The 55905-nt window shown below is 67.3% G+C and carries 58 protein-coding genes (1 of these 58 only partly in view); 34 read left to right on the top strand and 24 right to left on the bottom strand.

Annotation, left to right across the window (positions count from 1 at the left end):
* The 3 genes from AWB94_RS19445 to AWB94_RS19435 form a co-directional block, all read left to right on the top strand.
* Positions 1 to 927, top strand: the 3' portion of a protein-coding gene (locus tag AWB94_RS19445; protein WP_165605349.1) for a zinc-binding dehydrogenase. Its footprint begins 45 nt before the window's first position; only the last 927 of its 972 coding nucleotides appear in the window; its start codon lies beyond the left edge, outside the window; it ends in the stop codon at positions 925 to 927.
* Positions 928 to 981: 54 nt separating this feature from the next.
* The gene (bla, locus tag AWB94_RS19440; RefSeq protein ID WP_085122481.1) at positions 982 to 1869 is read left to right on the top strand and encodes a class A beta-lactamase; all 888 of its coding nucleotides are present in this window, start codon (positions 982 to 984) and stop codon (positions 1867 to 1869) included.
* A 295-nt stretch (positions 1870 to 2164) separates the two neighbouring features.
* Positions 2165 to 4195 (top strand): S9 family peptidase, encoded by a 2031-nt coding sequence (locus AWB94_RS19435; protein ID WP_084395279.1) that lies wholly within the window; start codon positions 2165 to 2167, stop codon positions 4193 to 4195.
* A 330-nt stretch (positions 4196 to 4525) separates the two neighbouring features.
* Here the strand turns inward: AWB94_RS19435 and AWB94_RS19430 are convergent, their stop codons facing one another.
* Positions 4526 to 4807: an aldehyde dehydrogenase family protein gene (locus AWB94_RS19430; protein ID WP_062657779.1), complete on the bottom strand. Its 282-nt coding sequence runs from the start codon at positions 4805 to 4807 to the stop codon at positions 4526 to 4528.
* Positions 4808 to 4988: 181 nt separating this feature from the next.
* On the opposite strand from AWB94_RS19430, the gene AWB94_RS19425 reads away from it, so the two are divergent.
* Positions 4989 to 5741, top strand: a complete 753-nt coding sequence (locus tag AWB94_RS19425; RefSeq protein WP_062657780.1) for an SDR family oxidoreductase — start codon at positions 4989 to 4991, stop codon at positions 5739 to 5741.
* A 55-nt stretch (positions 5742 to 5796) separates the two neighbouring features.
* Here the strand turns inward: AWB94_RS19425 and AWB94_RS19420 are convergent, their stop codons facing one another.
* From AWB94_RS19420 to glgX, 6 genes are all read right to left on the bottom strand, one after another.
* Positions 5797 to 7260, bottom strand: coding sequence for an aminotransferase class I/II-fold pyridoxal phosphate-dependent enzyme (locus tag AWB94_RS19420; protein WP_062657781.1), 1464 nt, complete (start codon positions 7258 to 7260; stop codon positions 5797 to 5799).
* A 38-nt stretch (positions 7261 to 7298) separates the two neighbouring features.
* Positions 7299 to 8357: a M42 family metallopeptidase gene (locus AWB94_RS19415; RefSeq protein ID WP_409365977.1), complete on the bottom strand. Its 1059-nt coding sequence runs from the start codon at positions 8355 to 8357 to the stop codon at positions 7299 to 7301.
* An 8-nt stretch (positions 8358 to 8365) separates the two neighbouring features.
* Positions 8366 to 9361: an iron-containing redox enzyme family protein gene (locus tag AWB94_RS19410; RefSeq protein WP_234811805.1), complete on the bottom strand. Its 996-nt coding sequence runs from the start codon at positions 9359 to 9361 to the stop codon at positions 8366 to 8368.
* Between the two features lie 17 nt (positions 9362 to 9378).
* On the bottom strand, positions 9379 to 10416 hold the full coding sequence (locus AWB94_RS19405) for a zinc-binding metallopeptidase family protein (protein WP_062657784.1): 1038 nt from the start codon (positions 10414 to 10416) through the stop codon (positions 9379 to 9381).
* Between the two features lie 78 nt (positions 10417 to 10494).
* The gene (mbp1, locus tag AWB94_RS19400) at positions 10495 to 10725 is read right to left on the bottom strand and encodes a microaggregate-binding protein 1 (protein ID WP_062657785.1); all 231 of its coding nucleotides are present in this window, start codon (positions 10723 to 10725) and stop codon (positions 10495 to 10497) included.
* A gap of 106 nt (positions 10726 to 10831) precedes the next feature.
* Positions 10832 to 12970 (bottom strand): glycogen debranching protein GlgX, encoded by a 2139-nt coding sequence (gene glgX, locus AWB94_RS19395; protein WP_062657786.1) that lies wholly within the window; start codon positions 12968 to 12970, stop codon positions 10832 to 10834.
* A gap of 373 nt (positions 12971 to 13343) precedes the next feature.
* Between glgX and AWB94_RS19390 the strand changes: the two genes are divergently transcribed.
* On the top strand, positions 13344 to 13769 hold the full coding sequence (locus tag AWB94_RS19390) for an STAS domain-containing protein (protein ID WP_062657787.1): 426 nt from the start codon (positions 13344 to 13346) through the stop codon (positions 13767 to 13769).
* Here the strand turns inward: AWB94_RS19390 and AWB94_RS19385 are convergent.
* The gene (locus AWB94_RS19385) at positions 13734 to 14474 is read right to left on the bottom strand and encodes a PAS and ANTAR domain-containing protein (protein WP_062657788.1); all 741 of its coding nucleotides are present in this window, start codon (positions 14472 to 14474) and stop codon (positions 13734 to 13736) included. The two genes, AWB94_RS19390 and AWB94_RS19385, sit on opposite strands and share 36 nt — an antisense overlap.
* Before the next feature lie 52 nt (positions 14475 to 14526).
* Positions 14527 to 14667 carry a hypothetical protein gene (locus tag AWB94_RS35185; RefSeq protein ID WP_165605351.1) on the bottom strand — a complete coding sequence of 47 codons (141 nt, stop codon included), beginning with the start codon at positions 14665 to 14667 and terminating at the stop codon, positions 14527 to 14529.
* A gap of 395 nt (positions 14668 to 15062) precedes the next feature.
* Here AWB94_RS35185 and AWB94_RS19375 point away from each other — a divergent pair, with 395 nt between their 5' ends.
* The 3 genes from AWB94_RS19375 (at position 15063) to AWB94_RS19365 (ending at position 16762) form a co-directional block, all read left to right on the top strand.
* Entirely contained in the window at positions 15063 to 15767 is a 705-nt protein-coding gene (locus tag AWB94_RS19375; protein ID WP_084395280.1) for a HemK2/MTQ2 family protein methyltransferase, read from the top strand.
* Positions 15768 to 15875: 108 nt separating this feature from the next.
* The gene (locus AWB94_RS19370) at positions 15876 to 16253 is read left to right on the top strand and encodes an STAS domain-containing protein (RefSeq protein WP_062657791.1); all 378 of its coding nucleotides are present in this window, start codon (positions 15876 to 15878) and stop codon (positions 16251 to 16253) included.
* A gap of 32 nt (positions 16254 to 16285) precedes the next feature.
* Complete coding sequence (locus AWB94_RS19365; RefSeq protein ID WP_062657792.1) at positions 16286 to 16762, top strand: ATP-binding protein; 477 nt, start codon at positions 16286 to 16288, stop codon at positions 16760 to 16762.
* On the opposite strand, the gene AWB94_RS19360 is transcribed toward AWB94_RS19365, so the two are convergent.
* Genes AWB94_RS19360 through AWB94_RS19350 form a run of 3 tightly spaced genes read right to left on the bottom strand, consistent with a single transcriptional unit; the run spans position 16735 to position 19984 of the window.
* On the bottom strand, positions 16735 to 17178 hold the full coding sequence (locus AWB94_RS19360) for a response regulator (RefSeq protein WP_062657793.1): 444 nt from the start codon (positions 17176 to 17178) through the stop codon (positions 16735 to 16737). The genes AWB94_RS19365 and AWB94_RS19360 overlap by 28 nt on opposite strands.
* On the bottom strand, positions 17175 to 18752 hold the full coding sequence (locus AWB94_RS19355; protein ID WP_062657794.1) for a sensor histidine kinase: 1578 nt from the start codon (positions 18750 to 18752) through the stop codon (positions 17175 to 17177). The genes AWB94_RS19360 and AWB94_RS19355 overlap by 4 nt, the downstream gene beginning before the upstream one ends.
* Positions 18749 to 19984: a PP2C family protein-serine/threonine phosphatase gene (locus tag AWB94_RS19350; protein WP_062657795.1), complete on the bottom strand. Its 1236-nt coding sequence runs from the start codon at positions 19982 to 19984 to the stop codon at positions 18749 to 18751. Before AWB94_RS19350 ends, AWB94_RS19355 begins: the two co-directional genes overlap by 4 nt.
* A gap of 212 nt (positions 19985 to 20196) precedes the next feature.
* Between AWB94_RS19350 and AWB94_RS19345 the strand changes: the two genes are divergently transcribed.
* The 6 genes from AWB94_RS19345 (at position 20197) to AWB94_RS19320 (ending at position 23296) form a co-directional block, all read left to right on the top strand.
* Positions 20197 to 20616, top strand: a complete 420-nt coding sequence (locus AWB94_RS19345) for a phage holin family protein (protein WP_062657796.1) — start codon at positions 20197 to 20199, stop codon at positions 20614 to 20616.
* The gene (locus AWB94_RS19340) at positions 20603 to 20899 is read left to right on the top strand and encodes a DUF3618 domain-containing protein (RefSeq protein ID WP_062657797.1); all 297 of its coding nucleotides are present in this window, start codon (positions 20603 to 20605) and stop codon (positions 20897 to 20899) included. Before AWB94_RS19345 ends, AWB94_RS19340 begins: the two co-directional genes overlap by 14 nt.
* A 2-nt stretch (positions 20900 to 20901) precedes the next feature.
* Positions 20902 to 21207: a DUF4235 domain-containing protein gene (locus AWB94_RS19335; protein ID WP_062657798.1), complete on the top strand. Its 306-nt coding sequence runs from the start codon at positions 20902 to 20904 to the stop codon at positions 21205 to 21207.
* 25 nt (positions 21208 to 21232) lie between these two features.
* Positions 21233 to 21640 (top strand): nitroreductase family deazaflavin-dependent oxidoreductase, encoded by a 408-nt coding sequence (locus AWB94_RS19330; protein ID WP_062657799.1) that lies wholly within the window; start codon positions 21233 to 21235, stop codon positions 21638 to 21640.
* Between the two features lie 87 nt (positions 21641 to 21727).
* A complete protein-coding gene (locus tag AWB94_RS19325) occupies positions 21728 to 21874 on the top strand; it encodes a DUF4193 family protein (RefSeq protein ID WP_234811808.1) in 147 nt (48 codons plus the stop codon).
* Between the two features lie 75 nt (positions 21875 to 21949).
* Complete coding sequence (locus AWB94_RS19320) at positions 21950 to 23296, top strand: hypothetical protein (protein ID WP_062657800.1); 1347 nt, start codon at positions 21950 to 21952, stop codon at positions 23294 to 23296.
* On the opposite strand, the gene AWB94_RS19315 is transcribed toward AWB94_RS19320, so the two are convergent.
* The 5 genes from AWB94_RS19315 to AWB94_RS19295 are packed head-to-tail and all read right to left on the bottom strand — an operon-like array spanning position 23222 to position 26733.
* On the bottom strand, positions 23222 to 23689 hold the full coding sequence (locus tag AWB94_RS19315) for a hypothetical protein (protein ID WP_062657801.1): 468 nt from the start codon (positions 23687 to 23689) through the stop codon (positions 23222 to 23224). The genes AWB94_RS19320 and AWB94_RS19315 overlap by 75 nt on opposite strands.
* On the bottom strand, positions 23686 to 24786 hold the full coding sequence (locus tag AWB94_RS19310) for a molybdopterin-dependent oxidoreductase (RefSeq protein WP_062657802.1): 1101 nt from the start codon (positions 24784 to 24786) through the stop codon (positions 23686 to 23688). Before AWB94_RS19310 ends, AWB94_RS19315 begins: the two co-directional genes overlap by 4 nt.
* Positions 24783 to 25412 carry a methyltransferase domain-containing protein gene (locus tag AWB94_RS19305; protein WP_062657803.1) on the bottom strand — a complete coding sequence of 210 codons (630 nt, stop codon included), beginning with the start codon at positions 25410 to 25412 and terminating at the stop codon, positions 24783 to 24785. The genes AWB94_RS19310 and AWB94_RS19305 overlap by 4 nt, the downstream gene beginning before the upstream one ends.
* Entirely contained in the window at positions 25412 to 26080 is a 669-nt protein-coding gene (locus AWB94_RS19300; protein WP_062657804.1) for a TIGR04282 family arsenosugar biosynthesis glycosyltransferase, read from the bottom strand. Before AWB94_RS19300 ends, AWB94_RS19305 begins: the two co-directional genes overlap by 1 nt.
* Positions 26077 to 26733, bottom strand: coding sequence for a glycosyltransferase family 2 protein (locus AWB94_RS19295; RefSeq protein ID WP_062657805.1), 657 nt, complete (start codon positions 26731 to 26733; stop codon positions 26077 to 26079). Before AWB94_RS19295 ends, AWB94_RS19300 begins: the two co-directional genes overlap by 4 nt.
* 103 nt (positions 26734 to 26836) lie before the next feature.
* Here AWB94_RS19295 and AWB94_RS19290 point away from each other — a divergent pair, with 103 nt between their 5' ends.
* The 7 genes from AWB94_RS19290 to AWB94_RS19260 all read left to right on the top strand — a co-directional run bounded on the left by AWB94_RS19290 (position 26837) and on the right by AWB94_RS19260 (position 33786).
* Complete coding sequence (locus tag AWB94_RS19290; protein ID WP_062657806.1) at positions 26837 to 27529, top strand: response regulator transcription factor; 693 nt, start codon at positions 26837 to 26839, stop codon at positions 27527 to 27529.
* A gap of 3 nt (positions 27530 to 27532) precedes the next feature.
* The gene (locus AWB94_RS19285) at positions 27533 to 28561 is read left to right on the top strand and encodes a sensor histidine kinase (RefSeq protein ID WP_062657807.1); all 1029 of its coding nucleotides are present in this window, start codon (positions 27533 to 27535) and stop codon (positions 28559 to 28561) included.
* A 4-nt stretch (positions 28562 to 28565) separates the two neighbouring features.
* Positions 28566 to 29606: an NAD-dependent epimerase/dehydratase family protein gene (locus AWB94_RS19280; protein ID WP_062657808.1), complete on the top strand. Its 1041-nt coding sequence runs from the start codon at positions 28566 to 28568 to the stop codon at positions 29604 to 29606.
* A 68-nt stretch (positions 29607 to 29674) separates the two neighbouring features.
* Positions 29675 to 30385 carry an HAD family hydrolase gene (locus AWB94_RS19275; RefSeq protein ID WP_062657809.1) on the top strand — a complete coding sequence of 237 codons (711 nt, stop codon included), beginning with the start codon at positions 29675 to 29677 and terminating at the stop codon, positions 30383 to 30385.
* 2 nt (positions 30386 to 30387) lie between these two features.
* Positions 30388 to 30840 (top strand): hypothetical protein, encoded by a 453-nt coding sequence (locus tag AWB94_RS19270; protein ID WP_062657810.1) that lies wholly within the window; start codon positions 30388 to 30390, stop codon positions 30838 to 30840.
* A gap of 138 nt (positions 30841 to 30978) precedes the next feature.
* A complete protein-coding gene (locus AWB94_RS19265; protein WP_062657811.1) occupies positions 30979 to 32160 on the top strand; it encodes a glycosyltransferase family 4 protein in 1182 nt (393 codons plus the stop codon).
* Positions 32161 to 32418: 258 nt separating this feature from the next.
* A complete protein-coding gene (locus AWB94_RS19260) occupies positions 32419 to 33786 on the top strand; it encodes an NAD(P)/FAD-dependent oxidoreductase (protein ID WP_062657832.1) in 1368 nt (455 codons plus the stop codon).
* 14 nt (positions 33787 to 33800) lie between these two features.
* Here AWB94_RS19260 and AWB94_RS19255 read toward each other — a convergent pair whose 3' ends face one another.
* Positions 33801 to 34727, bottom strand: a complete 927-nt coding sequence (locus tag AWB94_RS19255) for a LysR family transcriptional regulator (protein ID WP_062657812.1) — start codon at positions 34725 to 34727, stop codon at positions 33801 to 33803.
* Between the two features lie 88 nt (positions 34728 to 34815).
* Here AWB94_RS19255 and AWB94_RS19250 point away from each other — a divergent pair, with 88 nt between their 5' ends.
* The 4 genes from AWB94_RS19250 to AWB94_RS19235 all read left to right on the top strand — a co-directional run bounded on the left by AWB94_RS19250 (position 34816) and on the right by AWB94_RS19235 (position 38290).
* Positions 34816 to 35733, top strand: a complete 918-nt coding sequence (locus AWB94_RS19250) for an EamA family transporter (protein WP_131805333.1) — start codon at positions 34816 to 34818, stop codon at positions 35731 to 35733.
* Positions 35734 to 35975: 242 nt separating this feature from the next.
* Positions 35976 to 37031: a 3-deoxy-7-phosphoheptulonate synthase gene (locus AWB94_RS19245; protein WP_062657814.1), complete on the top strand. Its 1056-nt coding sequence runs from the start codon at positions 35976 to 35978 to the stop codon at positions 37029 to 37031.
* A gap of 126 nt (positions 37032 to 37157) precedes the next feature.
* Positions 37158 to 37679 carry an RNA polymerase sigma factor gene (locus AWB94_RS19240; RefSeq protein WP_062657815.1) on the top strand — a complete coding sequence of 174 codons (522 nt, stop codon included), beginning with the start codon at positions 37158 to 37160 and terminating at the stop codon, positions 37677 to 37679.
* On the top strand, positions 37676 to 38290 hold the full coding sequence (locus AWB94_RS19235) for a methylated-DNA--[protein]-cysteine S-methyltransferase (RefSeq protein WP_062657816.1): 615 nt from the start codon (positions 37676 to 37678) through the stop codon (positions 38288 to 38290). Before AWB94_RS19240 ends, AWB94_RS19235 begins: the two co-directional genes overlap by 4 nt.
* Before the next feature lie 99 nt (positions 38291 to 38389).
* Here the strand turns inward: AWB94_RS19235 and AWB94_RS19230 are convergent, their stop codons facing one another.
* Positions 38390 to 38995, bottom strand: a complete 606-nt coding sequence (locus tag AWB94_RS19230) for a class I SAM-dependent methyltransferase (RefSeq protein WP_062657817.1) — start codon at positions 38993 to 38995, stop codon at positions 38390 to 38392.
* Between the two features lie 314 nt (positions 38996 to 39309).
* Between AWB94_RS19230 and AWB94_RS19225 the strand changes: the two genes are divergently transcribed.
* Both AWB94_RS19225 and AWB94_RS19220 read left to right on the top strand, forming a co-directional pair.
* On the top strand, positions 39310 to 41343 hold the full coding sequence (locus tag AWB94_RS19225; RefSeq protein WP_062657818.1) for a toprim domain-containing protein: 2034 nt from the start codon (positions 39310 to 39312) through the stop codon (positions 41341 to 41343).
* Between the two features lie 10 nt (positions 41344 to 41353).
* Positions 41354 to 43483 carry a DNA gyrase subunit A gene (locus tag AWB94_RS19220; protein ID WP_062657819.1) on the top strand — a complete coding sequence of 710 codons (2130 nt, stop codon included), beginning with the start codon at positions 41354 to 41356 and terminating at the stop codon, positions 43481 to 43483.
* 12 nt (positions 43484 to 43495) lie between these two features.
* Here the strand turns inward: AWB94_RS19220 and AWB94_RS19215 are convergent, their stop codons facing one another.
* Positions 43496 to 44344, bottom strand: a complete 849-nt coding sequence (locus AWB94_RS19215) for an HpcH/HpaI aldolase/citrate lyase family protein (protein WP_062657820.1) — start codon at positions 44342 to 44344, stop codon at positions 43496 to 43498.
* Between the two features lie 164 nt (positions 44345 to 44508).
* Between AWB94_RS19215 and AWB94_RS19210 the strand changes: the two genes are divergently transcribed.
* The gene (locus AWB94_RS19210) at positions 44509 to 45318 is read left to right on the top strand and encodes a DUF1906 domain-containing protein (RefSeq protein ID WP_084395282.1); all 810 of its coding nucleotides are present in this window, start codon (positions 44509 to 44511) and stop codon (positions 45316 to 45318) included.
* Positions 45319 to 45343: 25 nt separating this feature from the next.
* Here AWB94_RS19210 and AWB94_RS19205 read toward each other — a convergent pair whose 3' ends face one another.
* Positions 45344 to 45958, bottom strand: coding sequence for a TetR/AcrR family transcriptional regulator (locus tag AWB94_RS19205; protein ID WP_062657822.1), 615 nt, complete (start codon positions 45956 to 45958; stop codon positions 45344 to 45346).
* Positions 45959 to 46237: 279 nt separating this feature from the next.
* Here AWB94_RS19205 and AWB94_RS19200 point away from each other — a divergent pair, with 279 nt between their 5' ends.
* On the top strand, positions 46238 to 46912 hold the full coding sequence (locus AWB94_RS19200; protein WP_062657823.1) for an O-methyltransferase: 675 nt from the start codon (positions 46238 to 46240) through the stop codon (positions 46910 to 46912).
* Positions 46913 to 47002: 90 nt separating this feature from the next.
* Positions 47003 to 47602: an L-lysine exporter gene (lysE, locus tag AWB94_RS19195; protein ID WP_062657824.1), complete on the top strand. Its 600-nt coding sequence runs from the start codon at positions 47003 to 47005 to the stop codon at positions 47600 to 47602.
* 41 nt (positions 47603 to 47643) lie between these two features.
* Here the strand turns inward: lysE and AWB94_RS19190 are convergent, their stop codons facing one another.
* Positions 47644 to 48870: a GGDEF domain-containing protein gene (locus AWB94_RS19190; RefSeq protein WP_131805334.1), complete on the bottom strand. Its 1227-nt coding sequence runs from the start codon at positions 48868 to 48870 to the stop codon at positions 47644 to 47646.
* Between the two features lie 333 nt (positions 48871 to 49203).
* On the opposite strand from AWB94_RS19190, the gene AWB94_RS19185 reads away from it, so the two are divergent.
* Positions 49204 to 50103, top strand: coding sequence for an SAM-dependent methyltransferase (locus tag AWB94_RS19185; protein WP_062657826.1), 900 nt, complete (start codon positions 49204 to 49206; stop codon positions 50101 to 50103).
* A gap of 4 nt (positions 50104 to 50107) precedes the next feature.
* Here AWB94_RS19185 and AWB94_RS19180 read toward each other — a convergent pair whose 3' ends face one another.
* Entirely contained in the window at positions 50108 to 51061 is a 954-nt protein-coding gene (locus AWB94_RS19180; RefSeq protein WP_062657827.1) for a TIGR03557 family F420-dependent LLM class oxidoreductase, read from the bottom strand.
* Between the two features lie 240 nt (positions 51062 to 51301).
* Between AWB94_RS19180 and AWB94_RS19175 the strand changes: the two genes are divergently transcribed.
* Positions 51302 to 51706, top strand: coding sequence for a hypothetical protein (locus AWB94_RS19175; protein ID WP_131805335.1), 405 nt, complete (start codon positions 51302 to 51304; stop codon positions 51704 to 51706).
* Here the strand turns inward: AWB94_RS19175 and AWB94_RS19170 are convergent.
* On the bottom strand, positions 51691 to 52290 hold the full coding sequence (locus AWB94_RS19170) for a TetR/AcrR family transcriptional regulator (RefSeq protein ID WP_062657829.1): 600 nt from the start codon (positions 52288 to 52290) through the stop codon (positions 51691 to 51693). The two genes, AWB94_RS19175 and AWB94_RS19170, sit on opposite strands and share 16 nt — an antisense overlap.
* A 198-nt stretch (positions 52291 to 52488) precedes the next feature.
* Between AWB94_RS19170 and AWB94_RS19165 the strand changes: the two genes are divergently transcribed.
* Both AWB94_RS19165 and AWB94_RS19160 read left to right on the top strand, forming a co-directional pair.
* Positions 52489 to 52920, top strand: coding sequence for an MmpS family transport accessory protein (locus tag AWB94_RS19165; protein ID WP_234811803.1), 432 nt, complete (start codon positions 52489 to 52491; stop codon positions 52918 to 52920).
* The gene (locus AWB94_RS19160; protein WP_062657831.1) at positions 52917 to 55784 is read left to right on the top strand and encodes an MMPL/RND family transporter; all 2868 of its coding nucleotides are present in this window, start codon (positions 52917 to 52919) and stop codon (positions 55782 to 55784) included. Before AWB94_RS19165 ends, AWB94_RS19160 begins: the two co-directional genes overlap by 4 nt.
* Positions 55785 to 55905: the final 121 nt, after the last annotated feature.

Here is a 55905-nt window from a genome sequence, read left to right as displayed (position 1 = left end):
CTGCAGTTCAGCGACCGCACTCTTCCCCCACCGAAACATGGCGAGGTTCAGCTGACCCATGACCACATCGGCGTAAACTACGTCGACCTCATCTTCCGTGCAGGAATCTTCCCGTTGCGCGACTTCCCGGCAGTTTTGGGTATGGAGGGCGCCGGAAGGGTCACCGAGGTGGCGGATAAAGCGTCACGATGGAACGTCGGAGACCGTGTCGCCTATTGGACCGACCTTGGTGCCTACGCCGAACAACGTCTCATCGACGGCGGCCAGCTGGTCGCCCTACCCGATGACATCACCACCGAAGCAGCTGCTGCAGTGCTGTCCAAAGGCATGCTGGTGTGGGCACTGATCAATCTCATCGTCGAGGTCAAACCGGGGGATATCGTGGTCGTCGGTCCGGCCGCCGGCGGGGTGGGCACATTGCTGACTCGGTGGCTGAGCGTTTCGGGCGTTCGCGTGATCGGCATCGTCGGCTCCGAGCACAAAGCAGCGCAGGTGCGCCAAGCCGGGATCGAAGACGTGGTGGTCTCTGCACAACCCGGTTCCGCTGGTGACGACATCATCGCCATCGTCGGTGCCCGAAGCATCGACGTGCTCTTCGACGGCGTGGGAGGACCGGGCTTCGCCAAACTCTGGCCGCTCGTGAAACCTGGTGGCACGGCTGTCTTGTACGGTCATGCCGCAGGGCTGCCCCTTGTTGACCCGGGCGACCTCGCCGAGCGGAACGTACGCTTCGTTCAGCCCAGCACTGGTCAGTACGTCAACACCCCCGATCTGGTGGCTGCCGGGTCTGCTGCCATCTTCGATGCACTACGAGGCGGCATCTTCGGCACCGTTGCCCCCACCGTCTATCCGCTCGCGCAGGCACGAAAGGCTCACGCGGACATCGGAGCACGCAGAACCACCGGCAGCGTACTGCTCACGCCGTGAGTTCAACCCTCGCCGCACCCCGGGTGCGCCACCTCAGACCGAAAGCCGTTGTTAATGACAAGCATTTCACGCAGAAGCGTGCTCACCGGCGCGCTCGCCATCACCGCCTTGACGGTGGCCCACCCGCTAAGGGCAGATGCCCGACCCGCACCCGACGTCGTAGGCTACATCCTCGAGGCCGAACTACGTCATCAAGCCCGGATAGGTCTGTACGCACTGGATCTCAAGACCCAAAACACCATTACACACCGGAACCACGACCGGTTCGCGATGTGCTCCTCGGTCAAGACCTACGTTGCCGCGCGCGTTCTGCAGAAGGCAGAACGCGGGGAACTCGCACTCACCGACTCGGTCACGGTTCACGGCGCCGACATTGTTCCCAACTCCCCGGTTACCGAAACCTGGGTCGGCCGCAGCATCCCTGTCGCAGAGCTGTGCGCGGCTGCGCTGCAGAAGAGCGACAATGCCGCGACCAACTACCTGCTCAAGACCGTCGGAGGCCCGTCAGCAATTACGGAGTTCGCCCGCAGCATCGGCGACAACGAGACTCGCCTCGATCGCTGGGAGACGGAGCTGAACTCCGCCACACCCGGGGATGCGCGCGACACCAGCACGCCACAGGCTCTCGGCGACGGCAACCGAGCGCTACTGGAGGGGACAGCTTTGACTCTGGAATCCCGCCGACAACTGATCGAGTGGATGGTGGCCAACTCCACCTCCAGTCTGCGTCCGGGGATGCCGCCGGAATGGATCCTGGCCGACAAGACCGGTAGCGGTGGATATGGCTCCACCAACGATGTCGGACTCGGTTTCGGACCCGGCGGTCAACAGGTCGTGCTGTCGGTCATGATGCGCTCCGCCACAAACAATCCCAACGCCGACGGGTTCCGGCCTGTCATGACAGAGATCGCCGCCGTGGCGATGTCGGCACTCGCCGCCTAACCCAGATCAGTGCAATTCAGGAGCACAGTCCGGGCTCACTGCGCACAACACCCAACCGGCGTAGCTCCCGTAGTTGTCCACGCCCGGGGCCGGTCAGGCTGACCGCGGCGAATAAGGCACCGATACGCGACGGCAACGAGGAGGGGCCTTTCATGGTCTCCTCAAACCGTGAGGGCTTTTACTCTGGCAACTGTTCCGCGATGTCCAGTCGAATCTCTGGCGGTCCCCTGGCGAGACGCGAGCCACGCTGGCGTGCCCTTGAGTATGACGCAACGGCAGGGGTTGAACTCGGTTGGTGAGCACCAAACTTCGCCCAGCCAAGGACCCCGCCACCACCCCACCGACATTGATCGCTGTCGAAGAGTTCTTCGGTCTACCCCGCCGCATCCGGGCCCTGCTGTCCCCGGATGGCACAAGTGTCGCCTACCTCGCCCCATGGCATGGCCGTCTCAACCTGCATCTGCGTGCACCAGACTCCGACTGGAGCTCCCCCGACGGCGACTCCCCCGATGTCCGGCGCATTACCTCCGACAGCCGACGCAACATCGACACGTTCTACTGGTCCAGCGACGGACGTTACCTGCTGCTCCACCAGGACACCGACGGCGATGAGAACTGGCACCTGTATCGCGCCGATCCGAACCGACCCGACGAGCCCGCGATTGACCTGACCCCCTACGACGGGGTCCGCCTGCTCGACGCGCAGCTAGCTCTGGATCAACCGGGCACGGCCTTCGTCTCGCTCAACATGCGCCGTCCCGAGCTGGCCGACTTCTATGAGCTCGACCTGGCCACCGGTCGGTTGACGTTGGTCGCGGAAAACCCCGGTGACGTCGTGTCCTGGATGCGCACCCCAGGGCGGTTGCTCGCGTTCACCATGGAGGACGGCGGTGCCCATGTTCTGTCGGAATGGGTCGACGGTGACCGTGCCCCTATCACGAGGTTCAGCGGGGCCGACGTCCTCTTGGCGGTCACTCCCACTGTGCCCACCCCGGACGGGACCGGGCTGTGGATCGGTTCGTCCCGTGGCTCGGACCGCACGCGCCTGGTCCGACTGGACCTGCGCACCGGCGAGCAGATCGGGGTGGACAGTCACCCGATTTTCGACCTCGACACTCCTAGACCCGAGGCTGACCGCCGCTTTCCGTCCTCCTTGATCCTGCACCCGGGAACCGGCGAACTTCTTGGTGCCCGATACCTCGGCGCACGTCAAGAGATCCACCCGCTGGACCCGCATTTCGCCGCTGTACTGCCGCGGCTGGCCGAGCTCTCCGACGGAGACCCCGCCCACATATCCTGCGATACCACAGCACAACGATGGGTGGTCGATTTCACCCACGACCGCGATCCCGGAGTCACCTGGTTCTACGACCACCGCACCGGTGAGGCGCGCCGCCTGTTCCGCCCCTTCCCCCATCTCGACCCGACCCAGCTAGCGCCCGTCACGCCGATCAGCGTCACGGCTCGCGACGGACTGACCTTGCCCTGCCACCTCACCTTGCCGAAAGGGGTTGCACCACGCGGCCTACCGACCGTACTGCTGGTCCACGGCGGACCTTGGTATCGCGACAGCTGGGGCTACGACCCCGAGGTACAGCTTCTTGCCAACCGTGGTTATGCAGTGTTGCAGGTCAACTTTCGGGGCTCGACGGGGTATGGTAAGGCCCATACTCAGGCGGCTATCGGTCAGTTCGCCGGACGTATGCACGACGACCTCATCGACGCCCTCGACTGGGCGATCAGCCAAGGTCACACCGACCCGGACCGGGTCGCCATCTACGGTTGCTCCTACGGTGGTTATGCAGCCCTCGTCGGGGCCGCGTTCACCCCGGACCGGTTCGCCGCCGCGGTCAGCTACACCGGCATGTCGGACCTCGTCGATCTGGTTGAATCGGTTGTCCCGTTCGCCCGTCGGCTCGTGGAAAACAGCTATGTGCGATACATCGGGAATCCGGAGGACCCTGCCCAGCGAGCCGCTATGCTCGCTCGCTCACCGATCAGCCGGGTCGACGACATCACCGCACCGATACTTTTGATCCACGGCGCCAACGATGTTCGTGTCGCGAGCCGCCACGCCGACCGCATCGCCGAGTCTCTCAACGCTCGCGGCGCCGAGGTCGAGTACCTGCTGAACGCAACCGAAGGCCACTGGTTCATCAATCCGGACAGCAACATCGCGCTGTATCGCACGCTCGAGCGTTTTCTGGCACGTCACCTGGGCGGACGAGTGAAACGTCCCAAACGGTCATCAGTTAACGGGTCGCGCAGACTACCCTTTTGTGTGCGTGGGCCGGCATCAGGACGTCCCGACCAGCATTCTTGGTAGGCCTTTGCAGAGATGTACGCCCGATAGTCGGGGGCCGCCAGTGCGGTCGAGCGTGTGCGACGCCGGCACTGCCGCGGGACAACCGCGTTCAGTTCACGCCTGGCTCGCGTCAGCGCGCTCCCGGCCAGGAGGAGCCAACGCCGAAGGCGGGAGGTGACAGTGGGCATCATGCGGTACGTCATCAACGTACTGAAAAGCATCGCGAGAATCAGGACCCGCGCAAGCAATGGCGGCGCACTCATTGTCGGTCCGAGAAGTCCGTTGCCTACCAACGCTATCGGGAGAATGGCAGCGAATGCGGCTAGTGCCATAGTCTCCATTCCGGAGAGTTCACAGATGCGAGGTGAGCAGGGTGACCTCGGCTGGTTCCATCTCAGTGCTCATCGGCCCTAATCTTCGGTGGGAGCGTTCAGAGCGGCGGCGCCACGAACTCAAGATGTTTGATTTGCTGAACTCCTCGAGGCCGCGGATCCCTTTGAGTCGTCCGACGCCTGACTGTTTGAAGCCACCTTCCTCAAACTGGTCGTGGACCGCGGCCCAGGTGTTGGTCCAGACCGTGCCGGCCTTCAGTTCGCGGCCGATGCGCAGCGGGCGGTCGACATCCCGGGTCAAAAATGCTGGCCGCTAGGCCATGTTCGGTGGCATTGGCGCGGCCATCACATGGAAAGCGATCGACGCTCCACCTTACCGTTACCTTAGGTATCTCTTATTTTTCTTAAATTCGGTGTACCGTGATTCCGGGTACGGCCAGCACGGCGGGCGATCTCCGCCGTGACCAGCGGAAGGAACCGACATGCAGGACACCCGGACCGCCAACCAGATCGTCCTGGTCACCGGTGCGTCGCGCGGCATCGGCGCGGAGGTCGCCCGGCAACTCGCCGAGCCCGACACCCACGTCATCGTCAACTACCGGGAGAAGGCCAAGCGCGCCGAGACGGTCGCCGACAACATCCGCGACCTCGGCGGTCAGGCGTCCACCGTCGCCGCCGACATCTCCGACGAAGCCTCGGCCGCCGCCATGATCACCGACATCGGCCGGCGCTTCGGCCGGCTGGACATGCTGGTGCTCAACGCGTCGGGCGGCCTGGAACAGGGCGCCGACGCCGGTTATGCGATGCGGCTGAACCGCGATGCGCAGCGGCGGCTCGTCGAATTGGCGCTGCCGCTCATGCCGCGCGGCGCCCGGATCGTCTTCGTCACCAGCCACCAGGCGCACTTCTACCCGCACAAGGCCGTCCCGAAGGGTTACGCCCCCATCGCACTGAGCAAGCGTGCCGGCGAGACCGCCCTGCACGGGATGAAGCACGAGTTCGACCGGCGCGGAATCCATTTCACCGTGGTGTCCGGTGACATGATCGACGGGACGATCATCATCCGGTTGCTGCAGCGCCGCGACCCCGGCGCGGTCGACGCCCGTCGCGCCCATGCCCCGCTGCCGACGGTCGAGGAGTTCGCAACGGCCATCGCCGGTGCCGCCCGCTCGCCGTACCACCCGGGCATCGTCTACGTCGGCGGCTCCGACTACCTCATCGACCGGTCGGCCTAGCTCCTGGTGATTTGTGGAGCCGCACCCGTAACCTTTACGACTGCGGCTCTACAAATCACTCCGCGACGACGCGGAATGTCTGCAGGCTGGGATCGGCCGGGTCCGGCACGTTGATCCCGGCGCTCACCCCTGAGCGCAGGTAGTCGACCACGGCCTCGTCCAGCCGCTCCCCCGGCACCACGGCCGGGATGCCCGGCGGGTAGGGCGTGATCTGTTCGGCCGCAATGCGTCCCACCGCCTCGGTGGCAGGCACCTGTTCGACGGCTCCGAAGAACGCGTCCCGCGGCAACATTGCGGTCTCCAGCTCGATGTCCTCGGGTGCCGGTAGCCGAATGGCCGGTGGGCGGTCGAACCGCTCGGCCGCACTGCGCCAGGACCACAGGGCATCCACCAGCCGCTTCGTGGTGTCGGTGTCATCGGCGAACGAGAGCGTGGCCAGGATCCGCCGGTGGTCACTCATCCCCATGTCGATGCGTTCGTGCTCGCGCAGCCAGTCGGCGGCCTGATAGCCGGAGGTGCCTGTGCCCGCGACATCCAGCAGCACCTGCATGCGGTCGAGGTCATGGGACGCCTCGACGCCCAGCAGTTGGTCATCGAGCACCTCGACATCGGGTATCTGTTCCAGCTCGGCCCGCAGTTGCGCCGCCAGATCCAGTGCGTCGGAGAGCAATTGGTGCCCGGATTCGACCATCTGACGGCGCCAGCCGTCCATCGCCGAGTAGACGAGCACGTTGGGGCTGGTGGTCATCAGCAGATCGGCACAGGCCGACAACCGGTCCTGGTCGATCAGGTCCCCCTGCAGGTGGAACACCGACCCCTGCTCGAACCCGGCTCCCATCTTGTGCACGCTGACGACACACACATCCGCGCCGGCGTCCATGGCCCAGGTCGGCAGGTCCTCGTGGAACGGCAGGTGCGCACCCCATGCCTCGTCGACGATCAGGGGTTTGCCCCGCTCGTGGCACACCTGCGCGATCCCGGCGATGTCCGCACAGGTGCCGTACGGGCTGGGGCTGACCACCAGCGCCCCGGCCGCATCGGGGTACTTCTCCCAGGCATCGCGGTAGTCCTGCGGCGCGGGCGGGTGCGAGATGTGCCGCTCGCGATCCCAGCGCGGCGTGACCCAACGGGGTTGGACTCCGGAGAAGATCAGGCCGGCGACAATCGACTTGTGGCTGTCACGGCTGACGAGGAGACCGCCACCCTCCCCGCCCGCGACGGCCATCATCGCGGCCTTGACCGACAGCGAACTACCGCAGGTGGAGAACCAGGCGACGTCGGCGCCGACTGCCGCGGCCATCAGATCCTCGGCGCGCTTGAGGAAACGTCCGGAGGTGCGGCGGTCGTCGAGGCCCCCGCTGGCCAACACGTCGTCGCGGAACGGTTCCCGGCCGAGCACGGCCAGCACGCGCGGATCGACCCCCCGGCCCTGCCGGTGCCCGGGCGGCGTGAAGCCGTACCGGTTGAGGTTGTGGTACTGCGCCAACGCGTCCACCAGCGGCGCCTCGGACTGGTTCACCGTGTCCGATTACCCGCGGGCCGGTGTTCACACACCTGTCAGCCGACGCGAAGGAAGGCTGCCAGCGTCGCCGCCACCGACGGGATCGCGGCACGGGTGATCACCTCGTACCCGTGAGTGCTCATCGTGGGCAGGCACAGCAGCCCGGCGCGTGCGCTCACCCCGCTCGCTTTGGCATGCGATGCATCCGATTCGAACGCACCGAGCACGGCCGGCTGCGGACCCAGGCCGAGGCCGGCCGCAATATCGACCAGCCGGTCGGCCACCACCTTGTCGTACACACACAGGGCGTCGCTGTACGCGACGATCGGTCCGCCGGTGCACGTGGTCGCATACTCCGCCTCGGTGGGCCCGACCTCCACCGCCAGCGTGAGGTCGCCAGGCAGCGTGCGGCTGGCGTACGACCCGCCGGCGGCGCCGATCTCCTCGTTGGTGGTGAACACGACATAGACGTCGCCCGCCGGGCGCCCGCCGTCGCGCACCAGCTCGCGCAGCGCTTGCACCACCGCGACGATCGCCGCGCGGTCATCCATGAAATAGCAACCGAGATAGTCACCGAACTCGACGAGCGTGCGCTTGCTGCCGTCGATGCACACCCGGGTGCCCGGCCCGATGCCCGCTCGGGCCAACTCTTCCGGGGTGCGCCCGGTGAAGACATAGACGTGCAGCCAGTCCATCGCCTTGTCACCCTGGTCGGGTTTGGTCTCCCAGATCCGTGGGCTCTCCTTGGTGGTGTGCTCCGATCCCAGGGTGAGCACCCCGGACAGTCTCGCGTGGTCCCCCAGCATCGCGACCGGCCCCAACCCGAAGTTGCCCGGATACATCGTGCCCAGTTGGGTCACATGCAGAGATCCGTCCGGTTCGACTCGTTTCACCAACATCGACAGCTCGTCCATGTGCGCCATCACCCGCACCGGCGCCGCCTCGGAGTCCCGGCCGCGCAGCCACCCGACCAGGTTGCCCGCGGCGTCCACCCACGTTTCGTCTGCCAACGGCGCCACCTCGCGCCGGCAGATGTCACGCACCTCGTCCTCCTGGCCGCAGGGTCCGTAGGTGGCCAGCAGTTCACGCAGAAGGTCGCGGTCCAGATCGGGCACCGCTGAGTTCATCGCAGCGACAGGTGCCGAAGCGACGAACGGCCGTCGGCCCAGCACGTCAGCAACCGGCTCGCAAAGCGCTCTTCGAGTAGTTCGAAGGCGCGGATGCCGAGTACCACATCGGGTTCTGTTTCCGGCTCGCGCTCCAGCAGGGCGCCCAGCGTCTCGCAGCGGGGCGGCCCGTCGAGTGTGCCCGCGTGGTCGCGGTAGAACTGCACGCACGGTTGCGGCGCCCCGAGCCGGAGCAGGGCATCGTGCAGGCCGGCCGAGGCTCGCCTGATGCTGATCTCGGTTGCCACCAGCTGACCGGTGGCCGCGCCGCGCAGGTTCCGGTGCAGGCCGAACATGGACATCATGTTGACCAGTGCCAGCGCCTCGGGGGTCACCTCGTCGAGGTAGTGCAGGTAGGTGTCGTCCAGCCCGGCGGCACTCAGCACGTCGGCGAACCGGCAGCTGGTGCTGCGCGGCGGCGCGCCGGACACCGATCGGTCGAACTCGGCGGGGGTCATCGCGTAGGTGGCCCAGGCGCCGGCGTCGTCGATCTTGAGCCGGCGCACCGAACGGTGCACGAAGTACTCCCGCATCTGCGACCACGTGCCGTGCTCGCGCAGGTGATCCGCCAGCACCGAGGACCGGGCGCCCAAGCGGCGGATCTCGGCGGCGGCGCTGCACGCCGACACGTCGCCGACGTCCTCGCGCAGCGCGTTACCGAACGCCTCTTCCAGCCGGGCCCGGAACTGCAGCACACCGGGATCCCACTCCCATCGCGGGTCGACATCGGCGAAGCCCCGATGGTGCAGTTCGTAGCTGACATAGAGAGCCAGTTGCAGATCGTGCCCGTACGGCCTCGTATCGCCCACCGGGGCCTCCACCGGCACGTAATGCCGGCGCGGGGCGCGGCAGGCCAGATGGTCGAGAAGGGCATCCGAGACGGGGCCGACGGCGGAGGGAAGTGCGGGCTGGAGATGGGTGGCAGTCGACGGCACATCCGTGGGTACCCGCACGTGAGCACCCCAAACGGTCAGGATGTTTGTTCCTCGATCACCGTGTCGATGACGGTGTGGATGAAGCGCATCTTGTCCAGCACGGCGGCGGTGAGGACGAACGGATACAGGTCGTCCTTACCCATCGAGCGGTTCACCATGTTCAGCCCCCAGGACAGTGGCAACCACATCTCGGTGATGGTGCCGAACCCGCTGGGACCCAGCACCCGCCGATCCAGCGCCGCACCGGCCGGTGCGAGACCGAAAGCCGCGGCGGTGTCCAGGGTGTCGCGGATGTGCAGGTAATGCGCGAACGTCTCGGCCCAGTCCTCCGCCGGGTGCATGGTCGCGTACGAGGACACGAAGTCCTGCTGCCAATCCGTCGGCGGACCGTCACGGTAGTGGCGGTCCAGCGCTTCCTGGTAGTCCTCGTCCGGGTCGCCGAAGAGTTCTTGGAACTGCCGCAACCGGTCCGGCTCCGCCGCGACCAGCCGATAGAAGTAGTAGTGCCCCACCTCGTGCCGGAAGTGGCCCAAGAGCGTGCGGTACGGCTCGTCCATCGCAACGCGCAGTTGTTCACGGTGCACGTCGTCGCCCTCGGCGAGGTCCAGGGTGATCACCCCGTCCTCGTGGCCGGTGAAGATCTTCTCCTGTGCGCTCGACAGCAGGTCGAACGCCAGCCCGTAGCGCGGATCGGCGTCCCTGCCCACGATCGGCAGGCCGAGCTCGTGCAGTTCGGCGATCAGCCGGCGCTTGGCCTTCTCGGCCAGGGCGAACGCCGCCAGCGCGGCGGTGTCGGCGTCGTTGGGCCGGGTCCTGGTCAGCGCGCAGGACACACAGAGCTTGCGGACGGGCGACACGGGCACCAACCAATTGCATTTGGCCAGGTGCAGATTGGCGCACAGCTGATATTCACTGCGCGCCACGGAGCCGGCTTGCCCGGCCTCGTCGTCCTCGGCGATCACCAGGAACGCCATCGCCTCCAGTGCGAAGCCGAGCCTGCTGTCACAGCTGAGGCACACCGAGTTCTCGAAGGCCAGCCGTTGCCCGCAGTTGGGGCAGGTGAAATCGCGCATCGGTCAACATCCTTGGTGTCGGACAGCAGACGAGCGGCAGGAGCCCGGTGGACCCCTGCCGCTCGGGTGCGGCGATGGTTACTCGGCGGCCCGCTGGCGGGCCTCGGCGGCGCTTTCGGCAGCGCGGGCGGCGTCGGCTTCGGCCTCTTTCTTGGCAGCGTCGCGCGCGGCTTCGGCCTTGTCCTGCTGAGCCCGGCCCTCCTCGCGGAGATCGTCGCGGCCGGTGACGATGCCGGCCACTTCCTTCGCCTTGCCCTTGACGTCCTCGACGACGCCTGTCACGGCTTCTTCAGGTCCACTGTCGCCCATGGCTCTTCCTCTCGATCGGCAACTCGTGACCGCTAGATACCCCGCCGGGGCACCGCCCCAAACCTGTTGTGGCAGACGTGTGTGCTGGTCAGGGCGGTGATCGCGGTCACGACGAAGGCGGTACCGCGATCAGCACCAGCGTGGAGCGCGCTTCGACCGGCAGCGTCTGCCCGGCATCGATCGGTTTGGCGCCGTCGGCCTGCACGGCATCAGCGGTGTAGAGCACCGGCTCCCATCGATCACCGAATTGTCCTGCGGGAAGTGTGAATTCGATGGGCTCGTGGTGCGCGTTGAAACACAGCAAGAACGAGTCATCGGTGATCCGCTGCCCGCGGGCGTCGCGGTCGGGAATGCCGTTGCCGTTGATGAACACCGCCACCGACTTTCCGAATCCACTGTCCCAGTCGGCATCGCCCATCTCGGTACCGTCGGGCCGCAGCCAGGCGATATCGGGCAGCCCACCGGCCGCGCGCTGCCGAACCGGCCTGCCGTCGAAGAATCGCCGTCGGCGGAACACCGGGTGGGCCCGACGCAGCGCGCCTACCCGCCGGGTGAACTCGATCAGCTCCTCGTCGGCGTTGGCCCAGTCGATCCAGGACAGTTCGTTGTCCTGGCAGTAGACGTTGTTGTTGCCCTGCTGGGTGCGGCCCAGTTCGTCACCATGGCAGATCATCGGCACACCCTGGGACAACAGCAACGTGGCCAGCAGGTTGCGCTGTTGCCGTCCGCGTAGCTCGTTGATGGCCGGGTCGTCGGTGGGCCCTTCGGTGCCACAGTTCCACGACCGGTTGTGACTCTCCCCGTCGTTGTTGTCCTCGCCGTTGGCCTCGTTGTGTTTCTCGTTGTAGGACACCAGGTCTCGCAACGTGAATCCGTCGTGGGCGGTGATGAAGTTGATCGACGCGACGGGCCGACGGCCGGTGTGCTCGTACAGGTCGGCCGAGCCGGTCAGCCGCGACGCGAACTCATCCAGGGTGGACGGCTCGCCGCGCCAGTAGTCACGGACGGTGTCGCGGTACTTGCCGTTCCACTCCGTCCACTGCGGCGGGAAGTTGCCCACCTGGTACCCACCCGGCCCGATATCCCACGGTTCGGCGATCAACTTGACCTGGCTGACGGTTGGGTCTTGTTGTACCAGTTCGAAGAACGACGACAGCCGGTCCACGTCGTAGAACTCCCGGGCGAGTGTGGCGGCGAGGTCGAACCGGAACCCGTCGACGTGCATCTCGGTGACCCAGTACCGCAGTGAATCCATGATCAGTTGCAGCGCATGCGGATTGCGTACATTGAGGCTGTTGCCGGTGCCGGTGTAGTCCATGTAATACCGCGCGTCGTCGTTGACCAGGCGGTAGTAGGCGGAGTTGTCGATACCACGAAAACTGATCGTCGGACCAAGATGATTCCCTTCCGCCGTGTGGTTGTAGACGACGTCGAGAATCACCTCGATATCGGCCTCGTGCAGCGCCCGCACCATGGCCTTGAACTCCTGCACCTGCCCGCCCGGGGTGGTGTTGGAGCTGTACTTGCCGTCCGGGGCGAAGAAACCGATCGTGTTGTATCCCCAGTAGTTGGACAGACCCTTGTCGATCAGCGTCGAATCGTTGGCGAAATGGTGCACCGGCATCAGCTCGATGGCGTTGACTCCCAACGACTTCAGATGCTCGATGATCGCCGGGTGGCCGACGCCCGCATACGTGCCGCGCATCTGCTCGGGGATGCCGGGATGCGTCTGGGTCAACCCCTTGACGTGGGCCTCGTAGATCACCGTGTCGGCATATTCGTGCCGGGGCGTCCGATCCGCGGCCCAGTCGAAGAAAGGGTTGATCACCACCGACTTGGGCATGCTCGCCGCGGAGTCGTCGTCATTGCGGCTGTCCGGGTCGCCGAAGTTGTACCCGAATAGGCTTTGATCCCAGTGGAATTGGCCGTCGATCGCCTTCGCGTACGGGTCTACCAGGAGCTTGTTGGGATTGCAGCGCTGCCCGTTCGCAGGATCGTACGGCCCGTGAATACGATAGCCGTACCGCTGACCCGGCTCGACGTTGGGCACCATACCGTGCCAGACGAACGCGTCCACCTCCGGCAGGGTGACTCGCGTCTCGGCGCCATCGGCATCGAACAGGCACAACTCCACCCGCTCGGCCACTTCGGAGTACACCGAGAAATTGGTCCCAGAACCGTCGTAGGTGGCACCCAGTGGATACGCTTTGCCCGGCCAGATTTCTACAGCATCGGTTTGCGTCATTACTCCTGTATACCCCGGGCAGGTACGCCGGAAACGTGCCACGCAACACGTAACAGCGCCGAAACGAACGACCGATGCAGCATCCAATTAAGCTGTCCGACAACGTGATCGACACGATTCGCGGTAGAGTTGCCACCATTGACATTTCCGTATGTCGACGCTTTATGAGAATCCAGTGGCAACGATTGCCCGCGCCGGACTCCTGACGTAGGGTCAATACAGGTTGAGTTCACAGCCAGCTGCGGGACGTCTGACGATGACGCGGAGGCTGCCGCCACTTCGTGTCAGAGGTTTTCCTGGCGTTGCCGCCAGTTGCGTCATCTGAGCCGTCCACGCAGGTCGAATACACGTTATTCCGACTGATGGAGTCACCATGGGATCCGCATCCACCGCTCGACCGCTCCCCGTCCACCAGAGCGCGCTGGCCGCCTTCTCGACCACCTGGCTGGAGACGTCGACCGCGGCCGTCAGCGTGCACGGTGAGCTCGACGCCGCCAACGCCGGCGAGTTCATCCGCTGCGTCTCGGCGCTGCTGCCGTCGACCGAACGCCTGATACTCGATCTGAGTGCCGTCCGGTTCTTCGGCACCGCTGCCTTCTCGGCGCTGCATACCCTCGGTGTGCGGGCCGCCGGCCATGGGGTGAACTGGGCATTGATCCCCAGCCGCGAGGTCACCCGGCTGCTGCGAATCTGTGACCCCGACTCGGCGTTGCCCACCCACGACACGCTGCCAGGCGCGCTGACCGGCGTTCGCCGCGGCGCATCACGCTTTCCGCGCCTGGTCAGCGATCGCAGCTGACGGCCGGCTCGCGTCGCCCCGGGCACTGCGTGCCCGGACCCGTTGATGCGCCGTGACCAGAAGCCGGTCGAATACCTCCCGCGGCGGTAACCGCTCACCACCCCCGACGACGGCGAAGTCCGCCATCAGCTGCTCGGCGAGCGCCCGCAGCTTCACGTTCGTCTCTTGCGAGCGCCACTTGAGCACGTCGAACGCGACCTCTGGCTCGATCCGGTACACCAGGCTCAGCGCACCCTTCACCTGCTCGATGACCGCGCGATTATCCGCGATCTCGGCCACCGCATCGCTGATCAGAGCGTCCCGTGCGGGCGTCACGTCGATGTAGTAGCCCTGTGTGCCGACCACACCACCGGAGTCGTCGCGCAGCAGTTCACCGATTACCACGACCTCGCGGATGGTGCCCTGGACGGTGATGATCCGGTGCCGAGTGCTGAACGGCTTGCGGCTACGCCTGATGTCGTGCAGCGTCGCCGCCATCGCCTCTTGGTCGTCGGGGTGCTTGTGCCGGAGCACCAGCTCGGTGGTCGGCGTGGCCGTTCCCGGTTGGTACCCGTGGATGCTCTCGACCTCCGGTGACCATTCCCAGCGCTCGTCGGCGAAGAAGAACCGGTACCAGCCCGCACGCTGCGGGATGCCACCCGCCAGCGCCTGCTCCACCGACGAGACATCAGATCCGCCGACCGGCCGACCCTCGTGTCCCTCCACCCATGAAATTTAACCGATCGGCCCAGTTGGGACCGATCGCCGAGCCGGGAAGTCAGCGTCTGCCACGCGGCCCCGACCCGGAACTACGCGGCTGCAGGGCCAGCAGCGGAATGTAGGCGCCCGGTACCGGCTGCCCGGCGTGGCCCGGACGCAGGAAGGCCAGGGCCGAGTTCACGACATCCCGAAACGCCATAGCGGGGCGGGTACCCGCTCGGCGCCGGGATCTAACCCGTTTCGGGCCGGCCCCTCGATGGGTACAGGAGCGGCATCCGCGCCGTCGGTGCCGGACCGTCAATTGGAGGTGACCGTGATCCCGTTCATCTGCCCCACCTGTGGCCACGTCGATATCGATGCCGCGGACTGTGTCTCTTGCCCCGACCAGGGGTAACCAGCAGAGATGAGCGCCACGTCCGCGGCGACGGGGCGCTGTCTGTCGGCTGGGACAGGTTCGATGTGGAGTTCGCGGTGCGCGAACATCGGCCGGCGGTGCTGCACGGCAGCGTTTAACGGCCCCCGGAACTGGGAATCATCAGCCGTCCGCAACGACCGGCCAATTCCTGGCCGGCATTGCCCGCCAGGAAGGATGCCATGACCGTCACCGCCGATGGCCTCGCCCAGCCTGTCTCTGCCAGGCCATTGATCGATGTCGGCCCCGACGTCTACCAACCGCAACATGATTCGCATCTCCTGATCGAGGCCATGATGGCCGTCGCGCCCCCGGAAGGGTTGTCGGTGGCCGACCTGTGCACGGGGTCCGGTGTGGTGGCGCTGGCGGCGGCGGCCGCCGGCGCGTGCTCGGTCAGTGCCTTCGACCGGTCCCCGGCGGCAGTGGAGTGCGCCCGCACGCAGGCGCTGGCCGCGGATGCCGACATCGAGGTGCTCGAGGGCGCCTGGACCCGTGCCGTTGCGGCCGGACCGTACGACCTGGTGCTGTGCAATCCGCCCTATGTCCCCGAGCCACCGGACCAGCACCACGCGCAGGTGCCCGGCCCCGCTTTGGCAGTCAACGGCGGCCGGGACGGCCGGCAGGTGCTCGACCCGCTGTGCGCGGCCGCGCCGGCGCTGCTGCGGCGGCACGGCACCCTGCTCGTCGTGCAATCGGAACTGGCCGACATCCCTCGGACGGTCAACACCCTGGCGGCCAACGGCCTGCGCAGTTCGGTGGTGGCCCAGAGGCGCATTCCGTTCGGGCCGGTGCTGCACAGCCGCGCCCGGTGGCTGGAAGAGACCGGCCTGCTGCCGGTCGGCAAGCGCATCGAGACCTTGGCCGTCATAGCCGCGGTCAAACCGTGATCGACCAGACCGTGATCGACCGCCCACCGAGGCTCCGCCGGGTCCTGCCGTGCCCGTCGTTAGACTTTGTCAACTACCGGAGTAGCGAAGAACACCTCGGAGGTGGCGATGACTGACCAGCCGGAGCCGGGCGCCGCTGGCGCACCCAGCTGCACGGTCGAAGAAAAGCGGATCGGTGAGGTCAGCGTGATCTCGGTGACCGGAACGCTCGACATGCTCACTGCGCCACGACTGGAAGCCGCGCTCTCGGCGGCGTCGGCCACGTCGCCACAGGCCGTGGTGGTGGACCTGGCGGCGGTTGATTTCCTGGCTTCTGCCGGGATGGGTCTGCTGGTGGCCGCCCACGGCGACCTGACACCGGCCGTGCGCTTCGCCGTGGTGGCGGACGGGCCGGCGACCAGCAGGCCGCTCAAGCTCGTCGGGATTGCCGACGTCGTCGACGTGTTTCCCACGCTCGACGAAGCCCTCAGCGCGGTCACGACATAAAACGGACGACGATCGGGTAATCCGCAGTCGACATGGTAGACGCAGCGCAGTCAGGTGCACGCTTTACGCGGATCGGCGTAACAGCGGCGCCCGAGCGCGCAGCCGTTGTCCGCCACGAGTTTTCGGAGTGGCTGCGCGGCAATTTCACGCTCGACTCGACCAAGGCCAGCGATATCGTGCTGGCCGTCAACGAGGCGTTGGCCAACGCCGCGGAATTCGCCTACGTCGACATCGAGCAGCCCGGTCTGATGCACCTCAACGCGGATCACGACCAGCAGCTGGGCACACTGACCGTGACGGTCGCCGACGAGGGAACCTGGCGACCCAAGGACCCCACGATCACCGATCCGGCTCGGGGGCGCGGCATTCCGTTGATGCACGCCCTGTCCGACCGGGCGGCCATCGACACCACGCCGACCGGCACCCAGGTGCGGATGCAGTGGGACCACATCGGTGCGGTTCCCGGCGGCCCACCGGAGGTTCAGAACTGCGGTAGCCGGACCACCTGAACGAAGAACTCGTCGATCTGCCGGACCGCGTTCATGAACTGATCGAGGTCGACGGGCTTGGTGACATAGGCGTTGGCGTGCAGCTTGTAGCTGCGCAGAATGTCCTCCTCCGCCGACGACGTGGTCAGCACCACGACCGGAATGTGGCACAGCTCGGCATCCGACTTGATCGTCTCCAGGAGCTGCCGTCCGTCGTACTTGGGCAGATTCAGGTCCAGCAGGATCAGGTCGGGCCTCGGGGCGTCGGCATACGGGCCACGTCGATACAGAAAGTCCAGCCCTTCCTCGCCGTCGTGCGCCACATGCAACGTGTTCTTGATCTTGTTGTGTTCGAAGGCTTCCCGTGTGATCAGCTCATCACCCGGGTCGTCCTCGACCAGCAGGATGTCGATTGCTCTACCTTCGGGCAGGGTCATTCGCGGCTTCCTTCCAAGACGGCCTCTGGGATGACGTTCGGTTCTGTGGTGGGGGTGGTGGGCAGCGTGAAGACGAAGCGGGTGCCGTCCGTGTAGGACGTGTCGATCCAGATGGCCCCGCCGTGGTGTTCGACGATCTTCTTGCACAGGGCCAATCCGATACCGGTGCCGCTGTAGGCATCCCGGCCGTGCAGCCGCTGGAAGATGACGAACACCTTGTCCACGAATTCTTCGCCGATCCCGATGCCGTTGTCCGACACCGTGAACACCCAGTAGTCTGCGTGGGGGCCGCTGCCCTCCCGGCAATCGATCACGATCCGGGGTGCCACGCCCTCGCGGTGGAACTTCACGGCATTGCCGATCAGATTCTGCCACAACATGATTAGCAGTGTCGGATCACCGTCGACCGACGGCAGCGAGGCGGGCGGGCGGATCAGCTCCGCTCCCGATTCGGCGACGGCCACCGACAGATTCTTCAACGCCGCATCCAGGGTGGCACCCAGGTCGACCTCGGTGTGCGTGGCGTTGAGCCGTCCGACGCGGGAGAACGTGAGCAGGTCGTTGATGAGCACCTGCATGCGCTTGGCACCGTCGACGGCGAAGTTGATGTACTCCACGCCACGCTCGTCGAGCTTGTCCCCGTAGCGCTTTTCCAGCAGTTGGCAGAACGAGGCGACCTTGCGCAACGGCTCCTGCAGATCATGGGACGCGACATAGGCGAACTGTTCCAGCTCGGCGTTGGACCGCCGCAGCTCTTCGGCCTGTTCGTCGAGGGCGGCCCGGTCCGATTGGGAGGACGCCAGCTCGTCGACGATCCGCTGGCGCATATCCTCGACGTCAGCCGCGATGGCCCTGATGTCCCTGGGTCCCCGTGCCACGATGCGTTCGCCGAAATTGCCCTCGGTGATGCGCCGGCACGACGCCGCAAGCAGGTCCAGCGGCCTGGTGACGGCGTTGCGCACCATCACCGCCAGCAGCACCCCCATCAGGACGAACGCCACCACCATCGCCACCAGCACACCGTCGCGCCAACTACGGACCCAGTTCAGCTCGTCGATCGCCGCGCTGCGCGCCTGCCCCAGATGCCCGTTCTGGACATCGAAAAGCTCACGGAGTGCGTCGAATTCGCTCTTCCCGCGCTCGGCGGTACCGCTGTCGAGCACGGCGGGGCGCCCCGGGGTGACACGGGCGATCAGGGGTTCGGCATAACCGATACGCCAGTCGTTCGCCGCGTGCTCTATCGCGTCGAGATCGCCGATGAGGTCGGGGCGGCCGGCCAGGTAGTCCCGGATGTCCTGCGCCGCGGCGGCTTCGGTGCGTTGCCCGCCTTGGTAGGGAGTCAGGAACTGTGGGTCGGCAGCGATGGCATATCCACGCACCGCGGTTTCCTGATCCCGCAGGGCGGCCTGCAGTTCGTAGGCGGCGACCCGCGCGGGCTGGATGTGGTCGATCAGCTCGGCGGCGACCTGGTCGGTCCGGCTCATCAGCACCGCACCGCCTACCGCACCGGACAGCACCACCAACCCCACCACCGACAGCACCAGGTTCTGCCAGCCTTGTACGGTCAGTTTCATCGAGTCGGCCCAGGCTCGCGGCCATCGCGCTCGACTCGGATCACCGCGATGTCGTCGGTGAGACCGCCGTGCGGTCGGGCCCGCGCATCGGCCTGACTGATCAGGGCGTGCACGAAGTCCGGGCCCGGCAGTTCGGCCGCCGAGCGGGCCAGCGCCAGCAACCCCTCTTCCCCGAGGCGTTCCTCCCCGCGCCCCGAATGGCCTTCGAACAATCCGTCGGTGAGCAGCAGCAAACCGTGATCCTTCGGCAGTTCCAGGCGGTTGACCGGCCAGTCGGTGGCGCCCAGCCCCAGCGCCGGTCCGGCCGGCGGTTCGAGCCAGTCCACGGTGCCCGCCCCGTGCAACAGCATGCCGGGATGTCCGGCACGCACCACATCGAAGGCTCCGGTGTCCGGGTCCAGCGCGACGCTGAGCAGCGTGGCGAACGTACCGCGGCCTGGGCGTTCGGTCATCAGGATCCGGTCCAGCTGCCGCATGCGGTCGTTTCCGCGCAGACCGGCAAAGGTCAGTGCCCGCCAGCCGATACGCAGCGCGACGCCGAGTGCGGCCTCATCCGGGCCGTGTCCGGACACGTCGCCGATCATGACGTGCACCGTGCGGTCCTGGGTCTGCACCACATCGAAGAAATCGCCGCCCAGCAGGGCCTCCCGCCGGCTCGGCAGGGATTGGGTGACGATGTTGACGCCCGGCTGGTCCAGCAGCAGCGGTAGCGGCAGCAATCCGCGTTCCAGCCGCGCGTTCTCGGCCGCACGCAGCCGGCTGGCGTGCAGGTCCACCGCCGTGAGCTCGGCGCGCTTGCGCTCAATGGCGTAGAGCACCGCGCGGCGCAACGTATCCGGGTCGACCCGCCCTTTGACCAGGTAGTCCTGCGCACCCGAGGCGACCGCGGAGACACCGAAGTGCTCGTCGTTGAGTCCGGTGAGCACGATGATCGGGATGGTCGGATCGAGTTTGCCCATCCGATGCAGCGCGTCGATGCCGTCGGCATCGGGCAGGTTCAGATCCAGCAACACGCAGTCCGGCCGGGCCGCCACAAGTTTGCTCTCGGTATCGGCCATCGACTGCGACCAGACGAAGTCGATGTTGGCGGCGGTGTCGGCGATCAGCTCCTCCACCAGCAAGGCGTCGGCGCGGTCATCTTCGACCAGCAACAACGACAGCCGCGCACCGGGTAACCCGGCGGGAACGGCAACCGGTGCCGTCATGGGCGGTGGATCCAAGGGGGCGCGCATGGATGATCACGTCCTTCAAAAAGTACGTATGAAGGTCACCCTGGTCGCGCTGACCGTCTGCTTCAGTGACAGAACCGACAATACCCAGTCGGCATGGCCAAGTCATAACTCACGGTGATCTTGATTCAGGCGTGCCCCGATGTTTAACGCCGCCTCCGCCCGGGCACAGCCGGAGAAGATCGTGAGCGAAGAGAAGCGAAGGGAATGGTGTGATGGCCGAGGCGAGCATTGCACACCGGCCGGCGGACGAGGCATCGGTCACCGAACTGATGAGCCAGCTGTCCGCCCAGACGTCCCGGTTGGTGCGCGATGAGATGTTGTTGGCGCAGAAGGAATTTCAGACGTCGGTGCAGCGGGCCGGCGTCGGCGCCGGATTGTTCGGCACGGCGGGACTGCTGGCGGGCACCGGCTTTCTCGCCGTGGTCGCCGCCGCGGTGGCCGCGCTGGCGCTGGTCGTACCGGTGTGGGGATCCTGCTTGATCGTCGCGGCGGTGCTGTTCATTGCCGCAGCGGTTGCCGGCGTGGTCGGAAAAAAGGAGGCACAGCAGCTGGCCCCGGCGGCCCGCGAGGTCGTCACCAGCGTCAAGACCGATATCGACGAGGTGAAGGGAGCGCGCCATGACCGAACCTGAGCAACCGCGCACGGAGTTGCGCGCCGACGCCACCGTCGACGACATCGAGCGGGATATCGAGCACACGCGCCGCGAACTCGGCGAAACCGTGGGCGCGCTGTCGGACCGGCTGGATGTCAAGGGGCGCGTCCAGGACACGGCGCTGGCGACCAAGGAGCACATCGTCGACCGGGCCCGCGACACGAAGGACACCGCCGCGGCCAGAAAGGTCCCGCTTGCCCTGGTGGTAGCGGCCGCCGTTGTCGGCGTTCTGATCTGGCAACGCAAAAAGCAAGGACGGTGACGATGGCCGCGAACAAGCCCAGTGTGGCCGCCCGGGTGCTGTACCGGCCGGTCGGCCTGGCCAGTTCGGTGGCCGGCGGCCTGGTCGCCGGGGCAATCTTCAAACAGGTCTGGAAACTCGCCGCCCGGTCGGCGGGGAACAACAAGCAAACCGACCCGCCCGGTGCGTTGCAGACGGAATACTCCTTCCGGGAGATACTGCTGGCCGCAGCCCTGCAGGGCGTCATCTTCTCCGTCGTCAAGACGGTAATCGACCGCCAGGGAGCCCGGATGTTCGAGCGAGCAACCGGAGAGTGGCCCGGCAGCTGAGCACCGGACCGAGGAGCGGATCACCATGGCGGACAACTGGAATGACTCGATCATCGCCGAGTTCCGAGCCAACGGCGGCAAGGTGGGCGGCCCCTTCGAGGGGCACACCTTGCTGTTGTTGCACACCACCGGCGCCAAATCGGGTCAAACCCGGATCAACCCGGTGATGGCGTTCGAGCTGGACGGAAAGCTGCTCATCGTCGGCTCCTATGCGGGCTCGGACCACGATCCTGCTTGGCTGCACAACCTGCGGGCCGACCCGAATGCCCATATCGAGATCGGCACCGAAAGCTATGACGTCCAGGCCTGCGAACTACCGCGGGCCGAACGCGACGCCGCCTATGACCGCATCGTCGAGCGGGCCCCCGGATTCGGGGAGTACCAGGCCAAGACCAGCCGGGTGATCCCCGTCATCGAGCTACGCCGGCGGTAACCGGTTTATCACGGGCGCGGGGCGGGCATCATCACCACAGCGTTCGAAGCCAGTGATTCTGCACCGGAAAGGACCCCGCCCGTGACCATGGTTCACGATCTTGCGCGCCGCGGCGACACCGTGGGGTTGCTGCCCTATCAGTTCGACGAATTCATTTGCAGCCGTTGCCTTCTGGTCCATCACCGGCACAACATGGCCGACGAGGATGCCCGGGTCTGCTTCGACTGTTCGTGAGGGCGGGCCGGACCGGCCATAACGTCACCGTTTTGTCAGGACTGAGCGGGCCGTCGTCCCATAACGTGGGTAGGTGTGAAGGTCCGTAGCCGAGAAGCCGCCGCCGCGGGTGCCGGTCTGATCCTCGTGATCGCCGCTTTCGTGGTGCCCCATCTGCACCTCGGCAGTGTCACCCCGCTGATCCACAGTTCCGCCGAACAGATCAAGGCCTTCGCCCAGACCGCACCCATCTTCGGATGGTGGGACGCGCATGTCGGGTGGGGGTCGGGCCTCGCCGTGCTGATCGGTGTTGCGGCCGTGTTGTGGGGACCATCGGTGCTGGACCGGCTCCCGTGGCGGGCCGTGCCGTGGGTGGCGTGGGCCACCGCATGTTGCTGGGCGTTCGCGCTGGCGATGGTGGACGGCTGGCAGCGCGGGTTCGCCGGACGCCTGACCGCTCGCCACGAGTACCTGCGCCAGGTGCCGACGGTCACCGACATCCCCGAAGCGGTCCGCACCTTCTCGGCCAGGATTCTCGATTTCCAGCCCGACTCGTGGATCACCCACGTCTCCGGCCATCCGCCCGGTGCGCTGCTGACCTTCGTCTGGCTGGATCGACTGGGCCTGGGCGGTGGTGCGTGGGCCGGATGGTGGTGCCTGCTCATCGGCTCCAGCGCCGCAGCGGCGATCGTCGTGACGGTCCGCGCGCTCTCCGGCGAGGACCAGGCCCGGGCCGCGGCACCCTTTGTGGCGGTCGCGCCGACGGCGATCTGGATCGCGGTATCGGCCGACGGTTACTACGCCGGAGTCGCGGCATGGGGCATCGCACTGCTGGCCCTGGCCACCCGCAGTCGTCACCCGCTACCGCTGGGCCTGGTGGCGGGCCTGTTACTGGGTTGGGGCATCTTCCTCAACTACGGGCTCGTCCTGGTGGGATTTCTCGCGCTGGCGGTCCTGCTCACCACCGACCGACGCACGGCGGTCCGGTTGCTGGCCGCCTCGGCCGTCGCCGCGATGGTGGTCGTCGGCGCGTTCGCGGTTGCTGGATTCTGGTGGTTCGACGGTTATACGTTGGTGCAGCAACGATATTGGCAGGGCATTGCGGCCAACCGGCCGTTCGCGTACTGGGTCTGGGCGAACCTGGCCTCGGTGGTCTGCGCGATCGGTCTGGGTTCGGTCGCAGGTCTGAGCCGGGCTTTCGACCGTGCCGTGCTGCGCGAGCGCCGCGGCCTTGTACTGGTGCTGATCGGCGCGCTGTTGGCCATCGTGTGCGCCGATCTGAGCATGCTGAGCAAGGCCGAGACCGAGCGGATCTGGTTGCCGTTCACGGTGTGGCTCACCGCGGCGGGGGCCTTGCTGCCCGCCTCGTCACGCCGCTGGTGGCTGACCGTCAACGTCGTCGGTGCGCTGGCGCTCAACCACCTTATTCTGACGAATTGGTAGCCGTCCCAACGCAAAGCGATACACGGGGACCGCGCACCACACCAACGCGAGGCTGATCAACAGGCCCCGCGGATAATCCCGGTTCAACACCGTGTTGTTGTCCGGCCGCAGCCCCGGTTTGTCATACACCGGGATCGCCAGGACGAGCAGCACGACGGTGCACAACCCGGCCACCGCCACCGGCACCCACCAGCGCTGCGGGAGGATCCGGCGGCCCGTCCAGCCGACGGCCGTACACAGCGGCGCGAAAACCAGATCATGGATCAGGACGGCCGCCAGCGCCCAGGTGAGCATGCGCAGCAGGATCACCGGCGGTTGCTCCGACAGCAGCCATGCGCCGTACCCCGCCAACCCGACACCCGCCAGCACCAGCACCCCCCGCACGGCGGTCACGGGATCACCTCGATTCGGCTGAGCCACTTGGTCTGCAACACACCGGGACGCGACGGTGCGATGAGCCGGCACGGATAGCCGTGGTCGGCATGCAGCGCTTCGCCGTTGACCCGCAACGCGATCAGGGTCATCCGATCCCGCACATGCGCCGCGGGCAGCACGGTTCGCGAATAAGGGCCGGGCGGTTCCAGGGAGACCATCCGCACGTCGCGGCCCAGTCCTGCGCCGGCCGCAGCCAGCAGGTCGGCCAGCACCACACCGGTCCAGTCGGCGTTCGCGCTCCAACCCTCGACGCAAGCGATCGGCAGCCGGTGCGTCACCTGAGGCAACGCGGTCAGTTCCGCCACTGTGAACGCCCGGGCGGTGGCTCCGTCGACGACGGTGAGCCGGTAATCGGGTGCGTAAGCCCGGCGCAGGACACCCGCCGCGATCGCGGTGCGGTTGACCGGAAGCCCTTGCGGCCCCGCCCCGGACCGGGGCGCCAGCACCGACACCTGGCGCAGCAGCGGAACAGTCTGTCCCGCAGTGGCCAACGTCGCGACCCCGACCGCCAGCCAGGTGCCCCGCAACACGGTGCGCCGGCTCGGCCCGACTGCGCCGCCGGTGGCCACGTCGTCGAGCGGATCACCGAGCACCCGGCGGATGACCGGCAGTTTGACCGCGATGTGCACCAGCACCGCGCCGGCCGCCAGATAGGCCACCGCATAGTGGCTGGTGGTGAAGAAGAACCCGAACACGTACCACTGGGCGATGTTCAGCAGGCCGGTGGACAATTCGAACAGCACCGATCCGACCAGCACCAGGATCGACAGTCGCTCGAGTTGGCGGGTGAGGCCCCCGATCACCGGACGCTCGAACAGCTTCGGCCACACCGACCACAGTTTGACGATGGCCAACGGGATGGCCGCGATACCGGCGATGACATGGACGCCCTGGGTGAACCGGTACAGCCAGACCGGCCGGGTCGGCCAGGAGAACCACGGTTCCGGATGCTGGATGAGATGGCTGAGCAGTCCGGTGCCGAAGCACACCGCGATGGCGACACCCAGCGCGATGCCGACGCGCGCTGTCACCGCGGTCCCCCGCACGGCGGTCATCGCGGGACCAGGCTGGCCAGCATCCGGTCACCGATCGGATGGATCCCCATGATGGACAGACCCGCCTCGCCCGCGACGCGTGCAGCATTGTCGAATCCCACTGTCGCCCAACGGAACCACGGGCCGATCGTGCGGGGCGATTCCAACCGCACCCATTGGTGGCGGATTCCCCCGGGCGCGGAGTCGAATTCGGCGAGGCAGCACCCGCCGTGACACAGCAGGTCCCTGGCACGCCGCAGAATCCGAACCGGATCACCGCCGAGTCCGATGTTGCCGTCCGCGAGCACCACCGTCTGCCACCGTCCTGCGCCGGGAAGGGGGCCGAATACGTCGCGTAGCAGCGCCGGCGCGCCGCTGCGCCGGGCCAATTCCACCGCCGTCGCCGACACGTCCACACCGAGGGCCGGAATGCCACGGCGGATCAGGTCGGCTACCAGCCGCCCCGGCCCGCAGCCCAGGTCGATCGTGGGTCCGTCGCAGCGGTCCAGCACCGCCCGGTCGAATCGCACGTCGGCGTGTCGACCTCCCAGCCAGTTGTGTATCGGCAGGCGATGGACGCTGCCGTCGGTGTGCCGGATCCAGCATCGCTCACCGGTGAGCGCGCGCTCGTACAGATTGCCGTACATCATGCCTCCAAAGCGCTTGCCGCACGGGAAAAACGGCTTTCGGTGCCGCACTGGCGCCGCACCGTTTCCACGTCGTCCACGGTGTCCACGTCGGCCAGCGTCGCCAGCAGGCGTACATCCAGGCCGCGGCCCCGCAGGGCGCGGATGGTCCGCGCACCGGTATCCGGCCGGGACATCGGCACGGTGGCCAACCAGTCGGGCTCGGATGCGTCAGACAGTCCGAGCGCCCACCAGCCGCCGTCCTCTGCGGGGCCCAGTACCGCCTCGGCGCCGAGCAGTGCATCGGCGCATTCGGCCAGCAGTGCGGCACTGACCTGGGGAGTGTCCATACCGATTTGCAGCACCGGATATCCGGCGCGGGAAGCGTCCCGGTGGGCGTTGGCCAGCCGTTCGGCGAAATCGGCGCCGCGCTGTCCGATGACCGTGAACGTCTGCAACCGATCCCGGATATCGGTGGCGGCGCTGGCCCGGCGCAGGTCACCGGTGAGTACCACGGTGCGGGCCGACACCGGGGTGGCGGCCACCGCGTCGAGGGTGTCCAGCAGGGCGGCCGCCGCGAAATCCGCTGCCAATTCGGCACCGATGGTGGCCGCCAGCCTGGTCTTGGCCAGACCGGGCACCGGCGCCTTGGCCACCACGACGATGTTCACCGGACACGGTGCGCTCATGTGATGGCCCGCCAGAAATCCACGGCCGCGGTGACGCTGCCGCGCAGTGAACCACTGACCTTCGACCGGCCGCCGGTGCGCGATCGATAGGTGACATCACGTTCCACCACCTGCCAACCGTTGCGCGCCGCGAGCACCAACAACTCCAGGGGATACCCGGATCGCCGGTCGGCAATTCCCAGCGCCAGCAGGGCGTCCCGGCGGGCCACCCGGATGGGCGCGATGTCGTGCACCGGCAGGCCGTGACGGTGGCGTAGCCGCCAACACACCGCCGCGGTACCCAGCCGGGCGTGCCACGGCCAGTGGGTACCCGGCGTCGGTCGGCGCCGTCCGACCGCGAGGTCGGCGCCGTGGTCCAGTTCGGCCACCAGCGCCGGCAGGGCCGCGGGATCCAGCGAACCATCGGCATCCAGTACGGCGACGATCGGGGTCTGCGCCGCCAGCACCCCGGCGTGCACCGCGGCCCCGTAGCCCGGCCGGGGTTCGTGCACGACGTCGGCGGCGTGGGCGCGGGCGACCTCGGCGGTGTCGTCGGTGCTGTTGTTGTCGACGACCAGCGGAAGGTAGTCGGGCGGGACGGCCGCCAGCACGCCGGCAAGGGACTGCGCCTCGTTCAGACAAGGCAGCACCACCGTCACCCTGGTTTGCCGCATGTCATCGAACGTATGCCTGCCGCGGGGGCATGGAAAGGGCGCAATAGTGACAAGTCCGTGACATCGCTGCAGGTCGTGACGTCGGCGCATTAGTGTCGCAAGGGTGACGAGGGTACTTATCGCCGACGACGACCCCGTGGTCCGCGACGTCGTGCGCCGTTATCTGGAACGTGACGGCCACGTGGTGGCCGCGGCCGGTGACGGCGCGGAGGCTTTGCGGTTGCTGCAATCCGTGCAGATCGACCTGGCGATCCTCGACGTGATGATGCCCGGCCCGGACGGTCTGACCTTGTGCCGCAGCCTGCGCCGCGGCGACGACTACGGCATGCCGGTGATCATGCTGACCGCACTCGGCGAGGAGGATGACCGCATCGCCGGCCTGGAGGCCGGTGCCGACGACTACCTCACCAAGCCGTTCAGCCCGCGTGAGCTGGCGCTGCGGGTCCGATCGGTGTTGCGCCGCACACCGCCGCCGGCCGAACTTCCCACCGAATTGCACTGTGCAGGGCTACGGCTGAACACCGCCGCCCGTACCGTGACGGCGAATGGCAGGCCGGTCAGCCTGACCGCACGGGAGTTCGATCTGCTGACCTTCTTCATGTCGCACCCCGATGCGGTGCACTCCCGCGATCAGCTGCTGAAGCTGGTGTGGCAGTGGGACTTCGGCGACATGTCGACCGTCACGGTGCACATCAAGCGGTTGCGCGCGAAACTCGGTACCCACCACCGCATCCAGACCGTCTGGGGGCGCGGATACCTCTGGGGCACCGCCGAACACATCAGCGGGGAGGGCTAGCCGATGCCGGCAACCGACGTGTGGGAGATCGTGGGTTGGGCGCTCGCCTGTTCGGTGCCGGTGGTCATCGCCGGCGCGCTCACCATCAGGTTGGCACGCTCCTGGTCGCTGGCGGTCAGCATGGTGGCGTTGGTGCTGATTCCGACGCTGGCCACCTTCACCGGTGTGCTCGGCGCCAGCGGCTTCATGATCACCGAAACCTTCGAACGCACCGCGGTCGTGCTGGTGATCGTCTCGGTGGTCACCATCCCGGCCGCGGTCATGCTGGCCCGGTACCAGGCCCGCCGCACCGTCTGGGAGCAGGAGATCCGCGATTCCGAGCGGGCCGCCGAGCAATCCCGGCGCCGGTTGGTGGCCTTCGTCAGCCACGATCTGAGAACACCGCTGGCCGGGATCCGGGCGGTGGCCGAAGCCATCGCCGACGGCTTGGTCGACGGCGCCGAAATCAGAGAACACGCCGAACACATTGAGCAGGAATCGATCCGGCTCTCCGAGATGGTCGATGACCTCTTCGAGATGTCGAAGATCAACGCGGGTGCGGTGCAACCGGCGCTGGACACCGTCGCCTTGGACGAGGTGGTGGACGATGTGGTGGCCGCACACCGGATCGCGGCCGAACGTGCCGGAGTGCAACTGCGTGCCAGCTTGCCGCCGCAGCCGGTGCACGTCGTCGGCAGCGGGCGTGCCCTGGTGCGGGTGCTGTCCAACCTCGTCGCCAATGCGATCGCGCACACCCCCGAGGGCGGGCGGGTGGAGCTGACAGCCGGTCGCGACGACCTCGGCGCGTGGGCCCGCGTCGACGACACCGGTGTCGGCATCGACGAAACGGACCTGCCAAGAGTTTTCGACATCGCCTACCGCGGTTCCAATGGCCGTGTGCCCCGCGCCGATTCGTCGTTGCCCAGTGGATCCGGGTTGGGACTGGCGATTGCGGCGGGTTTGGTGCAGGCCCACCGCGGAACATTGTCGGCGCACAACCTGGGCACGGGCGCCCGATTCGAAGTGCGCCTGCCGCTCGCGGAGGAGACCTGAGCCGATGAGGGTTCTGCTGACCGGCGCCGCGGGGTTCATCGGTGGCCGCATCGCCGGTGCGTTGCGCACCGCGGGGCACGAGGTGGTGGCCGTGGATGCCATGCTGTCCACGGCCCACGGTCGCGGCGCCGAGGTGCCGCACCATTGCACACGCCTCGATCTGCGTGACGCCGACGGGGTGGCCGCATTGTTGCGCGGTGTCGATGTGGTCTGTCATCAGGCGGCCGTCGTCGGGGCCGGCGTCGACGCCGCCGACGCGCCCTCCTACGCGGCCAACAACGATTACGCCACCGCGGTTCTGCTCGCGCAGATGTACGCCACCGGCTGCCGCAGATTGGTTTTCGCCTCCTCGATGGTGGTGTACGGGCAGGGACGGTATGACTGTGACGTTCATGGGCCCGTCGACCCGTTGCCGCGCACCGAGATCGACCTGGATCGAGGTGTCTTCGAGCACCGCTGCCCACACGGCGGGGAACCGCTACGGTGGCGCCTGGTCGACGAGGATCAACCGGTGCGACCGCGCAGTCTGTACGCGGCAAGCAAAGCGGCACAAGAACATTACGCCCTTGCCTGGGCCGAGGCGACGGGCGCGTCGGTCGTCGCACTGCGCTACCACAACGTATACGGGCCCGGCATGCCGCGCGACACCCCTTACTCGGGTGTGGCGGCGATCTTCCGTTCGGCGCTGGAGGCGGGGAGGCTGCCGCAGGTCTACGAAGACGGCGGGCAGATGCGCGATTTCATCCACGTCGACGACGTCGCAGCCGCCAACCTCGCGGCGATCGACACCGAGTTGGACGGGTTCGAAGCGTTCAACGTCTGTTCCGGGCGGCCGGTGGCCATTCGGGAAGTGGCCGAATGGCTGTGCGCGGCGCGTGGGCGTGACGAACCGGAAATCACCGGCCGCTACCGCAGCGGTGACGTCCGGCATATCGTCGCCGATCCCGGCCGGGCCGCCACCCGGTTGGGCTTCCGCGCTGCGGTCGACCCTGTCGACGGGATCACCGATTTCGCCTTCGCTCCGCTTCGTCCCGCAGTGCGCTGACCACCAGTTTGCCGTACCCGGGCATCGGGTATGCCTCGAACACTTCGACGTGACAAAAGGAGTAGACGATGCGGCCGGCCTCTTCGGATGTTCCTGCGGTCCTCTTCGATGTCGACGGTACGCTCGTGGACTCCAACTACCTGCACGTGCACGCGTGGGTACGCGCCTTCGAGGTCGAGGATCAGCCCGTGTCCGGCTGGCGGGTGCATCGCTGTATCGGCATGGACGGCGACACCTTGATCCGCACCCTGGCGCGTGGCGCCGACGAGGCCGTCCAACACCGGCTCAAGGATCACCACGGGCAGTTCTACCGTGAGATGGCCTCGTTGCTGACGGTGCTGCCCGGTGCGCGTGAACTGCTGCACCGGGTTTCCGACCTGGGCATGCAAGTCGTGCTGGCCACGTCGGCCCCGGAGGACGAGCTGATGCTGCTGCGGCGGGTGCTGGACTGCGACGACGTGATCTCCATGGTGACGTCCTCGCGCGACGTCGACGTCGCCAAACCCGACCCCGGCATCGTGCACGTGGCGCTGGACCGGGCCGGGGTCGAGGCATCGTGCGCGGTGTTCGTCGGAGACTCGACCTGGGATGCGTTGGCCGCCAGGCGCGCCGGTGTGGTCACCATCGGGTTGCGCAGCGGCGGGGTGGGCACCTGCGAATTGGATTGTGCCGGTGCCAAGGTGATCTACGACGACCCGCGCGACCTGTTGGCAAACCTGGACACCAGTCCCATCGCGACGTTGTCAGGCCGGGTCAGGGCGAATCCGCTAACCTGCTGAGTGTGAACGAGGCCCGCAGCGCGGGGCGCGCGGCGTCCGCGCTGCGACGCGCGGCATGGGCGGCAGGCGCGATATGTACCGTCGTCTCGCTCGTCGTCGGCGCCTATACCGTGTTGGCACCGCCGCCCGAATGCGGTGGGCTGTACGTGTGCCGACGCGTGGCCGACCGCACTCTGCTGCTGGGCTGGACGGCATTGTTCGTCGCAGTGGTGACGGCGGTGGCGTTGGCGATGGTGCTCCGCGGGCGCCGCTTCACCGGATGGCCCGTGCGGATCGTCGGCCTCGTGCTCACCTGCCTGCTGGCGGCCGCGTACTGGAAGACCCATTTCGGGGCGCTCCGCGCAGAGCTGGCAACCCAGATGCCGGTCACGATGCCGATGTGGACCGCGACCTACGCCTTTTGGCTTGCCGCCGCCGGATTGGGGCTCGCCACGATCGCCACCCGTCCGCGCTGACCCCCGCGCCAACCGTGGTGACGGTCCGCGCAGCGAAACACTGCACCGCGATGCGAAGAGCTGGCCGCACGGCGTTTGCGCGCGCCGCGCGATCGGGTAGCACCTCATGGTCATCCACGCCGCGGTTCAGGGGGCCCAGTGAAGATCGCGATGGTGATCGGCTCGGTCCGGCAGTTCTCTGCGGCATCGGAGCACAGCCGGTGGCTGCCCGGGCTGCTCAGCCAGGCCGGCCACCAGGTGACCGTGTACAGCCTCGGTGACGACGAGCCGGACGCGCCGGGACTGCCCGCATCGGATGTCGTCACGATCACCGGCGGCCCAAGCGAACTCGCCGCCAAGCTGGATGTCGGCTGGGAACGGGACCGCCCCGATGTGGTGCAGGCGCATTCCTGGCCGATCGGACTTCTCGCCCAGCTCGCGGCCGACCGGCACGCGCTGCCGACGGTGCAGTCCTTTCACGGCACCGCACCGCTCGGCCCGCGCGTCGGCATGGCCAAACCCGCGCAGACCCGGCTGGCGGCGCTGGTGGCACGGACCGCCAGCTGGGTCACGACCGGATCCAGTCAGGAGCTGGAGACCGTTGCCCGGCTGCGCCGGTCACGCCGCCGGACGTCGGTCATCGCCGGGGGAATCGACGTCGAGAGGTTCGAGCAGTGGCTGTCGGCTGAGGCGTCCCCCGGCGAGCGGTCCGACAGACCAGAACACCTGATCGCAGGCCTGGCAGGTTCCGACGATCTCGATCCCGGGTTCGACGCGGTGATACGGACCCTGCCGGCCGTGCCGGAAGCCCGGTTCCTCGGCATCGGTCGCCCGCCGCAACACCACCACCTGGATACCGGGACGCAGCTGGCCCACGCGCTCGGGGTGCAGGACCGCGTCGAACTCGTGGTGCGCACCCCAGCAGAGGCACTGGCCCGGCTCAGGCGCGCCGACATCGCCACGTGCACGCCCGCACTGTGCACCGATCACTCGACGGTGTTGCAGGCCATGGCCGCCGGAATCCCGCTGATCGCACACGACACCGGCGCACTCGCCGACACCGTCATCGACGACGTCACGGGCCTGCTGATTCGGCCCGGTCGGTCCCGGGATCTGGCCACAGCCATCAAAATGCTTCTCGCCCAGCCCTTTGCGCGCATGAGTATGGGCGCGGCCGGTCGTGCCCGGGCCCGCAGCCGCTACAGCTGGCAGCGGGTCGCACAAGAATACGAATGGGTCTACGAGAACGCGATGTCAACCAGGGGGCAAGCGCGGGCAACCACACCGAATCGCCGGCGAACAGCCCACGGCGACAGCCCTTTCGGAACGACGATTGGTTGACCGCCGTGCAGGGCATTTACGCTACGCCGGGGTCGCCGTCATCACGCTGGGCGGCGGGCAACCATCGCGTTCTTCGTGGTGCTCCGGCTCGCTGAGGATTCTGCAGGTCCCCGTCGCCGCGGCCATTGCGTTGCCGGTCGCCGAAATCCTGCACTCCAGGCTGGACAACGCGTCACGCATCGGCCCGTCAGGTACCCAAGACGCCGCGCAGCGGGTACTACGGGAGGAACCCCTATTGACGGATATGGAGTGATGGTGATGGCGGTCTCTCGGACCAAGGTAGTGATCGTCGGCGGTGGTTTCGGCGGCTTGTTCTGCGCACGCCGGCTCGGGAAGGCCGACGTCGACGTGACCCTGGTGGACCGGGCGGCCTGCCACGTGTTCCAGCCCCTGCTCTACCAATGCGCCACCGGGACGCTCAGCATCGGACAGATCAGCCGGTCACTGCGCGAGGAACTGGCTCGGCACAGAAATGTCACGACGCTGCTCGGCGAGGCGATCGACCTCGATGACGACGCCCGCCGGGTGATCGTGCGCAGGCCCGACGAGTCCACCTACACGCTGGATTACGACGTCCTGGTGGTGGCGGTCGGCATGCGGCAGGCCTATTTCGGCAACGAGAAGTTCGCGCAATGGGCACCCGGGATGAAGACGCTCGATGACGCGTTGAGCATCCGGCGGCGGTTGTTCGGCGCGTTCGAGATCGCCGAGACGCTGCCGCCGGGGCCGGACCGTGACAGCTGGCTCACCTTCGCCGTGGCCGGCGGCGGCCCGACCGGGGTGGAACTGGCGGGCCAGATTCGTGAGATGGCCACCCGCGCTCTGGCGCACGAATTCCACAGCATCGAGCCCGAGGAGGCCCGGGTGCTGTTGTTCGACGGTGGGAGCAGCATTCTGGCCAGCTTCGCCCCGGACCTGACCGAGAAGGCCACCCGAGCGCTGCAGCAACTCGGGGTCGAACTGCACCTCGGTGTGCACGTCACCGATGTCCGGCCCGACGGGGTGACCGTCACCCCGAAGGACGGCAGCCCGCCGGCGGATTACCCGGCACGCACGGTGTTGTGGACCGCCGGTGTGGAGGCGGTGCCGTTCGCGCGCCGCGTCGCCGAGGTCACCGGAGCCGCATCCGATCGTGCCGGGCGCATCGCGGTGGATCCGGACCTGTCGATTCCCGGCCATCCGGAGATCTTCGTCATCGGTGATCTCGTCGGCCGCGATCAGCTTCCCGGAGTCGCCGAGAACGCCATGCAGGGCGGCATCCACGCCGCGTCCTGCATCCGCCGCGGTTTGGCCGGCAAGCCGCGGCGGTCCTACCGTTACCGCGATCTGGGCTCGGCGGCTTATATCAGCCGGGGTAACGCGCTGCTGCAAGCCGGACCCGTCCGGCTGGCGGGGGTGCTGGGCTGGCTGGGCTGGGGGTTGATCCACCTCGCGTTCCTCACCGGCATCGAGAACCGGGTCAGCACATTGGCCAGCTGGTTGGTGACCATCGCCCGGGCCAGCCGCACGGACCGGACGTTCATCCTGGGCGCCACGACCTCACCCGAACATCCCTACACCTGGCTGAAGTTCTTCCATCCCAACATGCTTCCGGTCGACGGTCAGGAGACTGCCGACCGCAGCTGAATACGAATCAGGTTTCAGCGCAACCGTTTTGCTCCCAGCGTCCGGGACTCGTGCACCAAGAAGCCGGCCCCGAGGGCGTCCCGGAAGGCGGTCACCGATGGGTGCGCGGCGTAGGCGGCACGGGCGAGCGTGAAGAGCTGACGCTTGGGCGCACCGGGCAAGCGACACAGCCGCACACCCTGCAGTCGCTGCCGACCGAGCAGCGCCGGCACGAAGCAGACCGCCCGACCGGATTCCACCATCTGCACATGCACCAGAGGGTCCACCCCGTCGAATCGAGCCGGGGGTTCGAATCCGTTGTCGCGACATAGTTCTCGCGCCCAGCGGCCGGGCGCGGAGTCACGGGGATCGAGTGCCCACGGAGCGGCTGCAAGGTCGGCCAGTCCGGTGGGCGCGCTCCACGGCCCGAAGGTCGGCACCGCCAGCAACACCTCGTCGGCACCTAGGTCCACCCGGTGCATGTCCGCACGGCCCCGAAAAGGTTCGCCGGGATACTCCTCGCCGAGTACGACGTCGAATCCGCCGGTGAGCAATCCCGACATGGCCGCCTCGGCCTCGCGCTGCGCAATGTCCACCCGCAACTCGGGGTGATCGCGCTCCAGCGCATCGAGGGCGGCGGGCAGCAGCGACAGCAGAACGGTCTGGAAGGACGCCACCTGCAGCCGGCCTCCGACCCTGCCCTGTGCGGCGGCCAACGCGGTTTCGGCGTCTTCGAGCGCGGCGATGGCCACCCGAGCGTGGTCGACCAGGATGCGGCCCGCCTCGGTGAGCCGGACGCCGCGTCCGACCGGTTCGGTCAGCGCCACCCCGGCCTCCCGCTCGAGTTGGGCGAGCTGCTGCGACACCGCCGACGGGCTGTAGGACAGGGCGCGCGCCACCGCCGCCAGTGTGCCCCGGCGCTCCAACTCGTAGAGCATCGTCAGGCGTTGCAAGTTCAGCACCCGCGACCCACATTCATCAGATCTGCTTATCGAGTTTGATAATAAACATTCGCTGGACTGATCGTTTTATTGTTGACAGGCTGGTGCCGTGCCGTCGTCCCCACCCCGCCGCTCCGGGTCCCCGCAGAGCGTGCTGATGGTGCTGGGGTCGTGCATTTCGTTGCAGTTCGGCGCCGCGGTCGCGACGCCCCTGCTGCATCACCTCGGCGCCGGTCTGCCGGTCATGTTCCGGCTGCTGGTGGCCGGCGCCCTGCTGCTGGCGGTGTTCCGCCCCCGCGTCGGCCACTGGACAGCGTCGCAATGGACATCGGTGCTGCTGTTCGGGCTGGCGCTGGCCGGCATGAACGGGTTCTTCTTCGCCGCGCTCGCGCGGATTCCGCTGGGGACCGCGGTCACCATCGAGTTCGCCGGCCCGCTGTTGCTGGCGGCGGTGCTGGCCCGGCGTGCCCGGCACCTGATGTGTGTGGCCGCGGCGGCGGTCGCCATCGCCACCCTCGGCCTGCACGGTTCGGGCACCGCGACAACCCATCTCGACGCCGTCGGCGTCGTTCTCGCCTTGATCGCCGCGGGTTTCTGGGCGCTCTACATCGTGGCCGGCAAGCGGGTCGGTGAGCGGGTGCCCGGCCACGGCGCCCTGCCGGTCAGCATGCTCGTCGGGGCCGCGGCGACCGTGCCGTTCGCCGTGCCCGCTCTGCCGGCGCTCACCCAGGCGCCGGGCCTGCTGCTGCCACTCACGGCCGTCGCCATCCTGTCCTCGGTGATCCCGTACAGCCTGGAGTTCGCCGCGATGCGCCGGCTCGACACCCAGACCTTCGGCGTGCTGCTCAGCCTCGAACCGGCCGTCGCGGGCATCGCCGGCTGGGCCCTGCTCGGCCAATCGCTCACCTGGGTCGATACCGCTGCGATCGCCACGGTGGTGATCGCGTCCGCGGTCGCCGCCGTCGAACGACGAAGCCCCGGCGCCACGCCGGCGCGGCCCGACCTGACCCAGATCGGTGCGGGCTGAGGACCACCGGTGTTCGCCGGATCCGGGTGCAGTGGCTATAGTCGACCCCGTGAACATCGGCCTGCGTCGCTATTGGCGCTTTATCCCGGCTCCGGGTGGAGCCACGGATAAAGTGCGGTAACCAGCGCGCGACGCCACCACCCGGAGCCCGGCAGTGACCTTTCGGTCACTGCTTTCGTCATTTCAGGGCACCGGACGGGTCGGGTGAGCCCTGATGTCAATCAAGGAGAACCACCCCGATCATGACCATCACCGCCGCCGTCGACGTCCCCACCTCCGACCGACGGATCACCGAGTTCCGCCCCATCCCCAGTCCGCGCGACATCCGCGCCGAACTGCCCCTCACCGCCGCGATGGCCGCCGACGTCCAACGCCATCGTGACGAGATCGCCGATATTCTCGCCGGCCGCGATGGCCGGCTGCTGCTGGTCGTCGGTCCGTGCTCGGTGCACGACCCGGTCGCGGCCCTCGATTACGCCCGCCGGCTGGCGCCGCTGGCCGCCGACTACGCCGGCCGGTTGAAGATCGTCATGCGCGTCTACTTCGAGAAGCCGCGCACCGTGGTCGGATGGAAGGGTCTGATCAACGATCCGGGGCTGGACGGCAGCTTCGACGTCGAACGCGGTTTGCGGACCGCGCGGGCACTGCTGCTCGACATCGGCGCGCTCGGGCTCGCCGTCGGTTGTGAGTTCCTGGAACCCACCAGCCCGCAGTACATCGCCGACACCATCGCCTGGGGCGCCATCGGAGCTCGCACCACCGAATCCCAGATTCACCGCCAGCTGGCCTCGGGATTGTCCATGCCCGTCGGGTTCAAGAACGGCACCGACGGAAACCTCCGGGTCGCCATCGACGGCGTGAATGCGGCTGCAGCGCAACATGTCTTCTTCGGCATCGACGAGCTCGGCCAGGGGTCGGCGGTACAGACCGCCGGCAACCCGGACTGCCACGTGATCCTGCGCGGCGGCACGGCCGGACCCAATTACGACACCGAGTCGGTGCGCAACACGGTGCATCATCTCGAGCAAGCCGGCTTGCCCGGCCTGGTGATGATCGACTGCTCGCACGCCAATTCGGGCAAGGATCACGTCCGCCAGGCCGAAGTGGCGACCGAGATCGCCGACCGGATCGCGGCGGGCGAGCGCGGCATCAGCGGTCTGATGTTGGAGAGCTTCCTGGTGGCCGGCGCCCAGAGCCTGGGCCCCGATCTGGTCTACGGGCAATCGGTCACCGATGCGTGCATGGGCTTCGACACCACGCGCTCGGTGCTCGCACGGCTGTTCGCCGCGGCGGGCTGACCGGCTGCGAGAATACGAGTCGCCCCCGGCGAACAGGAGAAGCGTGAAACCTCGGTCGACGCGCTCCTGTTCGCCGCGCCCTCGAATTGATCCTCACAAAACCCGCGGCCGGGCCGTCTACTCGGTGTGACACTCAAACAGCCTTTCCAGACCGTGGTTTCCGAGCACGGTCCCACGGTGTTGCGGGTCTGCCGGGTTCTCGTCGGACCCGTCGACGGTGACGACGCCTGGTCGGAAACGTTCCTGTCCGCACTGAAGGCCTATCCCGATCTGCCGGCGGATGCCAACGTCACGGCCTGGCTGGTGACCATCGCGCACCGCAAGGCCATCGACATCCTGCGCAGCCGAGCCCGGCACGCCGTGCCCACCGATGCGCTCCCGGAGTACGCCGCCGCACCCGGCGACGCGGATCACCATGGGGAACACCAGGACCTCATCGACGCGGTGAACCGCCTGTCCCCCAAACAAAAACAGGCCGTCGCCTACCACTATCTGGCCGGTCTGCCCTACACCGAGGTCGCCGACATCACCGGCAGCAGCCCCGCGGCCGCCCGCCGCGCCGCCGCCGACGGGATAGCAGCGCTGCGCCGCCGCCTCAGCACCACGTCCGCCGCGGCGGGCGCGTTCACGAAAGGACAGCACTCATGACCATCGACCCCCACGACGTCATCGGCCCCCTCACCACCGTCACCGGCGCAGACGCCGAACACCTGGCCGAGCTGCAGCACCGGTTGGCCACCGCGGCACAGCGCGACGGTGTCCTCGACATCGCCTACCGCGTGGTCGACAGCCCCGTCGGGCCGCTGCTGATCGCCGCCACCGAGATCGGGCTGCTGCGGGTCGCGTACGCCAACGAAGGTCACGATGCCGTGCTGCAGCAGCTGGCCGACAAGGTCAGCTCCCGCATCGTGCTGGCGCCTGAGCGCCTGGACACCGCGGCACGCGAACTCGACGAGTATTTCGCCGGTGCGCGACGCGAATTCGACGTGCCGTTGGACTGGCGGCTGTCGGCGGGGTTCCGCGGTGCTGTCCTTCGACACCTGCCCGAGATCGGCTACGGCCGCACCGCCAGTTACGCCGCTGTGGCCGAACTCGCCGGCAACCCGCGGGCCGTCCGCGCCGTGGGCACCGCGTGCGCCACCAATCCGCTACCGGTCGTCGTGCCGTGCCATCGCGTCGTCCGCAGCGACGGGACGATGGGCGGTTACCTCGGCGGCCCGCAGGCCAAGCGACTCCTGCTCGACCTGGAGGCCGCATGACCAGGGCGACGGACCGCGCACCGAAAGCTGGAAGCCGCGGAAACGGCTCTGCGGCAACCGGATTCCGAACTTGCCCGGCTCAACGAGGGGTGAGGCGGGTCAGGCCGGGCGCATGATCGCGACCAGGAAATCCGAGTCGTCGGTGAACGGCCGCAGGTCCCAGGTCGAGAGCAGGACATCCGGCCGCAGGCCCGCATCGGCGGCGTCGGCGAGGAACTGATCGAATTCGTAGTCGCGGCCGGCACCGAACCCGATCACCGCCCGGCCATCGGCGGCAAGGTGCGCGCGCAGCCGGGCCAGCGTCATGCCACGGGTGCTCGGGGCCAAGAACGTCATCACATTGCCCGCCGAGGCGATGACGTCGAATCGCTCGGTGATGCCACGTGCGGGCAGGTCCAGTTCGGCCAGGTCACCGACGAGCCAGCGCGGCCCGGGATGATCCTGCCGGGCAGCCTCGATCAGCGCGGGGTCGACGTCGACGCCCACCACCCGGTGCCCCGCGGCGGCCAGGTACCCGCCGAGCCGACCCGGCCCGCAGCCGGCGTCGAGGATGTGCGCGCCCCGCGGCGCCATCGCGTCCACCAGACGGGCCTCGCCGTCCAGGTCGCGCCCGGCGGCCGCCATGGCCCGGAAACGGTCGATGTACCACTGCGAGTGTCCGGGGTCGGCGGCGACCTTTTGCATCCAGAAGCTCTGCTCGACCATGAGACCATTGTGGCAGGCCGGTGCGCCGACTCCGGGGAACGAGCCGGCCGCCACCCGAAGGCCTTGAGCAGCCGTTGAGCAGCGAGGCGCACACGGTTGTCGGCCACGGCGCAGCCCGGCACCGGTGTGATCCAGCCGGGCCGGTCGCAGACGGTGCGGGTACGCAAACATGTCGCTCGGGGCGCCTAGTATCTCTGCGTCAGGCCGTGCCGGAGCACCGGACGCCAGGACCACGCGTCGCGGATGACGACCGCGAACCCGCCAGGACCCAGGCTCGGTCCTCGCCCACCCGGCCCGGAAGGAAAGGACCCGCCGTGAGCTACAACGCCGCTGACATCACCGAGCTCGACGATGTCCAGCACACCCGCCTGCGGCCGGCGGTCAACCTGGGGCTGGACGTCCTCAACACGGCGCTGCGCGAGCTCGTCGACAATGCCATCGAAGAGGTCGCCGACCCCAGCCACGGCGGGTCGACGGTCACCATCACCCTGCACGCCGACGGATCGGTCAGCGTCACCGATGACGGCCGCGGTCTGCCCGTCGACTCCGACCCAGTGACCGGTAAGAACGGCATCGTCAAGACGCTGGGCACCGCGCGGGCCGGCGGCAAGTTCTCCGCGCACGCCGACGCGAGCAGCACGGGCGCCGGCCTCAACGGCATCGGCGCCGCGGCCGCCGTGTTCATCTCGGCCAGGACCGACGTGACGGTGCGCCGCGGCGGGAAGACCTATCTGCAGAGCTTCGGGGGCGGCTATCCGGGCGTCTTCGAGGGCAAGGATTTCGATCCGGAGGCCCCGTTCACCCGCGCCGACACGCAGAAATTGCGCGGTGTGGGCAACCGCAAGCCCGACGCGCACGGCACCACCGTACGCATCCTGTTCGACCAGGCCGTCGTGCCGGACTCCAGCATCGACATCGGCGAGGTGCTGTTACGGGCGCACGCCGCCGCACGGATGTCACCCGGGGTGCACCTGGTGGTGGTCGACGAGGGCTGGCCCGGCGGCGAGGTTCCGCCGGCGTTGACACAGCCGTACAGCGGCCCCTGGGGCACCGACACATTGCTGGACCTGATGTGCACGGCGGCGGGCACCCCGTCGCCCGAGGTGCGCGCCGTCGTGGACGGCCGCGGTGAGTACACCACCGGCCGCGGCCCGACGCCGTTCCGTTGGTCGTTGACCGCGGGGCCGGCCGAGCCGGCGACGGTGGCCGCGTTCTGTAACACCGTGCGCACCCCCGGTGGCGGATCACATCTGACGGCGGCGGTGAAAGGGTTGTCCGAGGCTCTGGCCGACCGGGCATCCCGAATCCGCGACCTGGGCTTGGCCAAGGGTGAGGACGGCCCCGAACCCCAGGATTTCGCCGCCGTCACCGCGCTGGCCGTGGACACCCGCGCACCCGATGTGGCGTGGGACTCCCAGGCCAAGACCGCGGTGTCCTCCCGCTCGCTGAACGTGGCGATGGCGCCGGACGTGGCGCGCAGCGTCACCATCTGGGCCGCCAATCCCGCCAACGGTGACGTGGTGACGCTGTGGACCAAGCTGGCCCTGGAATCGGCTCGAGCCCGGCGCAGCGCCGAGGGCGCCAAGGCGCGGTCCCGGGCGGCGTCGAAGGCCAAGGGACTGGGCACCAACCTGTCGTTGCCGCCGAAGCTGCTGCCCAGCCGGGAAACCGGGCGCGGGTCCGGCGCCGAGCTGTTCCTGTGCGAGGGCGATTCGGCGCTGGGCACCATCAAGGCGGCACGCGACGCCACCTTCCAGGCGGCGTTCCCGCTGAAAGGCAAGCCGCCCAACGTTTACGGGTTCACCGTGAGCAAGGCGCGGGTCAAGGACGAGTTCGATGCGATCGAACGGATCCTGGGCTGCGGTATCCGCGATCATTGCGATCCGGAGCAGTGCCGGTACGACCGGATCCTGTTCGCCTCCGACGCCGACCCCGACGGCGGCAACATCAACTCCAGCCTCATCTCGATGTTCCTGGACTTCTACCGGCCCCTGGTCGAGGCCGGGATGGTGTACGTGACCCTGCCGCCGCTGTTCGTCGTGAAGAACGGCGACGAGAGGATCTACTGCCAGGACGAGTCCGAGCGCGACGCCGCCGTGGCCCAGTTGAAAGCCACCTCCAAGAAACGTGTGGAAGTCCAACGCAACAAGGGACTCGGCGAGATGGATGCCGACGACTTCTGGAACACCGTGCTGGATCCGCAGCGGCGCACCGTGATTCGGGTTCATCCCGATGACGGTGAGAAGAACCTGCATCACACGCTGTTCGGCGGGCCACCCGAGGGCCGGCGCACGTGGATGGCCGATATCGCCGCCCGTGTCGACACCTCCGCGCTGGACCTGACCTAGGAGACGCCCTGTGACCGCCGTTATCGAGCAGAATCCCGACCTGGTGCTCGACCAGAGCGCCGATGACTACTGGAACCATTACCAGCTGACCTTCGCCCTCTACAGTGTCAGTGATCGCGCCATCCCGTCGGCGTTCGACGGGCTCAAGCCGGGTCAGCGGCGCCTGCTGTATCAGATGCACGATTCCAAACTGCTGCCCGGGAACAAGCCGCAGAAGTCCTCGAAGGTCTGCTCGGCGGTGACCGGAAACCTGCATCCGCATGGCGGCGCGTCGATGTACGGTGCGGCGGCCTTGATGGCCGCCGAGTTCCAGCGCGTGAAAGTCATCGACGGACAAGGTGCCTTCCCCCGTATTCAGGGTGACATCCCCGCAGCCGACCGCTACACCGAGATGCGGCTGTCGGCGCCCGGCGCTGCGCTGACCGCCGAACTCGACAGTCACGCGGTGCCGATGGTGCCTACCTTCGACGGTGAGTGGGTCGAGCCGACGTGGTTGCCCGCCCAGTGGCCGGTGCTGCTGTGCAACGGCGCCGTCGGCATTGCCGAGGGCTGGGCCACCAAGGTGCCCGCGCACAATCCCCGCGAGGTGATGGCGGCCTGCCGGGCCCTGTTGAAAACCCCGAACATGACCGATGACCGGCTGGTGAAACTGATTCCGGGTCCGGACTGGGGTTGCGGGGCCACCGTGGTCGGCACCGCCGGGCTGCGTGAGTACATCACCACCGGCCGTGGCGCCTTCACGGTGCGCGGCACGGTCTCGGTGGACGGGAAGAACTGCGTCATCACCGAACTGCCGCCCGGTGTCGCGAGCAACACCGTGCAGGACCGGATCCGCGCCCTGGTCGAGTCCGGTGAACTGTCCGGGGTGGCCGATATGTCGGACCTCACCGACCGCCGTAACGGGTTGCGCATCGTCGTGACGGCCAAACGCGGGCACAGCGCCGAGCAGATCCGCGAGCAACTGTTGGCCCTGACACCGCTGGAGTCCACCTTCGCCGCCAGCCTGGTGGCGCTCGACGAGAACCGGGTGCCGCGCTGGTGGTCGGTGCGCGAACTGATCTCGGCCTTCCTGCACCTCCGGGATTCGGTGGTGCTGCACCGCAGCGAATATCGCCTGGAGAAGGTAGCCGCCCGTCGTCACCTGGTGGCCGGGTTGATGACCATTCACCTGGACATCGACGCAGCGGTGGCGGTGATCCGCGGCTCCGAGACCGTCGACGAGGCCCGACAGGGCCTGCAGGAGAGGTTCTCCATCGACGCCGAGCAGGCGGATTACGTTCTGGGACTTCAGCTTCGGCGGCTCACCAAGCTGGACGTCATCGAACTGCAGGCCGAAGCCGAGAAGCTGGATGCCGAGTTCGCCGAGCTCACCGAGTTGGTGGCCAACCCCGATGCGCGGCGCACGGTGATCGACCAGGAGCTGGTCGAGACGGCAAAGCTGTTCAAGGGGCCCGAATTCGACCGTCGCACCGTGCTCGACTTCGACGCCACGCCGGTGACCTCCGGGTCGGACGAGGACGGGCCGCGCGAGCGGAAGGTCAACTCGGCGTGGCGCCTCGATGATCGGGGGGTGTTCTCCGACAGTCACGGCGACCTGCTGACCTCGGGTTTGGGCTGGGCCGTCTGGACCGACGGGCGGATCAAGTTCACCGCCGGTGGTGGTCTGCCGTTCAAGATCCGGGACATCCCGGTGGCCCCTGACATCACCGGGCTGCTGCGCTCGGGAGTCCTGCCCGAGGGCTACCACCTGGCACTGGTGACGCGGCGCGGCAAGATTCTGCGGATCGACCCGGCCGCGGTGAATCCGCAGGGCGTGGCCGGTAACGGCGTGGCCGGCGTGAAACTCGCTGCGGACGGCGATGAGGTGATCGCAGCACTGCCCGTCTCCTGCCAGAACGGCGAGGCCATCTTGTCCATCTCCGAGAAAGGTTGGAAGGTCACCGAAGTTGCCGACATCCCGGTGAAGGGCCGCGGCGGCGCGGGTGTCGGATTCCATCCGTTCGTGGCCGGCGAAGGTGCGCTGCTGTCGGCGTCGATTTCGGCTACCGGGTTCGTACGCGGCAAGAAGCCGGTGCGGGCGGAGAACCGGGCGAAGTCTTCGGTCAAGGGGCCCGGCACCGACGTGACACCCGCCGAGTAGAGCGCCGCGGGTCTAATCCAGGCCGAGTTTGGCCGCGAGATCGAGGACCGCTTCGGCGCGCGCCTTGGTGGGGCCGACACTTCCGTCGTAGGGACCGGCCGGTGCGTCCAGCCGGGCGAGCGTGCGACGTGCCTCGTCGATCTCCATCGGGGACGGGCTGAGCAGACTGTTGATCGTCTCGGCGTGGGTGAGATCCAGGCATAGCCGTCCGCTCATCCCGGCGGCCTTGGCCACGGCGGTCTCCCGCGCCAGGCGGTTGGCTGCCGTCCGCAGTGTGGGTCCGTCGATGGGCGCCGGTAGCCGCGCGGCACGGCTCGCGACGACGAGCCTGGCCCGTGCGTAGGCCAGCACGGTGGGGTCATCGCTCATGCCGGTGTCGCGACGAAAATCGCCCACCCCGAATGCGATTCGGCCGCAGCCGGGGTCACGTGCGATATCGGGGGCCGATTCGAGGCCGAGCGCCGATTCGACCAATGCCACCACCGGCGTTCCATCGGGTAACCGGGCGGCGGTTGCGGCCACGTCATCGGCGCCCTCGGTCTTGGCGAGCATCACACCGGTCAGGCCCGGGGCGTGGGCCACCGCGTCCAGATCGGCCGACCATGCCGGCGTGCTCACGCAGTTGATCCGCACCCACGCCCGTCCTCCGGTGCTCAGGTACTCGGCCACTGCGTGGCGCCCGTCCGCTTTCTGAGAATCGGGCAGGCCGTCTTCGATATCGAGCACCACGATGTCGGCACGCCCGGCCGCCGCGGTGTCGAATGCGTCATCGCCACCGGGCAGGCCCGGCTGCAACAGCCACGTCCGGGCCAGTGACCAGTGCGGTTTACGGATGCGTTCGGCGACGCGCGATGAAACCACGCTCAGGTCCTCCCTCTCGACGATGCCGTTTAGATCGTCGAGTCACCGCGGGCTCAGCGCCACATTCCGCACATTATGTTCACGAGAGCAGCCCATGTCGGCCGCGACGGCAGCGATCGGCTCAGTCACTTCATTCACAATGATCACTCTGTTAACATGACGCAATGTCCGACGAGCCGTGGACGCCGCATCGGCGGCGATCACGCATGGTGTCCCGGCGCGATGCGCTGCGTTACGCCGGCGCGGCGACCGCCGTAGCCGGATTCGGTGCCGCCCTGGCGTCGGCCGGCATGCCGACGGCGTCAGCCGCCGCGCCCACCCTGATCGACTTCGCCATGCGCCAGATTCCGGCGCGGGATATCCGGGCGGCCGGCCACTCCGGGGTGATCAACTACGTCTCCACGTCGCGGCCGGGCTCGTCGTTCGGGGCCAAACCGATCACCCTGCCCTACGCCCAGTCGCTGACCGCCGCCGGACTGGTGATCGTGAGCAACTACCAATACGGCAAACCGGGCGGAACGGCCCCGTCGGATTTCACCCGCGGCTTCGCCGGCGGTGTCGCCGACGCGCGCACCGCCTGGCAGTTGCACACCGCAGCAGGAGGCGGGCGCAGCGCGCCGATCTTCTTCAGCGTCGACGACGATATCGACCGCAATACGTGGAACAGCGTTGCCCTGCAGTGGTTTCAGGGGATCAACTCGGTGCTCGGGGTGCAACGTACCGGCATCTACGCGGGCATCAACCCCTGCCAGTGGGCCACCGCCGACGGTGTCATCGGGCGGTCGAGCACGCCCGGTCGCGTCTGGGCGTGGCAGACCCGGTCCTGGTCGCGCGGGCAGATCTATCCGGCCGCGGTGCTCTACCAGCGTATCGTGAGCACTGCGTCGAATCCCGGTCCGGTGGTCGGTGGGTTGGAAGTCGACGTCAACGACGTCCTGGCCCAGGACTGCGGGCAGTGGAACCTGCACCCCTGAGGGGTGTTTCCGGGCGGGCCGGCCGTCAGGCCGCGAGGTAGCGCGTCAGCATGGCCACCAATTGCTGGCTCAGATCTGCCGTTTCGAGCGTTCGAGGCGCAGCCAAGGCGTGATGGACCACCGATTCGATCGTGATGACCACCAGCCTGGCCGCCGCCTCGGTGTCGACCACTCCGACCTCGGGATGTGCCTCCAGGATCTCCCGCATCGCCTCGATCGACTCGGTGCGCCGCTGAGCCACCTTCACCAGCAACTCGTGTGAGCGAGGCGCCTGCTCGACCAGAACCCGAAGGAACTCCGGATCCTGGCGGTGGTTGTCGATCGCGGCGGCGACGACGTCGCCGATCACCTGCTCCAGTGATGCCGGCCCGTACGGCGGTTGGCTCTGGTCGGCCGTCCTGACACCGGCGTCCAAATGCCTGGAGGCGAGTTCGACGACGATGGCGTCCTTGTTCGGGAAGTACTGATAGAGCGAGCCGATGGAGACATCGGCGGAAGCGGCGATGCGGTTCGTTGTCCCCCGCGCGTACCCGTACTCGCTGAATACGGCGACCGCCGCATCGAGGATCCGGTCGCGGGTGAGTTCCGATCGGCGCTGACGCGGGCGCTTGCGCGGCTGAAGTTGCCCCTCGGCTGTCACTACACCCTCCTCGCTGTGTGCGCCGCCCCCAGCCTAAACCGGATCACGCCGGACCGCCGTGCGTTGCGCCGCCCGCATGGCCTCGGCCATCACACCGAATGCGAGTGGCGCCGGCGCGACAACCGACGAAAGCACCGGCACCCTGCGACGAGGGCGAGCGCAGAATGCGAGTGGCAAAAGTCATGCCGGCGACGCGATAATTTCTCTATCAGTTGAGCTAATTACATTCCGCCGCAACCATATTCAATTGTGGTGGCCTCATTTCAAGGAGCAACGCCGATGGACTCACTCACCACCGCCCCGGTCGCCGATGTCCTGCAACGGCTGTTCGCCGAAGCCGAGATCACCGATGCTGCGATGATCGGCCGGATACAGCAGGACGCCGGCGACCCGATCGCCGCGCTGCTCGACGCGGAGGCGCGTGACTACAAGGGTCTCTATCGCCAGACGGTGGACAACTTCCTCAACGTCACGCCGGAGTTCGGGCGGCTGCTCTATATCTGCACCCGTGGCCGTCACGCGTCTCGCGTCGTCGAATTCGGTACGTCATTCGGTATTTCGACGATTCATCTGGCCTGCGCGATCCGCGACAACGCGGGCGGCGCCGTCATCGGCACCGAACTGGAACCCACCAAAGCCGCTCGGGCACTGCAGAATCTCGCCGCCGCAGGTCTGGCCGACATGGTGGAGATCCGCACCGGTGACGCCCTGGACACGTTGAGCGACGGCGTGGGCGGACCGATCGACCTCGTCCATCTCGACGGTGCGTTCAGCCTCTATCTCCCCGTGCTTCGTCTGCTGGAACCACACCTGCGGTCCAACGCATTGATCCTCGCCGAGAATGCAACGCCGGCCTACCGCGGCTATGTCCGCGAGCCCCGCAACGCGTATCTGTCCATGGCATTGCCGTTCGAGCCGAGCCGCGGCAACGAACTGTCCGTGTTCACGGGGTGAGGCCCCGACACGATCCACATCAGCAGCTCTTAAGTAGCGTGAAAATATTTAGCTGTACTGCATGGAGGCGCTTCCCCTACCGTCGGGTTCATGAGTTCGCCCGTCCTCCTCGGCTTCCTGACCACCATGACGCTCATCGCCGCCATCGGCGCGCAGAATGCGTTCGTGCTGCGTCAGGGCATCCGTGGTGAACATGTCATCCCGGTCATCGCGATGTGCACCGTGTCCGATCTCATCCTCATCGCCGCCGGCATCGCCGGTGTCGGGGCGTTGATCACCGCTCACCCCGACGCGATGACCGTCGCCAAACTCGGGGGCGCGGCCTTCCTGATCGGTTACGGGGTGCTGGCGGCTCGCAGGGCGTTCCGCCCGTCGGTGCTCAATCCCTCCGAGCGCAATCCGGCGCGGCTGGCCGAGGTGCTACTGACCTGTGCGGCGATGACGTGGCTGAACCCGCACGTCTACCTGGACACGGTGGTCCTGCTCGGTTCGCTGGCCAATGAACACCGAGACCAGCGTTGGCTTTTCGGTGCCGGCTCGGTGGCGGCCAGCGCGCTGTGGTTCACCGGGCTCGGCTTGGGCGCGAGGCGGCTGGCCGGGCTGTTCGCAACACCGCTGACGTGGCGAATCCTGGACGGCACCATCGCGGTCCTCATGGTGACGCTCGGTGCGTGGATGGCGCTGTCGTAACGGGTCCCGTCGCGGCTCGTCGCTCTCGAATGAACCGCCGGCTAGCATACCTCGGCGCGGCGACACCCATCGCCGAATGCGGTGCTGCCCACCGCAACCGCCTCCGGGCATCTGCCGCCGGGCCGGCAATCCGGCTGGCAGCGAATCATTTTCGATGCCGATGCCCGCTCGGCGGTGGCGTCCCCGCCGGTTCTCTTCGCATCGAACATGGCACGGTCGGCGTACTCGATGGCCGCGGCCAACACCGCCGACGGTTGCGCGCCGGTCCGCTGGAAATCGGTAAGGGCCACCGAGGCGACGCCGACGCTCGCGGTGACCGGCGCGATGTCTGCCGGCGCCGAGATCGCGGCTCTGATCCGCTCCGCGATGCCGCGGACGTGCTCGGGCGGAGCGGTGTCCACCACGACGAACTCTTCTCCCCCGATCCGGGCGACCAGCGCCGAGCCGCGTACCGAGTGCACGATCCTACGAGCGCTGCGCACCAGCACGGCGTCGCCCGTCGCGTGCCCGAAGGAATCGTTGATCGACTTGAAGCGATCCAGGTCGATGACCACCGCCATGACCGAATCGGCACCATCGCGACGCTGCCTGGCCAGGTCTGCGATGTAGAAGTTGAGACCGCGCCGGTTGAGCAGTCCGGTCAGTTCGTCGGTCATCGAGTCGTTGGCGTCGCTGCGCAGCATCCAGATCCCGAACTGGATCACCACCGGTGTCACCATCAAGGACACCACCGCGACCAGCGCATTGGCCGCGGCCAGATAGGGATCGCCGTCCGGGCCCGCGGCGATCGAGGTCGCGAAGACGACCACCCCCGACAGCATCACGACGGTATGCAAGGCAAGCACTTTCGGAGTTTCGAAGAATTTGGCATACACCGATACCAAGACCAGGGCGTTGAGACCGAACATCCCGGCCAGCCGATTGGAATAGGTCAGCGCGACGACGGTGATCCCCACATCGGCATATACCGTGAACAGAATCGACCACAGCCGTGACGGCCACGGGCCGAACCACCACACGCCGGTCCAGATCAGCGCGGACAGTGCCAGCACGCAGGACACCAGCCATGCCGCGTGAGTGGCGGGCCCGCTCGGAGAGAACTGGATGACCAACGGGATGACGGCGAACACCAGGGTGCAGGCCCCGATGAGCAATTGGATGCCGTCGAGCAGGCCCCGGTTCGCGAAGTATCTGACATGTGATTCCGGCTCGACCTCGGCGGACCACCACACGCCGAACAAGCGCACGACGGCGTGCAGGCTCTTCAACTTAGACAGCAAACGCCCCCCGCTCACAGTCCCGATCCGGCGAATCGACAAAGCGACGCCCCCATCGGCGCGTGAGCAATCTAACAAAAGCGCCGTGATCAGTCTATGGTTCAGCCGGGCGGAAGGCGTGGGCGCGGTGCGGGTGGGGAGTCCGCCGGCCACCGGCAGGAGAAGGCAGTTTCCGTTGGCAAACGTGTGACGAGTAGAAGTTGACGTCGAATCCACCCTGGGCCAGCTTGTTCAGGTGTCCCTGGCCGGGTTCCACCGTCATCCGAAATGACTTGACGGGCAAGGCAATAGCACGTTGCCAGCGAGCCCGGGTAGCCTCGCGCCATGCGCAGCGACAACGACACCTGGGACATCACCTCCAGCGTCGGTTCGACGGCCTTGTTCGTCGCGGCCGCCCGAGCGCTGGAGGCCCGCAAACCCGATCCGCTGGCCGTCGATCCATACGCTGCGATATTCTGCCGCGCCGTCGGCGGGCGATGGGCCGACGTGGTGGATGGCAAGGACACCGACAGCAAGCTCATGACCGCCGACTTCGGCACTCACTTCGTGGCGTTCCAGGCCGCGCGCACACGATACTTCGACGACTACTTCGCGCAAGCCAACTCCGCCGGCGTGCGGCAAGTGGTCATGCTGGCGGCCGGTCTGGATTCTCGTGCCTATCGCCTGTCGTGGCCCGACGCAACGGTCATCTACGAACTGGACCAGCCCCAGGTGCTGGAGTTCAAGGGCGAGGTACTGGACGCCCACGACGCCCGCCCGGCCGCACACCGTGTCGAGGTGCCCATCGATCTGCGCGACGATTGGCCGGCAGCGCTGCAGGATGCGGGGTTCGACTCGGGCGCACCCGCGGCGTTCATCGCCGAGGGGTTGCTCATCTACCTGCCGGCCACGGCTCAGGGCGAGCTGTTCCGCGGTATCGACGCCCTGGCCACACCGGGCAGTTACGCCGGCATCGAAGAGGGCGACCCGATGCCAGCGCCCGCCTATGAAGCGGCCAAGCGTGCCGAAGCGGCCGATACCGACGGTGACGGCGCCTTCTTCCAGCTGATCTACAACGAGCAGGTCGCCAAGGCCGCCGATTGGTTCACCGGCCAGGGCTGGGCCACCGAGGCCACCCCGCTGGCCGAGCAGATCAGCGGCCTCGGTCGTCCGCTACCGACGCCGGGATCGCAATCGGCAATGATGGTGCAGTCGAACAGACTGGTCACCGCGATCAAGAGGTAGGTCGCTACCGCAATTGCGGCAGGACATCGCGCTGCCAAGCGGTGAAGAACCCGTCCATATCCACACCGATCTGTTGCACGTACACCTCGTCGATGCCCGCGTCGAGGTACTGGCGCACCTGGGCCGCGTGCCTGTCCGGATCGGCACCGCACGCAACGGATTCCGCGATGTCCGCCTTGGGGACCAGGTTCTGCAGGGCGGCGAAATCCTTCGGCCGCGGCACGATCTGCGCGGTCTGTCCCGGCAGGCCCTCGTTGCCCCATAACCGGTGCGCGGTATCCAGCGCGGCCTGCGGGTCGGCGTCCCAGCACACCTTGGTTCCGGCCTGCACCGGCTTGTCCCCACCGCCGGATGACCGGAAGGTCTGCACCAGTTCGGGATCGGGCATCGTCAACACGTAACCGTCACCGATACGGCCGGCCAGTTCGGCGCCCTGCGGCCCGAAGCCGGACACATAGATCGGGAGCGGCTGGGCGGGCCGGGTGTAGATCCGAGCCTCCTGGACTTCGTAGTGCACTCCGTGATGGCTCACCTCGTCGCCCGTCAGTAGGAGCCGGATGACGTCGACCGCCTCCTCCAGCATCTCCTGACGAACGCCGACGGACGGCCACGCATCGCCCAGGATGTGTTCGTTGAGCGCCTCGCCGCTACCCACGCCGAGCACGAATCTGCCATCGAGTTGCACCGCGGCCGTGGCGGCGGCCTGGGCGACGATGGCGGGGTGGATCCGCACCGTCGGACATGTCACGGCGGTCGACACCGGCAATGCCGTCGCCTCCGACAGCGCCCCGATGATTCCCCACACGAACGGGCCCTGGCCCTGCTCGTCGTTCCAGGGGTGGAAGTGGTCGGAGATCCACAACGCCTCGAAACCCGCCTCTTCGGCACGCCGGGCCTGCTCGACGAGGTCTTTCGGCCCGAACTGTTCGCACGATAAGAAGTAACCGATCTTCGCCATGCGACGGGACTACCCACAGAACCGGCGATTAAGCGGCACGAACTCGCGATCACCCAAGGTGCCCGGCACGGGAATGGAGACGGCCGTCGGCGAGGTTCTGTCCAGTGGGGATGCTCGCCGAGCCGGGTTTTTTGCGGCCGAACGCCGGGTATCCGGGTGGCGGTGACGAGAGGTGGGTCTGAGATGAGTGCAGGACGCGGAAGACACGCGCGCCGGACCCCACGTGCGACGGCGGTGGCCTTGACCGTTTCTTTCGTCGTGGCATTCGCCGCGGTCGCTGCGGCGGTTGTCATGCACGTCGCCGACTCGGCGACCGCGCCGTCATCCGCGGCTGCGCCAGCCGCCGAGGCCCGGGCCGGGGCCGGGCAGCCGATCATGCAGGAGGGCCGCCTGATCGCGGTGACGCCGAACTCCTTGACCGCACAGAGCGCCGACGGCGTCGCCCGAACCTACGTGATCGATGCCCAAACCAACGGAATCACCATGTCCGGCAGCCAGGTCGGGAACCCGGCCGACGCCTTCGCGGTCAACGACGAGGTTGCCATCCTCGGCGTGACCCGCGACGGTGCGAACGTCGCCACGGTGGTCGCGCACCGCGAGGCCACCGGCGGCAACGCCGCACCGATGGACTACGCCTTGCCGTGACCGGTCAAACTGGGCAGCAAAACATCGTCGACCAATATCCGCACCGTTTCGTCGCTGGGCGGCCGGTCGGAGACCAACGACCGGAATACCAGATACCCCGGGAGCAGGTCGAAGATCTCGTCATCGATGGCCGAGGGCGCCATCTCGCCGCGGGCGACCGCCTCGGCGAATATCCCCTCGAGGACCAATTTGCGTTGCAGGATGAACTTCTCGCGCATCGCCGCCTGCAGCGCAGGACTGTGCGACATCTCGTTGAGCACCGCTCGCATGGTCCGCATGTGCGCTTGCGCGTGACGACAGGTCGCGCGGCCGACCTCCAGCAGGTCACCGCGCAACGAGCCGGTGTGCGGGGGGACGGCCGCACTGCGGGTGCCCTCGATGAAGGCGGCCAGCACCAGATCGGCCTTGGACGGCCAGCGCCGGTACATGGTGGCCTTGCTGGCCTTGGCCCTGACGGCGACGGCCTCGACGGTCAGTCGGTCATACCCGTGTTCCTGGAGCAACTCCAGCGTGATCGCGAGGAGTTCGGCCTCCCGCGCACTCCATGGACAGCTCGAGGCATCGTCGCACTGCTCGGAAGTCACTACGCCCCTTTCTGTGCCGGATCAGGATTACACCGCAGCGCGCATGGAAAACACGTCGAGAGCAGTCAGTTACCTACACGTCAAGCGGTTGCGAGTCATCGTACGGTACCGTACCGTTCTCCTTCTATGATCCGTTTCGCCTAGCGAAACGCGGTCGCCTGTGGGGCGTCGGGAGGGTCGGGGTTGAGCAAGTTCTCGGTGAGCGCGTGGGCACGCCGACACTGGATCGTCATCGTCGCGATCCTGGTGGTGGCCGTGGTCGCCTTCGCGGTCAGTCGGCTGCACGGCATCTTCGGCTCCGACAATGAGATTTCCAGGGCCGGCTCCGAGGCCTTGGAGAACACCGGCTACAACCCCAAGCGCGTCCTGTTCGAGGTGTTCGGCTCGCCCGGCTCCGTGGCAACCATCAACTACCTCGATATCCACGCCCAGCCGCAACACGTGGACAATGTGCCGCTGCCGTGGTCGCAGGAACTGGTCACCGACGACCCGACCATGTACGCCGACCTGCGGGCCCAGGGTGACGGCGATGTCATCAGCTGCCGGATCACCGTCAACGGGATCGTCAAGGACGAAAGGTCGTCGGACAACGTGAACGGATACATCGCGTGCCTGGACAAGACCGCATGACCCACCACGATGTCCAGACACCGGTCGTGGGGTCACTGGCGGCCCGGCTGGTTCGCACGCTGTCGGTACCGATCCTGTTCCTCTGGATCGCCATCGCTGCGCTGTCCAACACGCTCGTGCCCCAGCTCGAAGTCGTCGGCTGGGAGCGGTCGGTCGGATTGAACGCCGCCGACGCGCCGGGCATCATGGCGATGCGCCATATCGGCCAGGTCTTCCACGAATTCGATTCCGACAGTGCGGCAATGCTCGTCCTCGAAGGCGATCAACCGCTGAGCGACGAGGCACACAAGTACTACGACGGGCTGGTCAAGAAGCTCCAAGCCGATACCGAACATGTCGAGCACGTGCAGGACTTCTGGGGTGACCCGCTGACTGCCGGCGGTTCGCAGAGCAAGGACGGCAAGGCCGCCCTGACACAGCTCTACCTGCGTGGCAACCAGGGCGAGGAATTGTCCAACGAATCGGTCGACGCGGTCCGCAAAATCGTCGCCGATGACCCGCCCCCGCCCGGCCTCAAGGCCTACATCACGGGCGCCTCACCACTGGTAACCGACAACTTCGAGGTGGGCAGCGCCGGAACCAACGAGGTCACCGGCATCACCTTCCTGGTCATCGGGATCATGCTGCTGTTCGTCTACCGCTCGGTGGTCACCATGCTGATCGTGCTGGTGACCGTGGCCATCGAACTGGCGGCGGCCCGCGGCGTGGTGGCGGTGCTCGCGCATTCCGGCGTCATCGGGTTGTCCACCTACTCGACGAATCTACTCACGCTGCTCGCCATTGCTGCGGGCACGGACTACGCGATCTTCGTCGTCGGCCGTTACCAGGAAGCCCGCAGTAACGGGCTGGAACGGATCGCGGCCTACTACGATATGTGGCGCGGCACCGTCCATGTCATCGTCGGATCTGGCTTGACCATCGCCGGCGCGGTGGCCTGTATGGCCTTCACCCGCCTGCCGTATTTCCAGACCCTCGGTGTCCCCGCAGCGCTGGGTGTCGTCGTCACCTTGGCGGCAGCACTGACGCTGGGCCCTGCGGTGTTGTTGATCGCCAGCAGGTTTGGGCTGATGGAGCCCAAGGGCAACCTGCGCGCCCGTGGTTGGCGTCGGATCGGCACCGCCATCGTGCGCTGGCCCGGGCCCATCCTGGTGGTGACGTTGGGCATCGCCCTGATCGGTGTGTTCGCGCTACCGGGGTACCAGACCAGTTATGACAACCGGCCCTACATTCCGGCCAGCGCGCCCGGTGTCGTCGGAATGGAAGCTGCCGAACGGCATTTCACCGAGGCGCGGATCAACCCCGAGTTGTTGATGATCGAGACCGATCACGATATGCGCAACCCGGCCGACATGCTCATCCTCGAGCGGGCCGCCAAAGCGGTGCTGCACACACCGGGTATCGCCTTGGTGCAGTCGATCACCCGCCCACTGGGCACCCCGATCACGCACAGTTCGATCCCGTTCCAGATCAGCGCCACCAGCGCCAGCCAAATCATGAACCTCGGGTACCAGAAGGACCGGGCCGACGATCTGCTCAAGCAGGCCAACGAGATCGACAACACCATCAACGTGCTCAAACAGCAACTGGCCCTTCAACAACAGAGCGCCGCCGCGACCCACGAGCAGACCGAGGCGTTCCACGACACCGTCGAGACGGTCAACGACCTGCGCGACAAGCTGGCCAACTTCGACGACCAGTTCCGCCCGCTGCGCAACTACTTCTACTGGGAACCGCACTGCTTCGACATTCCGATGTGCTCGGCACTGCGCTCGGTGTTCGACTCACTGGACGGTATTTCCGAGCTGTCCGACAAGTTCACCAACATCACCGCGAGCCTGGACAAACTGGACGCCCTGCAGCCGCAGCTGGTGGCCCTGCTGCCGCCGCAGATCGCCATCCAGGAACGCAACAAGGAACTCACCCTGTCGAACTACGCGACCACCGGCGGCACCAACGCCCAAAGCGACGAGGCGCTCAAGAATGCCACCGCGATGGGACAGGCCTTCGACGACTCGAAGAACGACGACACGTTCTACCTGCCCCCGGAGGCCTTCGACAACGCCGATTTCAAACGCGGCCTCAAACTGTTCCTCTCCCCCGACGGCAAAGCCGCCCGATTCATCGTCACCCACCAGGGCAATCCGGCCGATCCCGAAGCCATCCCACACGTCGATGCCATGAAAAACGCCGTGTTCGATGCCCTCAAGGCGACACCGATGTCCGACGCCAAGATCTATGTCGCCGGAATCGGCTCCACCAACAAGGACATCCAGGAAGGGATGAAGTACGACCTGCTGATCTCGGCGTTGGCCGCGATAGCGCTGATCCTGCTCATCATGATGTTCGTGACCCGCAGCATCGTCGCGGCGATAGTCATCGTGGGCACCGTCGTGCTGTCGCTGGGCGCCTCGGTCGGGCTGGCAGTCTTGGTGTGGCAGTACATCTTCGGAATCCATCTGTACTGGATCGTGGTACCGCTGGCGATCATCCTGCTGCTGGCGGTCGGCGCGGACTACAACCTGCTACTGGTCTCCCGGTTCAAAGAGGAACTGCACGCGGGCCTGAACACCGGCATCATCCGGTCGATGGCCGGCACTGGGCGCGTCGTAACGGCCGCTGGCCTGGTGTTCTCAGCAACGATGGCGTCATTCATCTTCAGCGACCTGGTGGTCCTGGGTCAGATCGGCACCACCATCGGTCTGGGTCTGTTGTTCGACACGTTGATCGTGCGGTCGTTCATGACGCCGTCGATCGCCGCGTTGATGGGTAAGTGGTTCTGGTGGCCGGTGCCCGTGCGCCAGCGCCCGGTCCCGGCGACGTGGCCGGACCCAATCCGGAAAGAGTCCGAGGAGGCCCTGTCATGAAATTCGCCGTCACAGCCGTGATCATCGGTGCCGCCGTGGGTTTCGCGGCTCCCGCCCAGGCCGATCCGGCCTATGACCGCGATCCCGACACCAACTTCGCCCACGAGTTGCACACCTACGG

This window comes from Mycolicibacterium canariasense, from assembly GCF_002101555.1.
Classification (GTDB): Bacteria; Actinomycetota; Actinomycetes; order Mycobacteriales; family Mycobacteriaceae; genus Mycobacterium; species Mycobacterium canariasense.
Note: the sequence above shows the minus strand (reverse complement) of the source record. Positions and strands in the feature narration are given on the sequence as shown.

What these genes read in the sequence shown, in the direction of transcription:
- AWB94_RS19425 (WP_062657780.1), top strand. Translation starts at nt 4,989, where the DNA reads ATGCAGGACACCCGGACCGCCAACCAGATCGTCCTGGTCACCGGTGCG.
- AWB94_RS19210 (WP_084395282.1), top strand. Translation starts at nt 44,509, where the DNA reads ATGTCCGACGAGCCGTGGACGCCGCATCGGCGGCGATCACGCATGGTG.
- AWB94_RS19360 (WP_062657793.1), bottom strand. Translation starts at nt 17,178, where the DNA reads ATGACCCTGCCCGAAGGTAGAGCAATCGACATCCTGCTGGTCGAGGAC.
- lysE (WP_062657824.1), top strand. Translation starts at nt 47,003, where the DNA reads ATGAGTTCGCCCGTCCTCCTCGGCTTCCTGACCACCATGACGCTCATC.
- AWB94_RS19295 (WP_062657805.1), bottom strand. Translation starts at nt 26,733, where the DNA reads ATGCGGCAAACCAGGGTGACGGTGGTGCTGCCTTGTCTGAACGAGGCG.
- AWB94_RS19340 (WP_062657797.1), top strand. Translation starts at nt 20,603, where the DNA reads ATGACCGAACCTGAGCAACCGCGCACGGAGTTGCGCGCCGACGCCACC.
- bla (WP_085122481.1), top strand. Translation starts at nt 982, where the DNA reads ATGACAAGCATTTCACGCAGAAGCGTGCTCACCGGCGCGCTCGCCATC.
- AWB94_RS19275 (WP_062657809.1), top strand. Translation starts at nt 29,675, where the DNA reads ATGCGGCCGGCCTCTTCGGATGTTCCTGCGGTCCTCTTCGATGTCGAC.
- AWB94_RS19355 (WP_062657794.1), bottom strand. Translation starts at nt 18,752, where the DNA reads ATGAAACTGACCGTACAAGGCTGGCAGAACCTGGTGCTGTCGGTGGTG.
- AWB94_RS19375 (WP_084395280.1), top strand. Translation starts at nt 15,063, where the DNA reads ATGACCGTCACCGCCGATGGCCTCGCCCAGCCTGTCTCTGCCAGGCCA.
- AWB94_RS19335 (WP_062657798.1), top strand. Translation starts at nt 20,902, where the DNA reads ATGGCCGCGAACAAGCCCAGTGTGGCCGCCCGGGTGCTGTACCGGCCG.
- AWB94_RS19405 (WP_062657784.1), bottom strand. Translation starts at nt 10,416, where the DNA reads ATGCGCGATTTCACCTGCCCCAACTGCGGGCAACGGCTGGCCTTCGAG.
- AWB94_RS19300 (WP_062657804.1), bottom strand. Translation starts at nt 26,080, where the DNA reads ATGAGCGCACCGTGTCCGGTGAACATCGTCGTGGTGGCCAAGGCGCCG.
- glgX (WP_062657786.1), bottom strand. Translation starts at nt 12,970, where the DNA reads ATGACGCAAACCGATGCTGTAGAAATCTGGCCGGGCAAAGCGTATCCA.
- AWB94_RS19160 (WP_062657831.1), top strand. Translation starts at nt 52,917, where the DNA reads ATGACCCACCACGATGTCCAGACACCGGTCGTGGGGTCACTGGCGGCC.
- AWB94_RS19245 (WP_062657814.1), top strand. Translation starts at nt 35,976, where the DNA reads ATGACCATCACCGCCGCCGTCGACGTCCCCACCTCCGACCGACGGATC.
- AWB94_RS19390 (WP_062657787.1), top strand. Translation starts at nt 13,344, where the DNA reads ATGGGATCCGCATCCACCGCTCGACCGCTCCCCGTCCACCAGAGCGCG.
- AWB94_RS19325 (WP_234811808.1), top strand. Translation starts at nt 21,728, where the DNA reads ATGGTTCACGATCTTGCGCGCCGCGGCGACACCGTGGGGTTGCTGCCC.
- AWB94_RS19280 (WP_062657808.1), top strand. Translation starts at nt 28,566, where the DNA reads ATGAGGGTTCTGCTGACCGGCGCCGCGGGGTTCATCGGTGGCCGCATC.
- AWB94_RS19230 (WP_062657817.1), bottom strand. Translation starts at nt 38,995, where the DNA reads ATGGTCGAGCAGAGCTTCTGGATGCAAAAGGTCGCCGCCGACCCCGGA.
- AWB94_RS19350 (WP_062657795.1), bottom strand. Translation starts at nt 19,984, where the DNA reads ATGCGCGCCCCCTTGGATCCACCGCCCATGACGGCACCGGTTGCCGTT.
- AWB94_RS19235 (WP_062657816.1), top strand. Translation starts at nt 37,676, where the DNA reads ATGACCATCGACCCCCACGACGTCATCGGCCCCCTCACCACCGTCACC.
- AWB94_RS19310 (WP_062657802.1), bottom strand. Translation starts at nt 24,786, where the DNA reads ATGACCGCCGTGCGGGGGACCGCGGTGACAGCGCGCGTCGGCATCGCG.
- mbp1 (WP_062657785.1), bottom strand. Translation starts at nt 10,725, where the DNA reads ATGGGCGACAGTGGACCTGAAGAAGCCGTGACAGGCGTCGTCGAGGAC.
- AWB94_RS19185 (WP_062657826.1), top strand. Translation starts at nt 49,204, where the DNA reads ATGCGCAGCGACAACGACACCTGGGACATCACCTCCAGCGTCGGTTCG.
- AWB94_RS35185 (WP_165605351.1), bottom strand. Translation starts at nt 14,667, where the DNA reads ATGGCGTTTCGGGATGTCGTGAACTCGGCCCTGGCCTTCCTGCGTCCG.
- AWB94_RS19330 (WP_062657799.1), top strand. Translation starts at nt 21,233, where the DNA reads ATGGCGGACAACTGGAATGACTCGATCATCGCCGAGTTCCGAGCCAAC.
- AWB94_RS19305 (WP_062657803.1), bottom strand. Translation starts at nt 25,412, where the DNA reads ATGTACGGCAATCTGTACGAGCGCGCGCTCACCGGTGAGCGATGCTGG.
- AWB94_RS19370 (WP_062657791.1), top strand. Translation starts at nt 15,876, where the DNA reads ATGACTGACCAGCCGGAGCCGGGCGCCGCTGGCGCACCCAGCTGCACG.
- AWB94_RS19365 (WP_062657792.1), top strand. Translation starts at nt 16,286, where the DNA reads ATGGTAGACGCAGCGCAGTCAGGTGCACGCTTTACGCGGATCGGCGTA.
- AWB94_RS19285 (WP_062657807.1), top strand. Translation starts at nt 27,533, where the DNA reads ATGCCGGCAACCGACGTGTGGGAGATCGTGGGTTGGGCGCTCGCCTGT.
- AWB94_RS19345 (WP_062657796.1), top strand. Translation starts at nt 20,197, where the DNA reads ATGGCCGAGGCGAGCATTGCACACCGGCCGGCGGACGAGGCATCGGTC.
- AWB94_RS19180 (WP_062657827.1), bottom strand. Translation starts at nt 51,061, where the DNA reads ATGGCGAAGATCGGTTACTTCTTATCGTGCGAACAGTTCGGGCCGAAA.
- AWB94_RS19200 (WP_062657823.1), top strand. Translation starts at nt 46,238, where the DNA reads ATGGACTCACTCACCACCGCCCCGGTCGCCGATGTCCTGCAACGGCTG.
- AWB94_RS19260 (WP_062657832.1), top strand. Translation starts at nt 32,419, where the DNA reads ATGGCGGTCTCTCGGACCAAGGTAGTGATCGTCGGCGGTGGTTTCGGC.